General features: G+C 62.8%; 42 protein-coding genes, 1 tRNA gene and 3 pseudogenes (1 of these 46 running past the window's edge). 24 read left to right on the forward strand and 22 right to left on the reverse strand.

Annotated elements, in window-relative coordinates:
• The coding region (locus tag LLH00_11245; protein ID MCE5271844.1) for a thymidylate synthase at positions 1–1,014 on the forward strand (1,014 nt) is incomplete at its 5' end.
• 147 nt (positions 1,015–1,161) lie between these two features.
• On the opposite strand, the pseudogene LLH00_11250 reads toward LLH00_11245, so the two are convergent.
• From LLH00_11250 to LLH00_11280, 7 genes and pseudogenes are all read right to left on the reverse strand, one after another.
• Positions 1,162–1,592 (reverse strand): annotated as a pseudogene (locus tag LLH00_11250) (transposase).
• Positions 1,593–1,657: 65 nt separating this feature from the next.
• A pseudogene (locus LLH00_11255) lies at positions 1,658–1,806 on the reverse strand (IS1595 family transposase).
• A gap of 9 nt (positions 1,807–1,815) precedes the next feature.
• Positions 1,816–3,942, reverse strand: a complete 2,127-nt coding sequence (locus LLH00_11260; GenBank protein MCE5271845.1) for a hypothetical protein — start codon at positions 3,940–3,942, stop codon at positions 1,816–1,818.
• A gap of 34 nt (positions 3,943–3,976) precedes the next feature.
• Complete coding sequence (gene pap, locus LLH00_11265; protein ID MCE5271846.1) at positions 3,977–5,467, reverse strand: polyphosphate:AMP phosphotransferase; 1,491 nt, start codon at positions 5,465–5,467, stop codon at positions 3,977–3,979.
• A 132-nt stretch (positions 5,468–5,599) separates the two neighbouring features.
• Positions 5,600–7,318, reverse strand: coding sequence for a hypothetical protein (locus LLH00_11270; GenBank protein MCE5271847.1), 1,719 nt, complete (start codon positions 7,316–7,318; stop codon positions 5,600–5,602).
• Positions 7,319–7,438: 120 nt separating this feature from the next.
• Positions 7,439–7,903: a hypothetical protein gene (locus LLH00_11275; protein ID MCE5271848.1), complete on the reverse strand. Its 465-nt coding sequence runs from the start codon at positions 7,901–7,903 to the stop codon at positions 7,439–7,441.
• 16 nt (positions 7,904–7,919) lie between these two features.
• Positions 7,920–8,681, reverse strand: coding sequence for an SDR family oxidoreductase (locus tag LLH00_11280; GenBank protein ID MCE5271849.1), 762 nt, complete (start codon positions 8,679–8,681; stop codon positions 7,920–7,922).
• Positions 8,682–8,955: 274 nt separating this feature from the next.
• On the opposite strand from LLH00_11280, the gene LLH00_11285 reads away from it, so the two are divergent.
• The 3 genes from LLH00_11285 to LLH00_11295 are packed head-to-tail and all read left to right on the forward strand — an operon-like array spanning position 8,956 to position 10,903.
• Complete coding sequence (locus LLH00_11285; protein MCE5271850.1) at positions 8,956–9,546, forward strand: RNA polymerase sigma factor; 591 nt, start codon at positions 8,956–8,958, stop codon at positions 9,544–9,546.
• Positions 9,547–9,548: 2 nt separating this feature from the next.
• A complete protein-coding gene (locus tag LLH00_11290) occupies positions 9,549–10,331 on the forward strand; it encodes a zf-HC2 domain-containing protein (protein ID MCE5271851.1) in 783 nt (260 codons plus the stop codon).
• A gap of 2 nt (positions 10,332–10,333) precedes the next feature.
• Positions 10,334–10,903 carry a hypothetical protein gene (locus LLH00_11295; GenBank protein MCE5271852.1) on the forward strand — a complete coding sequence of 190 codons (570 nt, stop codon included), beginning with the start codon at positions 10,334–10,336 and terminating at the stop codon, positions 10,901–10,903.
• 98 nt (positions 10,904–11,001) lie between these two features.
• Here LLH00_11295 and LLH00_11300 read toward each other — a convergent pair whose 3' ends face one another.
• From LLH00_11300 to LLH00_11315, 4 genes are all read right to left on the reverse strand, one after another.
• A complete protein-coding gene (locus tag LLH00_11300) occupies positions 11,002–12,237 on the reverse strand; it encodes an HD domain-containing protein (GenBank protein ID MCE5271853.1) in 1,236 nt (411 codons plus the stop codon).
• 224 nt (positions 12,238–12,461) lie between these two features.
• Entirely contained in the window at positions 12,462–15,575 is a 3,114-nt protein-coding gene (locus LLH00_11305; GenBank protein MCE5271854.1) for a DUF4981 domain-containing protein, read from the reverse strand.
• 168 nt (positions 15,576–15,743) lie between these two features.
• Positions 15,744–15,950 carry a cold-shock protein gene (locus tag LLH00_11310; protein MCE5271855.1) on the reverse strand — a complete coding sequence of 69 codons (207 nt, stop codon included), beginning with the start codon at positions 15,948–15,950 and terminating at the stop codon, positions 15,744–15,746.
• A 436-nt stretch (positions 15,951–16,386) separates the two neighbouring features.
• A complete protein-coding gene (locus tag LLH00_11315; GenBank protein ID MCE5271856.1) occupies positions 16,387–18,027 on the reverse strand; it encodes a sigma 54-interacting transcriptional regulator in 1,641 nt (546 codons plus the stop codon).
• Between the two features lie 184 nt (positions 18,028–18,211).
• Here LLH00_11315 and LLH00_11320 point away from each other — a divergent pair, with 184 nt between their 5' ends.
• The 14 genes from LLH00_11320 (at position 18,212) to LLH00_11385 (ending at position 32,827) form a co-directional block, all read left to right on the forward strand.
• The gene (locus tag LLH00_11320; GenBank protein ID MCE5271857.1) at positions 18,212–19,453 is read left to right on the forward strand and encodes a M20/M25/M40 family metallo-hydrolase; all 1,242 of its coding nucleotides are present in this window, start codon (positions 18,212–18,214) and stop codon (positions 19,451–19,453) included.
• 21 nt (positions 19,454–19,474) lie between these two features.
• Positions 19,475–20,683 carry an acetate/propionate family kinase gene (locus LLH00_11325; protein MCE5271858.1) on the forward strand — a complete coding sequence of 403 codons (1,209 nt, stop codon included), beginning with the start codon at positions 19,475–19,477 and terminating at the stop codon, positions 20,681–20,683.
• A gap of 13 nt (positions 20,684–20,696) precedes the next feature.
• On the forward strand, positions 20,697–21,794 hold the full coding sequence (locus LLH00_11330) for a hypothetical protein (protein ID MCE5271859.1): 1,098 nt from the start codon (positions 20,697–20,699) through the stop codon (positions 21,792–21,794).
• 522 nt (positions 21,795–22,316) lie between these two features.
• A complete protein-coding gene (locus LLH00_11335) occupies positions 22,317–23,687 on the forward strand; it encodes a sigma-54 dependent transcriptional regulator (protein ID MCE5271860.1) in 1,371 nt (456 codons plus the stop codon).
• 201 nt (positions 23,688–23,888) lie between these two features.
• Positions 23,889–25,721, forward strand: coding sequence for a HAMP domain-containing protein (locus LLH00_11340; protein ID MCE5271861.1), 1,833 nt, complete (start codon positions 23,889–23,891; stop codon positions 25,719–25,721).
• A 20-nt stretch (positions 25,722–25,741) separates the two neighbouring features.
• Positions 25,742–26,110 carry a response regulator gene (locus tag LLH00_11345; protein MCE5271862.1) on the forward strand — a complete coding sequence of 123 codons (369 nt, stop codon included), beginning with the start codon at positions 25,742–25,744 and terminating at the stop codon, positions 26,108–26,110.
• A 156-nt stretch (positions 26,111–26,266) separates the two neighbouring features.
• On the forward strand, positions 26,267–26,983 hold the full coding sequence (locus LLH00_11350) for a MotA/TolQ/ExbB proton channel family protein (GenBank protein ID MCE5271863.1): 717 nt from the start codon (positions 26,267–26,269) through the stop codon (positions 26,981–26,983).
• Between the two features lie 20 nt (positions 26,984–27,003).
• A complete protein-coding gene (locus LLH00_11355) occupies positions 27,004–27,468 on the forward strand; it encodes a biopolymer transporter ExbD (protein ID MCE5271864.1) in 465 nt (154 codons plus the stop codon).
• Positions 27,469–27,483: 15 nt separating this feature from the next.
• On the forward strand, positions 27,484–27,978 hold the full coding sequence (locus LLH00_11360; GenBank protein ID MCE5271865.1) for a biopolymer transporter ExbD: 495 nt from the start codon (positions 27,484–27,486) through the stop codon (positions 27,976–27,978).
• A gap of 55 nt (positions 27,979–28,033) precedes the next feature.
• A complete protein-coding gene (locus LLH00_11365; protein ID MCE5271866.1) occupies positions 28,034–28,783 on the forward strand; it encodes a TonB family protein in 750 nt (249 codons plus the stop codon).
• Positions 28,784–28,796: 13 nt separating this feature from the next.
• Complete coding sequence (locus LLH00_11370) at positions 28,797–29,036, forward strand: hypothetical protein (protein MCE5271867.1); 240 nt, start codon at positions 28,797–28,799, stop codon at positions 29,034–29,036.
• On the forward strand, positions 29,029–29,970 hold the full coding sequence (locus LLH00_11375) for a substrate-binding domain-containing protein (protein ID MCE5271868.1): 942 nt from the start codon (positions 29,029–29,031) through the stop codon (positions 29,968–29,970). Before LLH00_11370 ends, LLH00_11375 begins: the two co-directional genes overlap by 8 nt.
• A 2-nt stretch (positions 29,971–29,972) precedes the next feature.
• Positions 29,973–31,748, forward strand: a complete 1,776-nt coding sequence (locus LLH00_11380; protein MCE5271869.1) for a tetratricopeptide repeat protein — start codon at positions 29,973–29,975, stop codon at positions 31,746–31,748.
• 71 nt (positions 31,749–31,819) lie between these two features.
• Positions 31,820–32,827, forward strand: a complete 1,008-nt coding sequence (locus LLH00_11385) for a hypothetical protein (protein ID MCE5271870.1) — start codon at positions 31,820–31,822, stop codon at positions 32,825–32,827.
• A gap of 456 nt (positions 32,828–33,283) precedes the next feature.
• Here the strand turns inward: LLH00_11385 and LLH00_11390 are convergent.
• Positions 33,284–33,372: transfer RNA gene (locus LLH00_11390), tRNA-Ser, on the reverse strand.
• A 293-nt stretch (positions 33,373–33,665) separates the two neighbouring features.
• Between LLH00_11390 and LLH00_11395 the strand changes: the two genes are divergently transcribed.
• The 3 genes from LLH00_11395 to LLH00_11405 are packed head-to-tail and all read left to right on the forward strand — an operon-like array spanning position 33,666 to position 41,578.
• Positions 33,666–37,007, forward strand: a complete 3,342-nt coding sequence (locus LLH00_11395) for a carboxypeptidase regulatory-like domain-containing protein (protein ID MCE5271871.1) — start codon at positions 33,666–33,668, stop codon at positions 37,005–37,007.
• 10 nt (positions 37,008–37,017) lie between these two features.
• Positions 37,018–40,449, forward strand: coding sequence for a hypothetical protein (locus tag LLH00_11400; protein ID MCE5271872.1), 3,432 nt, complete (start codon positions 37,018–37,020; stop codon positions 40,447–40,449).
• A gap of 10 nt (positions 40,450–40,459) precedes the next feature.
• A complete protein-coding gene (locus LLH00_11405) occupies positions 40,460–41,578 on the forward strand; it encodes a PorV/PorQ family protein (GenBank protein MCE5271873.1) in 1,119 nt (372 codons plus the stop codon).
• 264 nt (positions 41,579–41,842) lie between these two features.
• Here the strand turns inward: LLH00_11405 and LLH00_11410 are convergent, their stop codons facing one another.
• From LLH00_11410 to LLH00_11455, 10 genes and pseudogenes are all read right to left on the reverse strand, one after another.
• Complete coding sequence (locus tag LLH00_11410; GenBank protein MCE5271874.1) at positions 41,843–42,298, reverse strand: hypothetical protein; 456 nt, start codon at positions 42,296–42,298, stop codon at positions 41,843–41,845.
• 145 nt (positions 42,299–42,443) lie between these two features.
• Positions 42,444–44,000 (reverse strand): uroporphyrinogen-III C-methyltransferase, encoded by a 1,557-nt coding sequence (gene cobA, locus LLH00_11415; protein ID MCE5271875.1) that lies wholly within the window; start codon positions 43,998–44,000, stop codon positions 42,444–42,446.
• Positions 43,997–44,950, reverse strand: a complete 954-nt coding sequence (hemC, locus tag LLH00_11420) for a hydroxymethylbilane synthase (GenBank protein ID MCE5271876.1) — start codon at positions 44,948–44,950, stop codon at positions 43,997–43,999. The genes cobA and hemC overlap by 4 nt, the downstream gene beginning before the upstream one ends.
• The gene (gene hemA, locus LLH00_11425) at positions 44,943–46,220 is read right to left on the reverse strand and encodes a glutamyl-tRNA reductase (protein ID MCE5271877.1); all 1,278 of its coding nucleotides are present in this window, start codon (positions 46,218–46,220) and stop codon (positions 44,943–44,945) included. Before hemA ends, hemC begins: the two co-directional genes overlap by 8 nt.
• Positions 46,196–46,855, reverse strand: coding sequence for a bifunctional precorrin-2 dehydrogenase/sirohydrochlorin ferrochelatase (locus LLH00_11430; protein MCE5271878.1), 660 nt, complete (start codon positions 46,853–46,855; stop codon positions 46,196–46,198). Before LLH00_11430 ends, hemA begins: the two co-directional genes overlap by 25 nt.
• Positions 46,856–46,870: 15 nt before the next feature.
• On the reverse strand, positions 46,871–47,698 hold the full coding sequence (gene ccsA / locus LLH00_11435) for a cytochrome c biogenesis protein CcsA (GenBank protein ID MCE5271879.1): 828 nt from the start codon (positions 47,696–47,698) through the stop codon (positions 46,871–46,873).
• A 67-nt stretch (positions 47,699–47,765) separates the two neighbouring features.
• Positions 47,766–49,127, reverse strand: coding sequence for a sodium:alanine symporter family protein (locus tag LLH00_11440; GenBank protein MCE5271880.1), 1,362 nt, complete (start codon positions 49,125–49,127; stop codon positions 47,766–47,768).
• 43 nt (positions 49,128–49,170) lie between these two features.
• Positions 49,171–50,553 carry a sodium-dependent transporter gene (locus LLH00_11445; protein MCE5271881.1) on the reverse strand — a complete coding sequence of 461 codons (1,383 nt, stop codon included), beginning with the start codon at positions 50,551–50,553 and terminating at the stop codon, positions 49,171–49,173.
• Positions 50,554–50,844: 291 nt separating this feature from the next.
• A pseudogene (locus LLH00_11450) lies at positions 50,845–51,156 on the reverse strand (single-stranded DNA-binding protein).
• Between the two features lie 79 nt (positions 51,157–51,235).
• Positions 51,236–51,469, reverse strand: coding sequence for a hypothetical protein (locus LLH00_11455; GenBank protein MCE5271882.1), 234 nt, complete (start codon positions 51,467–51,469; stop codon positions 51,236–51,238).
• A gap of 307 nt (positions 51,470–51,776) precedes the next feature.
• Here LLH00_11455 and LLH00_11460 point away from each other — a divergent pair, with 307 nt between their 5' ends.
• The 3 genes from LLH00_11460 to LLH00_11470 form a co-directional block, all read left to right on the forward strand.
• On the forward strand, positions 51,777–53,357 hold the full coding sequence (locus tag LLH00_11460; GenBank protein ID MCE5271883.1) for a capsule assembly Wzi family protein: 1,581 nt from the start codon (positions 51,777–51,779) through the stop codon (positions 53,355–53,357).
• A 26-nt stretch (positions 53,358–53,383) separates the two neighbouring features.
• Positions 53,384–55,042, forward strand: a complete 1,659-nt coding sequence (locus tag LLH00_11465; GenBank protein ID MCE5271884.1) for a sigma 54-interacting transcriptional regulator — start codon at positions 53,384–53,386, stop codon at positions 55,040–55,042.
• Between the two features lie 262 nt (positions 55,043–55,304).
• A protein-coding gene (locus LLH00_11470; protein MCE5271885.1) for an FG-GAP-like repeat-containing protein crosses the window boundary here: on the forward strand, positions 55,305–57,671 show its 5' portion. 741 nt of this gene lie beyond the right edge of the window; the window shows 2,367 of its 3,108 coding nt (coding positions 1–2,367); the start codon lies at positions 55,305–55,307; the stop codon falls past the right edge of the window.

Here is a 57,671-nt window from a genome sequence, read left to right on the forward strand (position 1 = left end):
GACAATATCCCCCAGGCCCATTTCCGCGCCATCCAGGCGGTCTGGGAGCACGGCGCCCGTATCCAAACCCAGTACGACCGCAAGGGTCCGTCCGGAGAATTCCTCGACCCGCCCAGCCGGGACGCCCGCGTGCTGATCGAGATCGCCGACCCGTTCGCCGAGCCGCGCTACCCGCCCATCCTTCACTCCGAGATCGGGGCCTACATCGCCGAGATCATGGGGGCCAAGGACCACCTGGTGCTCTCCATGCGCGAGCTGGCCACAGCGGTTGCCCAGGGCGGCGTGCCGGATGAGAAACGCTGGCCCTACACCTACTCCGGCCGTCTGCGCCGCTACCCCGACCTGATCGCGGCCGCGGCCTCGCTGGCGGCCGGCGTGTCCGGCAACCCGGCCGAGGCCCTGTTCGAGGCGCTGGACAACCGCACGATGAACCAGATCGAGCTGGCTATAACCCGTATCGCCGAGACCCCGCACTCGCGCCGGGCGGTGATGACCACCGCCATCCCGTTCATCGACAACTACCTGCGCGAGGACGTGCCCTGCCTGCGGGAGATACAGCTCCGGGCGCTGGAGGACGGCGACGGCGGGCTGGTGCTCAACATGAACACGTTCTGGCGCTCGCGCGACCTCTACAAGGCCTGGCCCGACAACGTTATCGCCCTCACGTTCCTGCAGGACTGGATCGCCCGTGAGATTGGCCGCCGCACCGGAGCGCCCTGCCGCACCGGCAGTTATGCCGATTACAGCGGCTCGCTGCACATCTACGGCAGCTATTTCAACGAGATCGAGGGCGACCCGTCTCGCGGCCTGCGCAGCTTTTTCGAGCGTCACGACGAGGCCGCGTTCGTGGGGATGTCCATGACCGGCGAGATGGCCCGCGACCTCCTGGTGCTGCCCGAGCTGAAAGACCTTCTGAGCGAGAACAAGATTGCGGAGTGGGGTTTCGGCCCGGAGCAGCAGCGGCTTATCGCCGCCCTGGCCGAGGACCTGGAGGCCGGGCGCAGCCGGGCCTGAGGCGGGTTTGCTTTCTCTGTCTGAAACAGCCAGACCCTTTGGGGTCGCGGCTGGAATGAGATTGCATCGTAATCCGGAAGAACAGGCGATGGGCAATTCATGAATCTGGCTATGCACATGTATAAACCACATACGACATTTTGTGGTTTAGGAAACGGGTGAAGCACGCAGTATTCTTTCAGTTGTTATTGGTTCAATAGCAACAGCTTGTTGAACGAGCCGATAGAAAAGCACTCCTCTGGAACGGGATGTCCGTCGATTGAAACGAAAGGTGAACTCGTCCAGGCAGTATTCCAAATGAGAACTACGAACAGCGCCCTGATGAGTACCCAGGAGCCAGCGCTTAAGCAAAGATGACACCCGCTTTACCATAGGCAAGGGATTATCTCCAATGCCAGACTCTTTACGGGCAACGGAATGGGTATATCCAAGGCTGCTCAGAAGCCCATAATGGCTAAAACCATCCGTTCGTACTACAGATCCAGGCTCAATGCGCGCTTGCACCGCTTGCGCCAAACTATTGCCGATGTATCAGACACGCGTAAAAGTCGGATTCGACCTATACGTCCAGCCTCTTCTTGGACCGCGATAACAACAGAAATTTTACCTGGCGTCCCACGGCCACGTTTTCCCAAGACCTTTTACCACCAATGTACGTCTCATCCACTTCAACTGCTCTCGAAAGACGGTCTCGGCCTGGGTGCACCATTGCCACACGCATTTTGACATAGTCCATGCAGTACAATAACTGCCAAGCCCCGGCGCGCGTTGAAGCCCAAGAGCACTTAGCCCTGCATTTTTTCAATAAATTCTCACGCCCTTCTTCCCCGCCCTCTTCTCCCACCCCGGCAGGGAGACTATCGGCCGGTAGTTGCTCTCGTTGTAGAGCGGCGGCCGCTTCGGGGCGTAAACACTGTCCGCGCCGCATTCCCGGTCCTGGGTGTAGATATAGAGCCACTGAGGGTCCCAGGTGATTATCTCATCCCGCGGATCGCCGGTCAGATCATGGACCTCGTAGGCCAGGTCCGGGTGGCCATCGGAGGGGAACTGCACCACGCAGCGGCCCCAGCCGTCATACAGCCCCCCGTCGCCGTCCGGGCTGGTGGACAGGCAGATCAGCTCGCTGCCGTCCCCGCGCCAGTTGACCGGCAGAACCGGCGAGCCGCCGTGGAACGGCTCGAAATGTATGATCTCGTCCCCGTTGCTGTCGTACAGGGTTATCATCCCCGGCTCGCCCCAGTAGTTGATGTTGCAGTATTCCAGCCCCGGGACATCCGGCCGGAAATTCCCCACAGTGGGGGTCTGGGCGTGTCCCACCCGGTGGTGCTTGAGCAGTTTGCCGCTGGCCAGGTCCACCACCGCCACCCCGTCATCGCTGGCCGAAATGAACACCCTGGGCGGCTTGCCGGCCAGGCTCAGGTCCGCGGCCAGGATACCGTCCGCGTGCTCCTGCAACTGGTCGTCCAGGGTCCAGAGCTGTTTGCCGTTGTCATCGAACAGCGAGTAGCCGATCAGCACCTCGTCCCTGCCGTCGTGGTCGTAATCGATGAACGACGGATAATGCGACAGGTTGGCCGTAGCGGTCCAGAGGGGCTTGAAATCGGTGGTGAAAGCCCAGAGGCGGGTGTGACGGTCCTTGATGATCACATCCTGGGGCTTGCCTGTGCCGCGCAGGTCGCAGAAAGCGAAGCAGTCGACATTCAGGAACGGCAGCAGGTCGCGGCGGTAGTAGTGGCTGTACTCGCGCCAGCTTGTCTCGTCCGGCAGGATTTTCGACTCCGGCACGCCGTAACGGGCCTTTTCCTTGCCGGTGCTTCCCTCCAGCACCTTGACCCACTCCCCGTCCGCGAAAATGACCTCACACTTCCCATCCCCATCCAGGTCGTGTATCTGCACGGCCGGATCGTAGCTCAGCCAGGCGTGGTCGGTGTCGGGCAGGCCCCACTGCCAGAGCAGATGGCCATCCAGGTCGATTGCGGTCAGGCAGCTCACCCGGTTGTAGTTGGCGTCGAAGAACGGGATGTTCTGGATGAGCAGGATATCCAGCCTCCCGTCCCCGTCCAGGTCGCCCAGGCGCAGGGCGCGGGCCGCCCCGAAATCCTCGATCTTGATCCGTTTCCAGACCACCGGTTGCGGGTTGGCGCGCCGCAGGCTGTCCAGAAGGATGTCGCGCCGCTGGACAAAGGCCTGATAGCGTTTGTCCTCGGCCTTTGTCGTGCCGACAGTGATGCCGTGGAAACGCGCCGGGCAGGTGGCGAACAGCCCCACCTTGCCGCTGTCGAAGCGTTTGTCGCGGGCCTGGAGCACCGGCCGGCCGTCGATAAAGCAGCTTATCCGGTCGCCGGAAGCCTCCACCCGCAGGCAGTAGCGCCGCATGGGGTCGGTGGCGAAATGCCCCGCGGCCAGCTCGTACCAGCCATCCTCGCGGAAACCCTTCTCCCCGTCCCGGGCGCGCAGGGTGAGCGTGTCCCCCGCTCCCAGGGCGAACAGGTAGTAGTGACGGCCGTTCTGGTAGCGGAACACCACCCCGTTCAGGTCGGTCCGGGTGAACGGCGTGACAGTCACCTCCGCGGCGTAGTCGCTCCAGTCACGGTCGCCGCGCACCAACATCGGGTAGATATAGTCATGGGTCCAGACCGAGCTGTTGTAGCCCAGATATTCGAGCACCCGGGCGCTGTCTGCCAGGAATATTTTCCATTCCTCGGGACCGCGGTTGTTGACCACCTCCCAGCCGCCCATGTACTCGCGCGGCACGTGGTGGTACTCGGGGAAGCCCGGCTTGACATACTCGCCGAACCTGCCCGGCGCGTAGCGCGAGAAATCGTCCCGGTCCAGGAGCGCGGGCGTGGCCACGGGTCCTTGCGCCACGGCCCGGGCCGCGTAAAGGCAGAGGAACATTGCGAACCCAATCCATGACATCCTGTGCATCCATCCTCCACGGCCCTGCCGGACCGGCTTCGATTCAGAGGCTCTTCAGCGCCGCCTCAAGACGGTCGCAGAAAGTGCGAAGAACCTTAATGCGGGCGAAATACTTGTCGTTGGCCTCGACCAGGGTCCAGGGCGCGATCTCGGTGCTGGTGCGGTCGATCATGTCGCAGACCGCGACCTCGTACTGCTCCCATTTGTCACGGTTGCGCCAGTCCTCCTCCGTGATCTTGAAATGCTTGAACGTGGTGTTCTCGCGCTCCTTGAACCGGGTGAGCTGCTCGTCCTTGCTGATCGCGAGCCAGAACTTGAGGATCACGGTGCGGTGACGGACAAGCTGCTCCTCGAAATCGTTCATCTCGCTGTAGGCGCGCATCCAGTCATGCTCGGAGCAGAACCCCTCGATCCGCTCGACCATTACCCGCCCGTACCAGGAGCGGTCGAAAACGGTGATCACGCCGCGGCGGGGAAGGTGGCGCCAGAAACGCCAGAGGTAGGGCTGGACACGTTCCTCCTCGGTGGGCGCGGCTATGGGGATCACCCGGTAGCAGCGGGCATCCAGAGCGCCGGTGACACGCCGGATCGCCCCGCCCTTACCCGCGGCGTCGTTGCCCTCGAACACGGCCACCATCGATATCTCATGGAACTTGGGGTGACGGGTGAGCAAGTTGAGCCGCCCCTGGTATTTCTCCAGCTCCCGGCGGTAGGCCTCCTTGTCCAGGCTCTGGCTCAGGTCCATGGCGCGCAGCACGTGCAGGTTGTCGATGGCCGGCATCAGGGGCGGAGTGGTGACCGCGGCCGCGGCCGGCTTGTCGTTTTTGGCCAGGCGGTGCTGAAGGGCCTGCAGAAGGCTTTTGCCCACGGTCAGGTGGCGGAAGCGCGGGTCGGTGCCCTCGACTATGGTCCAGGGGGATTCGGCCGTGCTGGTCTGACGGATCGCGTGCTCCCAGACCCGGCGGATAGTGTCGTACTGCTTGTGGTTCTTCCAGTCGTTATCGCTCACCCGCCAGCGGCTGTCCGGGTCTTTCTCCAGCTTGCGGAAACGCCGTTTCTGCTGCTCCTTGGACAGGTGCAGCCAGTATTTGAGTATCACCACCCCGTCATCCGAGAGCATCTTCTCCAGACGGTTGATACGCTCCATGGCCTGATCCAACTCGGAGTTGCCGGTCTGTTCCGAGACCCGGCGGCGGATCGGCTCGTTGTACCAGGACTCGACGAAAACGCCTATCTTGCCCTTGGGCGGCAGGGCGCGCCAGTAGCGCCACATCGGCGGGCGCTCCAGCTCCTCATCCGAGGGTGTGCCCATGGCGTTGGTCTGCACGTGGCGCGGATCGAGCCAGGCGTTGAGGACGCTCAAGGTTTCGCCCTTTCCGGCGCCATCCATGCCGGCCAGGATCAGGATCACCGCGAAACGGCCGCTCTTGACCGCTTCAAGCTGTGCATCGAGCAACTGCTCGCGCAGTACCGGCTCCTCCTGTTCGAAGGTTTTCTTGTCGATCTTGTGTCCCAGTTCCGCCGATTCGAACATCTGCGCCTCCTCCGGGATTGCCGGATGATTCAGGCGTCATGCCTCCATCGGGAGGAGGGTTCCCGGCGTGGATCGGTCTTATCCCTTCCGTTCAACACGAAGAGGTGGGGCCCACGCCCGGCCCGTGACAAATCAGGGATACGAGACAATCAGGCCGTCACAGCGCACGAGGCCCGGTGTTTCGATATGGTAGAGCGCCCGGTTGTCCTGGAAGAACATCTCGGGAGTCAGGCGCTTGCAGTCGGTCCTCTGCCCCAGGCTGTCGCTCCACAGGTAAGTTACCAGGATATCCCCCTTGACCTGGGCGGCGTCCTGCACCTTGAACTGCACCCGGTTGTCCCCCTCGAACAGTTGTGGCAGGGACATGATCCCGTTCTCGAAGAACGTGACTATGCGCAGGTCGCTCAGACCCACGGCCGAGGCCTGCCCGGCAGCGGCCAGCTTGAGGCGCAGACGGTAGCGGTAGGCGCCGTGGAAAGTGCTCCCGCCCTCGGCGGCATCCGTCCGGTCCAGCGTGACCAGGAACTCGCCCGGCTTGTCGGCCAGACTGCGCCAGGGCAGCCATTCGGCCTCCTGGACCGGCCCGCGGGGACTGGCAGCCTCGCTCTGCAACGACAGCTCCACTTTATCATCCTTGCCCCCCACCAGCGTACCGGCCACGAAACCGTCCACCAGGATATAGGGGCTGTAGAACTGGAGCACCCACTCGCCCGTGCCGCCATCGGCCGCAGGACGGATGAACGGAGCGGAGGCATAGGTTGCCAGACCCTCACCAGAGGCCTTGACCTCGTCCAGGTCGCCGCGCCACAGTTGCGGGCGATAGGTGATCTTACCCCAGGCCTGGCCCAGGGAGAGGTCGCCCTCCAGGTAGGAGGGGTAGCCCAGGCCGGACGGCACGCGTGTCATATAGGGGCGCATGAGCTTGTAATTCGGGTCGTTCTTCTCGCCATCCGCCCCGGTCATGCTGGCCCCGATCCGGTAGAAACGGCCCTCTGGCAGGAACATGTCCTTGTCGGCCTTGGGCACGTACCATTTTTTCATCCGGTTGTCCCACCAGCGCTCAATAGTGGCGCCGCGCGGCAGGCTGAAATTCATGTCGTGGCGCGGGGCGCCCAGGCGGTACTGACGGTCGCGGAACACCACCTCCGGCTCACCCCCGGCGGCGCGCCAGGCGTCCTCGGACTGGAACATCGGCTTGGGCTTCAGCCAGAGCAGGCGCTCGAACTCGTGCTGCGGGAACTCGACGAACGGACGGCAGCGGTTCCTGTAGCCGAGGTTCGCCCGCACGTTGCGGTCATCCCCCACGCCCTCCCAGTCCAGGATCCGGGCCTCCGGGGCGTCCCGCTCCAGCAGGTAATAGCCGTAGCGCGCGTCGAACGCCCCGAAGCGTCCCTCCATGCGGATACGGTACATAGTGTGGAAACCGCCGTTTTCGTGCATCACCACCACCCGGTCGGCTGCCAGGCTGTCGCCGGTGTACTCCTGCCAGAGGCCCTCGGCCACCAGACTGTGAGTGCTGCAATAGCCCCAGCCGTAGACGAACAGGTGCTTGTTGAGGTCGAAGACGAACTGCTCGCGGCCCCAGGGGCCCTCATAGGCGTGGGCCATGCCGCCCACGCCCTCGCACAGACGGTTGAACAGGCGCACCCACTTGAACAGGCTCACCGCCTTGTCCCGCTCGGAGCCGCCCTCCACCCCATCCAGCCGGAACGCATCCCGCAGCCAGACCAGGGCATCCGAGGTCTCGGGCCAGCGGTCCGCCACCACCAGCGGCCCCCGCACCTCGGCTTTGAGCGGCCCTGCCAGGGACAGACAGATACTCAATAGAAGCACCGCGATATAACCCGGCATCGACCTTCCTCCAGGTTTTTTGTCATAAAAAGTTGTAATAACAGGCATGGGAACAGTATACACACACCGACAGCCTGTCTGTCAAGTCCGAAATAAAACAGGCGCCGCCGGTCGGTGGGCTCAGTCGCGCGATTGAAGAGAAAACACGATGAAGTCGGTGCGTGGCGGCTCCAGGCCGGCCTGGCGCAGCGCCCGGGCGATCTGGCCGCGATGGTAGGTGCCGTGGTTGGCCACGTGGGCCATGATATCCGCCACCGGTGCGCTGAACTCCTCGCCTTTCGTGTTGCGGTAGTTCAGGATACGGAAGTACTCATCCTCCGGGTGGATCTGGATGAACTCGGTCCAGGCGCGCACGTTATCGGCCAGCAGGGGACGGCAGCCCTCCACCGGCAGCTCGGGGAACACGGCCAGGGAGTCGTTGTTGATGTGGCGCAGACGGTTGAGCCAGATTTTTTCGGCGGCCAGGACGTGGGCGAACAGCTTGAGCGGCGTCGGGTCGGACGGCGTATCGTGCTCCAGCACACCCAGCACGCGGCGGTTGGCCCAGGAATTGTACTGGAAAAGGCGCAGGAAATACTTTCTCATCCTTTTATCTCCTCTTTCAACGGCTCATCCAGCCGCCATCCACCACCAGGACATGCCCCTGAACGTAGGACGCGGCATCCGAGGCCAGAAACAGCGCCGCACCGGCCATGTCCTCCGGCTCGGCCCAGCGTCCCTGCGGAATACGCTCCAGTATCTGACGGTTGCGCAGCGGGTCGGCCTGGAGCGCGGCGGTGACCTCGGTGCGCACGTAACCCGGGGCCAGGGCGTTGACTGTAAGCCCCCGTCCAGCCCACTCGTTGGCCAGGGCGCGGGTGAGCCCCGCCACGGCGTGCTTGGCCGCGGCGTAGGCCGGCACGGTGATCCCGCCCTGGAAACTGAGCAGCGAGGCCACGTTGATTATCCGTCCATAGCCGCGCTCCAGCATCCGCCCACCCGCGGCGCGGCACAGACGGAACACGGCCTGGAGGTTCAGCTCCAGCACGAAATTCCAGTCCTCGTCGCTGAAGAATTCGGCTTTTTCCCGCCGCGTGGTCCCGGCGTTGTTTAGCAGGATATCCAGCCCGCCCAACTCTTTTTCCGTGGCCTCCACCACCTGCACCGCAGTCTCGGGCCGGGCCAGGTCGGCCTCCAGCACCAGGGCGCGCCGCCCCAGGGCCTCGACCTGCACCGCCACCTTTCGTAAAGCCGCGCCCGAGCGGCTCACCAGGGCCACATCCGCCCCGGCCTCGGCATAGCCCAGGGCGCAGGCCCGGCCGATCCCACGGCTGGCCCCGGTCACCAGCGCCCGTCGCCCGGCCAGGCTGAACTTGTCCAGTATCATCCATCCCTCCATTACAGTAATCGGAATTTTCCCGTGCAAACCGCAATCTAATAAAAGCCAGGGGCGGATTCAAGCCGCGGGCGCACCCCCAGGCCGAATCCGGAAATACAATCTTAACGGAAACCAGCCCCTTTACGTATAACCTGTGAGAACGTCAAACAGACAAATGTTCACCCGACGACAGGACAAGTGATATAATCAGGAAGCTTCTTAGCCGCGCTTGAATTCCTGAGAACAGAGCACCGGACCCACACGCGAAACGACCGGACCAGTGAACGACGAAAACGATCTGTTGATAAAGGATTTCCTTAACGGCGATCTGACGGCGTTCCGTGAGCTGATAGACTCGTACGCGCCGCGGGTCCAGGCCATCGCGTACCAGATGACCGGCGATTCCGAGGATTCCCAGGACATTGCGCAGGAGGTTTTCCTGCGGCTGTTCCGCACGCTGGACAGGTTCGATCCGAAATACAGTTTCAGCACCTGGCTGTACAGAATCACGGTCAATGTCTCGATCGATTATCTGCGGAAGCACCGCCGTCCGCAGGAGCGATCCCTGGAGGAAGTGGAAAAGGATTCCTCCCTGATCGATTGCGCCGACCCTCCCGGCAGCGAGCTGGAACGGAACGAGCTTAAGGGGGCTATCGAACGTCTGGCCGGAAACCTGAGCCTTAAGCAGAGAAAAGTGTTTGTCCTGCGGGGCCTTCAGGACTTCTCGACTTCGGAAACGGCTCAAATCCTGGGTTGCAGCCAAATTGCGGTAAGAGTTCACCTGGCTGCGGCCAGAGCGAGGGTGCGCGACGCGCTGCTGAGACACTACCCGGAGCTTGTCGAGTCAATCCCCACGGGGAGGAGGAAATAGAGATGCGCTGCCGTGAAGCTGAAAAACGGCTGGTCCTGTATGCCGCGGGCGATCTGCCCGCAAACGAGACCGCACTGTTGCTGTCCCACCTGGAGCACTGTGACTCGTGCCGGGCAGTTCTGGCGCGTCTGCAAGATACGCAGGCGGCGCTTGGGCGGATAGTCGCGGCCGACACGCCGGAGCCGCTGCCTGCGGATTTCTCCAGCCGAATCCTGCTGAAAGTGCTGGAGGAGAAAGCCGCGCGGCGCGGCAGGGCGTCCAGGACACGAAAGCTTTTCGGCTGGAGGCCGGCCCTGGCTCTGGGCGCGGCGGCAGTGGCGGTCTTTCTGGCCTGGGGGCCGGTGCACGAGATGATCCAGGCCCGGACCGGGTTCGCTGGCCTGATAGGCAGGACCGCAAGGCCGACCCGGACACTCAATCCCGGCGAAATCCTCTGGGGTGCGCAGATTCAACTGATCGGCAAGATACAGGGCCCCTGCCGCCTGAGCGACAAGCCCGAGCCTCCGGATGCTCCGGGAATCTATGCAATCCTGCACCGCCCGGACCCGGTGAACCGTCCGAACGTCTTTGCGGTGGACTATATCGGTCAGTGTCAACGGCTTGCCGCGTACACAGAATATCTGGCTGGACAGAAAGACACTCTGCTCACCCGGGCCGGGTCGGCGGACAGCCTGTTCGTGGTGTTCTACCCGATGCCTGAATCGAGCGAGCAGGAGCGGCTTGAGCTGAAAAACAGCCTGGCTGCCCGGTTCGAACCTTATCTCACTGACAAAGGAGGAGTGTAACGATGCGTAAGACAACTTTTTCAACACTGGCGCTGGTCACGGTGTTGCTTTTGGGCTGCGGCCCGGCCCTGTCTCTGCATTCTCTTTTCACCGATGAGGACGTGTCTTTTGACTCGGGGATAGTTGGAGTCTGGGGAGAAAAGAGAAGCGAATGCTGGACTATCCGCAAATCACCGAAAGGCAATACTTACGACTTTATCTATACTTCAGGTAAAGGTGGAACAATTATTGGTGAAGCGGACTCGCTGTCTTTCGTCGGCCGTCTGGTGAAAATCGGCGGCTATACGTTCATGGATATAACAACAAATGATTCCAATCTCGAATCTTTCTTGGCCATACCTGTGCATGCGTTTCTGCGCCTGTCCCTGGAGGGCGACAGCCTGGGGATCGCATATCTGGATGACGACTGGCTTAAGGATAATATCGAAAAGAATAAAATCCGGATCAAACACGAGCTGGTGGACGACGGCATTCTGTTGACCGCCTCCCCGAAAGAGCTTCAGGAACTGGTCAGAAGCTGCGCGGAGGACAAGAAGGCTTTCGACATGGAATACTCGCACCGTCTGAAATGACGGCCCGGAATGGAAGTCAAGATCGATAAACAAAACCGGCTCAGGCGGAACAACCCCTGAGCCGGTTTTTCAGCGGGTTCGATTCGACGGAGCGTTTCTCAGCTCTCCTGTCCCTCGTTCAGGCGCTGCAGACGGGGGCCCAGCTCGGCGCATTTGAAATAGTCAAGCAATGTGCCGTCCGGCTGCTGCACCTCGATGCGGGTAAAGACCATGTACCGGCAGGAGAAACCATCCTCGCGGCTGCGTCGGCAGTACACGGCCCGCGGAAGGCTGTTGCCCTCGCTGTCCGGCCAGAGCGCCGCCGAATCGTAAGGGCACCAGTCGACAATCGCGCGCAGGCTGCTGGCATAATCGGTGTTCATCAACTCAGGCATCCCGAACAACTCGGTCAGGGCCGCGATCACCTGGCGGACCTGGCCGCCGTGACGGTGCGCGATCACGGCCAGGGCGCCCAGGACTGGCACCAGCCCGCTGCGCCGGCTGAAACGCCGTCCGGGCCCCGCCTCCTGGTCGGCCCGGAACCCATAGCGCACGCTGTGCGGCAGGTCCGAGATCAGCTCATCCACCAGGTCGGCGAAATGAAAGACCAGGGTGTTGCGGTGGGTGCGCTCCTCAAGCAGCGGACGGTGATGGCTGGCCAGGATGTGCAGGATTTCGCCTTTCTGGTAGGGCGAGAGCCGGATATCGCTTTCCGTGAACAAGAGGGCGCTCTGTATCTGGTGGCGGGTGACAAAGCTCTCCAGCTCCTCGTGGCTCAACTCGTCCAGCGAGCGCTCACCCGAAAAGAACGGGGTGGACAGCAGGCTCAGGTCGTGCAGAAGGGCGGCCATGCCCAGGCTGGTCAAAGAGAAAGTGGTGCTTCCCAGCCGGATCGCCAGGGCCAGGGACAGAAGGGCGGCGCGGAAACTGTGTTCCAGGACCAGGGCGGTCGGGCTCTGCCCGGCCGGAGAGTTGAAGCGGTTGTCGTACAGGACCCGGATGATGTCCGGGTTGGAGACGATCGTCTCCATCACCCGCAACACCTTCTCCTCAAGCTCGTCCTGCAGAAGGTAATTGGGGGTTTCCTTCGCCTCGGTCACCTGCTTGAGGACCCGGTCGAGGTCGTGCTGCAACACGGTGCGCAGGGAACGCAGGGTGTCGAGGTCCTCTTTCACCCCGATCCGGTGGCTTACCGGCACGATCTGATCGGAGAACTTGCGGATCGACTGGATCAGGCGCTCATCCAGACCCTTGCCAGCCAGCTCGCGCTGAGTGATCAGGTAGCTGCCGGCCCGCAGCTCAATGTCCTTATTCAGGCGCATGCCCGGGACGAGGTGATCGGTATGGACGAACAACACATTCTCCCTGGGAGAGGACGACTTTGCACACGCAAAGCTATCATTCTATAACACTGAATCTAATAAATCCTTTTCGCAAGTCCCAATTCATTTTTTTCTCAAGTGTCTATTGCCTCACCCGCGCTGAGCCGACAATGACGCGCCGGCAAATCCGTCCCTAAAGCAGAAAAGGACAGGCCGGCAGTGCCGGCCTGTCCTCGACTCTTCAACCCGTGCTGCGCTCAGGGTACGGGGCGCAGACGGTAGGAGTATTCATACACCTGGCAGGGCAGGCAGTACTGCGGATGGGTCAGCGCCCCCCAGCTGTTGTCGCCGCCCACACCCATCTGCTTGTAGTCCACGTTCAGGTAGATTCCCTCCCGCGGACGCAGCTCATTGGGGTGGTCGGCCCGTTCCAGGTCCTGCGCGGTGTAGTGCGACGCGCCGAAACAGACCGCGGGCAGGCCCTCCACGATCAGCCCACCGCCCTTGCCGTTGGACAGCTTGAGCCAGCGCACGTCGGTCTTGTAGCCGTTTTCCTGCGGCCGCACGTAGGGGGCGAACTGGCCCGCCACGGTGCCGGAATACACCCCCAGAAAGGCGCCGGTGCAGCGGTCCTGGTAGTTTTCCTGGGGGCCGCGTCCGTACCATTCGATATTCTCGAAATCACCCGGAATGACCATCCGCATCCCGAAACGCGGCAGTTCCACCAGCTCGCGGCTGGGGGTGAAACGCACCTTCACCTCGATCTGGCCGGAGGCGCCCACGCGGTATTCGAGCAGATAATCGGCCTGGACCGCCGGCAGGTAGAGTTTAGCGCGCACGGTCACGCAAGAATCGCTCTCCTGCGCGGCCTCGAACGAGCGCAACTGCAGGATTGCGTTCGCCTTGCGCCAAAGGCCCAGCCGCACCGGCATCTCGTTGCCTTTGTCGTTATCCGTGTAGGCGCGCCAGAAATCGGGAGCCGGGCCGCCCAAAAGCAGGTTCTGGAACCCGATCTTCCAGGCGCTGATGAGTCCGCTCGTCGTATCGAACACCACGCGGAAATCCGGGCCGGCCACGATCAGGCTGTCGGCGGAGCGGCGGGTGACCAGGGTCCCCCCGGCCGGGCCCTCGCCCGGATAGGGCACTCCCCTGTCCGCGCCGCCGAACGGCAGACGCAACTGCTCGCTCGCCACCTCATGTCCGGCTGGGACCAGCGGGGCGGCCTCGCGGCGCACGAACCGCAGGTTGAGGAAATACTCATGGCCTGCGGCCCGGGCCGGGGCCTTGAACGGCACGTTGTACTGTCCGCTGGTGCGGGGTGCGAGCTTGAGCGCCGGCAGCTCGCCGCTCTGAACTGTCTTGCCGTCCTCCAGCACCTCCCAGCGCGCGGTCACGTAATCCAGCGGAATAAAGAAGTTACTGTTTGTGATTTCAATCTTGCCCTTAGCCAGGTCGACCGCGTGGACCTTGATGTTCTGGTAGACCTTTTTCACCTCGTACAGTCCCGGATGGGGCTTGCGGTCAGGCGTGACCAGGCCGTTGCAGCAGAAATTGCCGTCCGTGGGGTAATCGCCGAAATCGCCGCCATAGGCCCAGAACTGATGGCCCTGCGAATCGAAGCGCCGCAGGCCCTGATCCACCCAGTCCCAGATGCAGCCGCCCTGGAGCAGCGGGTAACGCTCGATCACGTCCCAGTAGTCCTGCAGGTTGCCGGTGGAGTTGCCCATGGCGTGGGCGTACTCGCACATGATGAAAGGCCGTGTCTGCGGTTTCTGCGCGTACTGCTCCAGTGTCTCGATGCTCGAATACATCAGGCTGATGATATCGGTGTTGCGCTCATATTCGGCCCGCTCGTAATGCACCGGGCGACCGGGGTCGCGCTGCTTGACCCAGTCGTAGGTGGCGTAGAAACAGACCCCGTTGCCGGCCTCGTTGCCCAGGGACCAGATGATGACCGAGGGATGGTTCTTGTCCCGCTCCACCATGCGCTCGGTGCGGTCCAGGTGTGCCTTGGTCCAGAGCGGGTTGTTGCCCAGGGTGGAATCGGGCTCGTAGCCCATGCCGTGCGACTCGATATTGGCCTCGTCGATCACGTAGATACCGTACTGGTCGCACAGGTCGTACCAGGTCTGGTTGTTCGGGTAGTGCGAGGTGCGCACGGTGTTGACATTGAACTGTTTCATCAGCCGGATGTCCTCGAGCATCCAGTCGCGGCTGATCGAGCGTCCCCGGTCGGGGTCGTGCTCGTGACGGTTGACGCCCTTGACCAGGATCGGCTGGCCGTTGACCAGCAACTGGCCACCCTTGATCTCCGAGCTGCGGAAACCCACCCGGGTGCAGAAAGCCTCGCTCACGGCGCCCTTTTCATCCTTCAGTTCGAGCACCAGGCTGTAAAGGTTGGGCGCCTCGGCCGACCACTTGGCCGGGTTTTTGACCGGGGTCGATGCGGTGAGGCGCAGCGACTCCCCGGCCGGGACCGGCTTGCCCGCGGCCGCAGCCAGACGGCAGACTGTCTGCCCCTTGGCATCCAGCAGGCTCAGCTCCACCGGACCCGAAGCGAGCGCCTCGGAGGAACTGTTGAGAAATTCCATTTCCACCCGCAGCGTGGCGTCGCGGTACTTGGGGTCCAGATCCGTGTGCACCTGCCAGTCGCGCAGGTGCAGCTTGGGCGTGGAGTAGAGATAGACATCCCGGTAGATGCCCCCGAAACGCCACATGTCCTGGCATTCCAGGTAGCTGCCGTCGCTCCAGCGGTAGACCTCCACCGCCAGGTCGTTCTTCCCGGGGCGCAGGAATGCGGTCAGGTCGAACTCGGCCGGGGTCATGCTGCCCTTGCTGAACCCCACTTTCTGGCCGTTGACCCAGAGGTAGAACGCCGACTTGACCCCCTCGAAGACTATATATATCTGCCGCCCGCTCCAGGCTTCCGGCAGCTCGAACTGCCTGCGGTAAGAGCCGACCGGGTTGTAGTCGGCCTGGATGTAGGGCGGGTTCTTCTTGAACTCGTAGGGGATGTTGACATAGATCGGGATGCCCCAACCCTGGAGCTCCCAGTTGCCCGGCACCTGGATCGTGCTCCAGCCGGAGATGTCGTAGTCCTCGCGGTAGAAATCCACGGGGCGCAGGTCGGGACGGCTGACATAGTTGAATTTCCAGGCCCCGTCGAGGCTCACGCACCAGGGCGAGCTCTCGTACGAGCCGGCCAGGGCGGCGTCACGGCCAGCGGCGGGCACGCTGCGCACGTGGGGCGGCTGACGGTTGATCCCGACAATCTGTGGGTTTTCCCAGTCGTGGGCCTCGGCGGCCAGGATTCCAGGCGCCGCGAGAAGCATCAGGATCACCCGGGAAAGCCTGCTCTTCGACCTGTTCATAATATCATCCTTTGCGTGATTCCAGGTTTTGGCTTTCATGACCTAAGTTAAAGCCGTTGCCATAAATAGGCTGGAATGGCCGGGACAGTTGTCTGTACGCAACCTGCCAAACAAAAAACCCCCCGGAAATATAATTTCCGGGGGGTTGAAGTCAATGCCGAGTGATCGTCAGTCGTTGACCGGCACAACATTCGTAGACTGGAGTCCCTTCGGCCCTTGTACGATATCGAAAGTGACTTTCTGATTTTCGCTAAGAGTCTTGAAACCGTCCGCGTTGATGGCGGAATAATGGACGAACACATCCGCACCATTTTCCTGTTCGATAAATCCGAAGCCCTTGGATTCATTGAACCATTTCACTTTTCCGGTGGCCATCTAATAAAACTCCTTACTGCAAAATGGTATACAATGGCTGCTACATCGAATGGGTATTACGGCAGCCACAAAAAAGCAGGGCCAGGTAAAGATTTCCCTGCCGACAAAAGTAGTATAACACTATTTCTGTTTATTTACAAGGGTTTTCTATTTGTTCGATAAATATATTTGGGCCGGCTGGCTGAATACATAGATTATATCGTCCAGGCATTACAGCCCACCTCTGAGGCAGGGGCATCCATTTCAGGTCAATCGGGCCGGTGCTCCCCGGTCTGAGGGCTCCATCCGGCGGGATGAATTCCATGAGACATGTTCCGCCACTGGGCGCGAAAACAACGCGGTTTCACCTGAGTCTCAGGCGGAAAGCCGCGCCCTGCCTGGCTGGATAGGAGGTGTTCGCGCCCTCGGGGGCGGCGCCGTCCCCCCGGCTTGCGGCTCAGGTCGAGGGCTCGTGCTCCGGGCTGCTTTTCAGCTTGCGCCACAGAGTGGAATAGCTGATACCCAGGCTGGCCGCGGCCCGGCTCTGGTTCCCCCCGGCCAGGCGCAGTACGTGCTGGATGTAGTCATGCTCCACCTGCTCCAGGGTGGGTGCATGGTCCAGGCCACCCTGGAAATGACGGACATTGTGCGAACTCAGGATCTGGGGCGGCAGGTTCTCGGGCAGGACCGTGCCCTCGCGCGAGAGCACCGCGGCCCGTTCGATGGCGTTCTCCAGCTCGCGCACGTTGCCCGGCCAGTCATAGGCCTGGAGGTAATCCAGGCAGCGGGCGTCCAGGTGCAGACGAGGCATTTTCAGGCGACGGGACAGGCGTTCGCAGAAATAGCGGGCCAGGGGCAGGATGTCCTCGCGCCGCTGACGCAGCGGGGGCACCTCGATCTCGATTACGCCCAGACGGTAATAGAGGTCCTCGCGGAATGATCCCTCCGCGATCATCGCGCGCAGGTCGCGGTTAGTGGCGGCGATCACCCGGATATCCACCTTGCGCGGCTTGCGCTCGCCCAGGCGCATGACTTCGCGCTCCTGCAGCACCCGTAGTATCTTGAGCTGCATGGCCGGGGTGATGTCCCCGATCTCGTCCAGGAAAATCGAACCCTGCTCGGCCTGCTCGAACAGGCCGATCTGGTCGCGGATCGCCCCGGTGAAAGACCCGGACCGGTGCCCGAACAGCTCGCTCTCCAGCAGGGTCTCGGGCAGAGCGCCGCAGTTGACCGCCACGAACTGGTTGCCGGAGCGGGTGCTGTTCTCGTGGATATGACGGGCCAGCACCTCCTTGCCGGTGCCGGTCTCGCCGGTGATCAGCACCGAGCTGTCGAAACGGGCGATCCGGTTGGCCAGCTCCAGGACCCGCCGGAACGATTCGCTGTGCACCTCGATCACCAGGCGGCGGCTCTCGCGGCGCAGAAGGTCGAGACGGCGGCGCTCGCGCTCCAGCTCCCGGGTCTTGTGGCGCAGTTCCTCGGTCAGGGCGCTGACCTTGCCGTAAATGTCATCCGCCTGGAAATAATGCAGGTGCGCGGCCAGCTCCTCGCCCCAGGACTCCACATCCTTGCCCAGCGCCCGGCAGGCCTTGTCGCCGCGCGAGACACAGCGCTGCTCGATGAAATACACCTCACCGCCCATCACGTAGCTGGCGTAACCGCTGGTGTAGCCGGTCAGCACCCAGCAGGAGGGGGCGATTTCCGGTTGTCCCTGCCCCGCCGGAGGCTCGCTCTCTGGGGAATCGTGCCAGGTCAGCTCCATCTCCAGTTTCCCGTTCGGCTCATCCAGCTCGATCCGGTTGATCGCGGCCCGGACCAACCCCTGGATGTTGAGCATGCGCGACCCGGCCTTGAGCCATTCCACCTTGTCGTCCCAGGTGAACACCCGCGCCATCGCCGCAGCGTCGGCATAACCCCAGGCGAACCCGTAACGCACCAGGATTCTCCGGGCCTGCTCCGGACCGACCATGGCCAGAAGGTCCCGGCGGAACTGCATGAACGCATTTATGTCGTGCAGGACCAGACGGCGTCCCTGCAGGCTCAGGCATCCGTCGCTGAACTCGACCAGTTCCTCGACCCTCAGGTTTTCAGCTTTCATCCTCACACTCCTTCAATGTGCAATAGTGCTATTTCAATTTAAAATAATCATTCGGATTTGTCAAAGCAACCCTGTATCGCTAAAATGTTCATTCATAACGCAATACTTCGCAGCCTCCCGTATGGCACGCTCATTGCCCTCCTCTCAGGCGTCCCATCACTGCCAACCCAAACAGGAGACTACGATGTACAGCATACTCAGGGACCAGATGGAAAGTGTGAAGAAGGATGTGGTCGATTTCACCCGTGAACTCGTACGCACCCCCAGCGAAAGCCTGGAGGAGGGCGATGCCGCGGCCTTGGTGGAAAAACGGATGCTCGAGCTGGGCTACCACAAAGTGCTGCGGGATGATTTCGGCAACGTGATCGGGGTGCTCTACGGCCGCGAGGCCGAGCCCACGCTGCTGCTGGCCAGCCACCTGGACACGGTGACAGCCGGAGACACCGGGCGCTGGGAGCACGGTCCGTTCAGCGGCGAGCTGCACGACGGGCGCATCTACGGCCTCGGCGCGGCAGACTGCAAGGGCGGCCTGGCCGCCCAGGTCTACGCCGGGGCGCTTCTGGAGCGCAGCCTTCTGCCCCTCAAGGGCAATCTCGTGGTGGCGGCCACCGTGGCCGAGGAAAACGGAGTGAGTGTGGGTCTGCAGGTGCTGCTGGAGCGGACCCTGCCCGAGCTGGGGCTCAAGCCCGGCATGGCTGTCCTGGGTGAGCCTACCGGACTGGGGCTCTACTACGGCCATGACGGCTGGCTGGAGCTGGAGATAAGGGTCGAGGGCGCCAACCCGTTCCACGTGGATGACGCGGTGCGCGCCATTTACAACGACCTGACTGTCAACCTCGCCTCCAGGAATGCGGTTTCCGACGCGCCGGAGGAAATGAACGTGGCTTTCCCGCGTTTCGACAGTCCGGCCGACTACCGCGGCGTGCGCCGCGGCAGCATCCAGCTCCAGCGCCGGGTGACCCCGGTGGAGAATGCCCAGGTCGTGATCGGCCAGATCAAGCACCAGGTGTCGGTTCTGACCCAGCCGGTGCGTGAGGTCGCGGTCGAGGTGGCGGTGCGTCAGGAGGTGCAGCGCCTGTACAACGGTAAGAACGCCCTGGTGCAGCGCTCGCAGCATGCCTGGTCCACCGACCCGTTCCATCCGCTGGTCGAGCGCTCCCGTCAGGCCCTGGCCGCCGCAGGCTGCAAGTCCGAGCCTGGCAAGTGGAAAATGCAGCGCCTGGGTATGGGCACGGCCGGCGGGACCCTGGTCACCCGCTACGGTATCCCCACGGTGGGTTACGGTCCCGGTCTCGAGGAAGCCGCGCACAGCAGCGACGAATACGTCGAGGTCAACGCCGTGATGGAAGCGGTCATGGGCACCGCCACGCTCGCCCACGGCCTGATCGGCATCCCGGTCTATGGCTGGACCTCGGATGAGATTTAAGGCCGACAAGAGAGGCTTGAAATGAAAATTCTCGTGCTTAACTGCGGCAGTTCCTCGCTGAAATACCGCCTGATCGATATGCCCTCGGAGCAGGAGCTGGCCGGGGGCGAGGCCCAGCGGGTCGGGCCCCTGACCGCCGAGCCGTCGCGGATCTATCACCACAACGGCCGGCAGAAAAAAGAAGTGGTCGTGCCGATGCCCGATCATGCCGAGGCGTTCCGCCAGGTGATCCGGCTGCTGGACTCTACCGGCATGGGGCTTCCGGACGCCCTGGGGCACCGTCTGGTGCACGGCGGTACGCTTTTTGACCGTGACAGCCTGCTCACCCATGAATTGGCCACACATCTGGATGAGCTGGCCCCCCTGGCGCCGATCCACAACCCGCCGACTATCGCCCTGATCCAGGCCTGCGCCGCCCTATACCCCGACCTGCCGCAGGTCCTGGTCCCGGATACGGCTTTCCACACGTGTATCCCGGACTATGCCGCCGACTACGCCCTGCCGCGCGAGCTGACCGGTCCAATGGGCCTGCGCAAGTTCGGGTTCCACGGGATCAGCCACGGCTATGTCACCGCCGAGGCGGCCCGGATACTGGACGTGCCCCCCGAGCGGTTCAATGCGGTGAGCTGCCACCTGGGCAGCGGCGGGGCCAGCCTCTGCGCGGTGCGGGGCGGGCATTCGGTGGACAACAGCATGGGCTGGTCTCCGCTCCAGGGCCTGGTGATGAGCACCCGCTGCGGCGACCTCGACCCGGCCGTGACATTGCGCCTGATCGAGCGCGCGGGCGGTAACTGCGAGGCGGTGGAGAAAATCCTCAACCGCTCGAGCGGCCTGCTCGGACTGAGCCAGGTCAGCGCCGACATCCGCGACATCCTGCGGGCCCTGGAAAAGGACACCCCCGCCGACCCGGAAATGGCCCTGGCGGCGCAGGTATACCTCTGGCGGCTGCGCAAATACCTTGGCGCCTACCTTCTTGCCGCCGGCCCCTGCCAGGCGGTCATCTTTACCGACACCATCGGCGAAACCGTGCCCCTTGTGCGCTGGGCGGTCTGCAGCGACATGCGCTGTTTCGGTTTGGAGCTCGACCCGCAGAAGAACCTGAGACCCGGCCCCCTGCCGTCCGACATCTCCACACCGGAAAGCCCGGTGCGCATCCTGGTGGTCGCGACCAACGAGGAACTGGCCATCGCCCGCCAGAGCTGGAACACACTGTGCCTCCGGGCGGCGTGAAAGGAACGGACAGATGAACATTCTGGTTTTGAACCTCCACCGGCTGAAACTGTCGTTCAGCCTGTTCCGCGGCCGGGAGGAGCAGCCGTTCTGGTGCGGTGACACGGCCGCGGCCGGCTCCATGATCGACAGCGGCGCGCTGCGCGCCAGCCTGGGACGGGTGTACGAGGGGGCGCTCTGCATGCTGAAAGGCGAAAGCCTGCACGGGGTCTCGCTGATAGTCAAATACGGCGGGAGCATGTTCAAAAGCGCCGAGGAGGTCTGCCCGGACAGCCTGGCCCGCCTGGAGTCCCTGGCCTCCCAGGCCCCGCTTCACGCACCCTCGGCCGCCCGCCTGGCCCGCGCCGCGGCTGAGGTGTTCCAGCGCATCCCGGTGGTGCTGGTGTTCGAGACCGCATTCTTCACCGCGCTTCCGGCCCGCGAATACTCCTACGCCCTGGACACCGGGATGGCGAAATCAATGGAACTCAGACGGTTCGGCTACCACGGGCTGTTCCACGAGGCGGCCTGCCTCGATGCCCGGCACCACCGTCTGGCCAGCGGGGTGGCCGCGCCGGGGCGCTACCTGTCGCTCTGCCTGGAGCCGAGACCCGAGTTGGCCGCAGTGCTCGACCATGTGCCGCTGATGGTCACCGGGGGGGCCACTCCCCTCGAGGGCCTGCCCGGCCGAACCTCCTGCGGCGAGATCGACCCCAGTATCGTCATCTCCCTGGCCAGCGGCCTGGGCTGGGGCCCGGAACAGATCAACGAGACCCTGACCCGGCGCAGCGGAATCCTGGGACTGACCGGAAAATCGGTGGACCTGGGTGAAATTATCCGGGGCGGCGAGCAGCACCGCCAGGCCCGGGAACTGGTCCGCTACCGCATCCTGCTGGCCTGCGGCATGGGGATCGCGGCCCTGGGCGGTCTGGACACGATAGTGATCTCCGGACGGTTCAGCGCGGCGGGTGAAACTCTGGGACTCTGGCTCAGGGACTCGATCCACCTGAACGGGTGCGACAAGGAAAAGGCCCCCCGGTTCGAAATATTCCGCAAGAGCCTGGCGCGTGTGGCCGCAGACCGGGCCGCCGGCCTCATGATCGGCTCGAGCCGCCCCTCGCTCGCCGCCTGAGGCTGCGGCCTGACTTCAATTCAATATATATTAAAACGGCCAAGCCTGTTGATTCAGGCTTGGCCGTTTCTCTATTGAGGTGAGGTGTCCAGACGAGTCGATGATCTATCTTATCCCAAGGGAACGAGGAATAGCCTGGTTTCCCCAGGGTAAAACAGCTCAGGACTCACAACAGGAGTGGAGCACCCGGGGAAACCTTCCCCATGGAAGCGCGAAAAGAGTCGCCACTTCAGGAGGGAGAGCGACCTGTACGGTGCTGATGCAGATGCGAGCTATCCCCGCCTGCGCTGGGGAACACACGCCAAGCGGCTGGAGAGTAAGCCCCGGTCCGGCATCGCCTCCGGAATTTAACTGCATGTTCAGGCTTCAGCGGGTATATCATCCCCAGGCCCGGACCCCTTGCTTCGGGAACCGTTGCGGATTCTCCCGGATTAGTGTATTTCTTATCTTCAAGCAATTCTCGACGACTCCCTATTTAGAGAATTGATTCGAATAAGACTATCATACGGAACGATTCAACCGATGGGCATCAACAGCGGAAAACCGTACTCAGCACTGCTCAGGCTCAACGTCCTGGTGGTGGATGACGAGTCCTCCATCCGGAAGACACTGGCCTATTGCCTGGAAAGCCTCGGGCACACTGTCACGGCTGTGTCTGGCGCAGAGGAGGGACTGGCAGAGGCCAGAGACAAGGCTTTCGACCTGGCGTTTGTCGACATGCGCCTGGACAGCGACAACGGCCTGGACCTGGTCCCCGCCCTGCTGGAGGCCTCGCCCTGGATCAAGTGTGTCGTGATAACCGCCTATGCCTCGGTCGACACCGCGGTCGAGGCGATGCGGCGCGGGGCGTTCGACTATTTGCCCAAGCCGTTCGAGCCGGACCAGGTGCGGCTGGAGTGCGAGAAAGTGCTCCGGATCCGGAGCCTGGAGCTGAAACTGGAGGAGTTCAAGTCCGCCCTGGCGGCTCTCAGCCCGGGGATCAACCTGATGACCGGTAACAGTGCGATGAAACACGCCCTGGAGACCGCCCGTCAGGTGGCTCCCACGGAGTCGATTGTTCTGCTGCGGGGTGAAACCGGGACCGGGAAATCCGTTCTGGCGCGGGCCATTCACGGCTGGAGCCGCCGGGCCGGCAAGCCGATGACGATCATCTCCTGCCCCACTCTGCCCTCCGAGCTGCTGGAAAGCGAGCTGTTCGGCCATGCCCGTGGAGCGTTCACCGGCGCGTTCAAGGACCACGCCGGCCGGATAGCGGCCTGCCACGGCGGGACCCTGTTCCTGGATGAGATCGGCGACCTGCCCCCGCCGATCCAGCCCAAACTGCTGCGTTTCATCCAGGACCGGGAGTACGAGAGAATCGGTGAAAACATTACCCGCACCGAGGATGTGCGGATCATCGCCGCGACCAACACAGACTTGGAGCAGGCCATGCGCGAAGGCCGCTTCCGCGAGGACCTCTTCTACCGTCTGAATGTGATCCAGATAGAGATACCGCCCCTGCGTGAGCGGCCCGAGGACATCGAGCCGCTGGCTTTGGATTTCCTGAGTTTCTGCGGACGGGTCAACCACAAGCGGTTCACTGGGTTCGACAGCGAGGCCCTGGCGGCCCTGAGACACTACCCCTGGCCCGGTAACATCCGCGAGCTGAGCAACATCATCGAAAGAGCCGCGATACTCTGCAAACACGAGCTGGTCCGTCTCGAGGACCTCCCTGGTTCTTTCCGTCCCCAGAGCCCGAAGCTTCGGATCGGGGACCGCGTGCCCCTGGAACAGATCGAGGAGGCCCATATCCGCAGTGTTCTGGCCCGTACACGCAAGATTCAGGACGCCGCCGAAATCCTGGGGATCGACCAGGCCACCCTGTACCGCTTTCGCAAGACCCACGGCCTGTAGCCCCATGCCATCCGATTCCGCTTGCCCGTTCGTGCAATTTGCACGGACCGGGAAAGCGATTTGTGCAAATATCACATCCGCAACGTTAGCCGTATCCATCAAACCCTTGCACAGAGCCATTCCGGGCGTTCAGCGCCCTGGCATGACGGTTGCCTTATATACCTCCCGATTCCCAAATCACACTCTCAGCCGGGAAATAAAATGAGCCTCAGAAAGAAAGTCCTCCTGGAGAACGGCCTGGGACTGGGCCTGGTGGTCCTGATCGTCGCCTGGTCGGTCTACAACCTGCTCTCTCTCGGCCAGACCAGCGAATCGATCCTGCGGGAAAACTACCAGAGCATCCTGGCCGCCTACGACATGCATATCGCGTTGGACAACCAGGACATGATCATCCGGGACGACCTGCGCAACCTGAGGCCCAAAGGTCAGCTCGAGTTCAAGAAAAGCGAGGACATATTCCGCCGCGCCCTGGGCAAAGCCCGGGACCATGTTTATGTCAGGGGCGAGGCTGAGATAGTCGATTCGATTGAAACCCAGTACGGACGGTATGTCGCCGAGTTTTTCGACCGGTTCATCCTGGAACCCTCGCTCAGCGACAGCCTGGCCACGTCCTACCAGGGCTCTTTCCTCACACTCTCGGACAGGATACACGGCTCTTTCATCAAACTGAGCGACCTGAACCAGAGCAGCATGTACGAATCGAGCCTGCGCTCCAGGCTGGTGGCCACCCGGGCGGCCTGGTCCATGATCGCGATCGGGGCGGTGGTGCTGGTGATCGGCCTGCTGTTCAGCCTCCTGCTCTCCAACTACCTGGTCAGTCCGCTGAAACGTCTGATGGAGGCCTCCCGGCTGATCGCGCTTGGAGACTACAGCGTAAGGATGCCCCTGGAGAGCCGGGATGAATTCGGGCAACTCTCCCAGGAATTCAACCGCATGGCCGGCGAGCTGGCCGCGTTCCACGAGATGCACGTGGACAGGATACTGGCCGAGAAACACAAGACCGAGGCGATCCTGCAGGGCATCGAGGAGGGCGTGATGGTGCTGGAGCCAGACCTGCGGCTTTCCACGATCAACTCCGCTGCGATCCGCCTCCTGGAGCTGAAAAAATATACACCGGGGACATCCGCCGCTTTCACGGAGCTGATCGAGCACGAGGGCTTGATCCACGCGGTCCGCTCTCTGGCCGAAACCGGTAAAATACCTGCGATGGAAGACTCTCAGCGCCTGATTGCCATACCACTCAAGCAGTCGGTGCGCTACCTGCTGTTCTCCGTGACCCCGGCCTGGAACAAGGAGGGCGGGCTGGCGGCGATCCTGATCCTGCTGATCGACGTGACCCGGCTGGGCGAACTGGATCGTCTGAAAAACGAGTTCATCATGGCCGCCTCGCACGAGCTGCGCACCCCGCTGACCAGTATCGGCATGAGCATCGAGCTGCTGATGGAGCATGTTTCCGAGCAGTTGAAGCCCAGGGAAAGGGAGCTTCTCACCTCGGCCAGCAGCGAGATAAAACGTTTAAAGACCCTCGTTTCGGACCTGCTGGACCTGTCCAAGATCGAGTCCGGGGTGATCGAGCTCGATTTCCAGCGTCTTCAGCCCGCAGTGGTGGTCGAGCGTGCCGTTTCCCTTCTCGCCGATCAGATGGAAACCAAAAAGATAATTTTCCGGCAGGACATCCCGGCCTCTCTTCCCGAGGTCCGGGCCGATGCCGACAAGACAGTCTGGGTGCTGACCAACTTGATCGGTAACGCCACCCGGTATGTGGACGCCGGAGGAGAGATCAAGCTTTCCGCCCAGGCCCGCGGCCAGTTCATGCACTTTTCCGTCTCAGACAACGGACCGGGAATAGCCAAGGAGCATCAGAGCAAGATTTTCGAGAAATTCGTACAGATAAAGGACTACGGAAAAGTCGGCGGCGCGGGCCTGGGCCTGTCGATCTCTCGTGAAATTGTCCGCGCCCACGGCGGGACGATCTGGGTGGATTCAATACCCGGCAGCGGCAGCACTTTCACTTTTACCTTGCCCCTGGTGTAAAGGCGACAAGGGGAGGCTGTGTGAGCGCCAGAAAAGTGTTGATAGTCGATGATGAGGAAAGCATCCGCCTGACCTTGAGTTGCACCCTCGAGGACCTGGGGCTGGAGGTGGAGGCGGTGGCCGACGGGGAGCGGGCCCTGGACAGGTTGCGGGCAGAGGACTTCGAACTGGTCTTCCTCGACCTTCGCCTTCCCGGGATCGACGGTATGGAGGTGCTGCGTCAAGCCCATACGCTGCGGCCGAACACTCAGGTGTTCGTGATGACCGCCTACGACACGCTCGAATCCAGGGTGGACTCCCTCAAGCTGGGGGCCCGGGGTTTTATCCAGAAACCGTTCACCGCCAACAATATCCGGCAGGTGTTCCTGAGGCGGGATATGCCGGATTAAAGGGCTGATCCGCAAAGAACATGAAAGCAAAGGTGGGATAGACATGCAGATTCGAGCTTAGCCGGGTTTATACAGTTGTCTGAATGAAAGCAGTCCTTTCGATTCCGTCAGTCAGGTCGGTCATGGTCAGAACAGTCAACGAGAGGGTTGTCTGAAATGAAACAGGGGATCTTCATCACACTCATTCTGCTGCTCGCTTTCGGCATCGCGTACCTGATATTCACCTACATGCTGCCCGACTACATCCGGGCCGGCGGGCCGCTGGTGGTGCTGTTGATCACGCTGTCGATCACCATAGTCACTTTCATCTTCGAGCGTCTTTTCATGCTGCACCTGGCACGGGGCAAGGGCTCTTTGCCCAAGTTCGTCCGCAGCCTGAAACATGATATCTCCGAGGGCCGGGTCGATTCGGCCATCGAGCTGTGCGACAAGCAGAAAGGCACCCTGGCCAATGTCATCCGCAGCGGCCTGGCCCGGTTTGTGGAGGTCAGCCGGAAGAACGACGGGATGAAGACCAAGGATATGCTGGATGCAGTCAAACGCTCGATCGATGACACGATGAGCCTCGAGATTCCGCTGCTGGAGAAGAACCTGGTGGTCCTGTCCACCATCGCATCGATCGCCACGCTGGTCGGGCTGCTGGGCACGACTGTCGGCATGATCCGCGCGTTCAGGGCGCTGGCCCACGCGGGAGCGCCGGACGCCATCCAGCTCTCGGTCGGTATCTCCGAGGCCCTGATCAACACGGCGGGCGGCCTGTTCTGCGCGATCATGGGCATCGTGTTCTACAACATCTTCGCCACCCGTATCGACAATTTCACCTATATGATCGACGAGACGAGCATCACGATCTTCGACAAGCTGCTTAAGTAGCTCGGAACCGAGGCGCGATTATGGCCAAGAAAAAAAACCTGCTGGGCATCTTCATCGATATGACCCCGATGGTGGATGTAGTCATGCTGCTGCTGACCTTTTTCATGCTGACTACCACCTTCAAAGCCCCCTCGGAGGCCGAGGTCATCCTGCCCAGCTCGCATTCCGAGATCAAGCTGCCGCAGTCGGATGTGATGACTGTGACGGTGACGAAGGACAACCGGATATTCCTGGGCCTGGATTCACAAACTCTGCGGGCCAAGGTGTTCGGCGAGGAGAACAAGCTCAAGGCCGGCATCGAGGTGGACAAGCAGAGCCTGGCCAACCTCCTGATCCAGGCCCGTATCGCCAACCCCAAGCTGCGCACCGTGCTCAAAGGCGACAAGGACTCTCCCTACGGGGTGGTGCAGGATGTGATGGACATTTTCCAGCAAGTCAAGATCACCCGGTTCAATTTCGTCACCGAACTGGAAAACTCGATGTAAGAACGGAGTTTCACGATGGCGAATGTCGATTTGGGTCCCAAGGGCAAGGCGAAAGGCCCGCGTGGACGCAGAACCAAGAAAAGGCTCAACGTGCGGATCGACATGACCCCGATGGTGGATGTGGTCATGCTGCTGATCACGTTTTTCATGCTGGCCACGGTGTTCACCACTCCCCAGACCATGGAGATCAACATCCCTCCCGATGAGTCGAAGGTGGAGGTGGCCGAGTCGAACCTGATGACTCTACGGGTCGACGCCGGCGGGGATATTTTCTGGAACATGGGCATGGAGCCCCCCAAGCCGGTGGAGTTCAAGGACCTGCGGTCCATGCTGACCACGGGGCTGAAAAGCAACCCCAAGCTCATAATCCTGGTGAAAGTGCAGCGCGAGGGGACTTACGGCAAGATGATAGACATCATGGACGAACTGAACCTGGCGCAGATCGACCGGTTCAGCCTGGCCCCGTTCACGGATTACGACAAAGAGGAAATCGCCAAGGTGAAAGGTTGAGCCTGGGAAGTGAAGGCTTTTCCGCCCTCATCTTGAGCAGAGTGGGAGACACTTGATGATGTCAACGCTGGTAACAGACGGTCGGCCCGCCTACGGAGCCGTGGTGCTGGCGCAGAAAGCGCATCGCTACACCTCCTGGGCTCTGGTGGTCGCGGCCGCCGTCCACATGGCGGTCCTCGGGGTATACTGGCTCTCGGTATACATGAAAGAGGAAGAGCCGCCAGTCCATACGATCCGGATAATGAAGTACAGCGAACTGGGTCCACCGCCCTCGATCAGCGGGCTGAACGAGGCGATCGCCCCCTCGGTTTCGGTGGCGAGCCCGGCGGCCAAACCCCAGATCGGCATCCCGGTCCCGGTGCCGGATGCCGAGATTTCTCCGGAGCAGACTTTAATGACCCAGCAGGAAATGAGCTCCGTCGGCGACACCACCGGAGTGGGCAGCGGTGCGTCCGCGACCATCGAGGCGGATGTGAAGGTGGAGAACATCCAGGATGAGGATGGGCCACCGGCCGCTTTCGTACCGGTGGAAATCATGCCCAAGTTCGTGAAGCAAGTCAAGCCGGAGTACCCGGAGATCGCCCGTAAGACCGGCATGAAAGCCACGGTCTGGGTCAAGCTGTGGATCACGAAAGAGGGTAAGGTCAAGCAGGTGGTGGTGGTGAAGAGCGACAATGACCTGTTCAACCAGGCAGCCATTGACGCGGCCAAGGAATGTCTGTTCACCCCAGCCGTGGGGGCGGCCGGGCCGGTGGCGATCTGGGTGACTTTCCCATACCAGTTCAGTCTGCGCGGCGGAAGATGAAAGTCGGTGCGGGATGAGGAACAAGCCTGGATTTCCACTTGTCTTCGGCTATACAGTCGCTGTTGTCACTGTGGCGGGCGGGGTGGTGCTCCTGTTCAATCTGCTCGATCTGCAGACAATCCCGTTGGTCCGCCTCACTTTCGGCAGCCTGCTGGTGCTGGTGGGGGTATACCGCGTCCTCATCACCAGGCTCAGGTACCATACGAGTCCTCTGGATGCCGGGGAGGAGACGGAGGAGGAGCGAGATGTTTAAGTATGTTTTCACTTTTGTGTCAGTTCTTCTTCTTACCGGATGTTACAACACGCCGGCGCAGACCGCGACCTCCGGACATCTGAATGTCTTTGTCAGCGAGGCCTTCTACCACTTTCTCAAAAAGGAGACGGATGAGTTCGTCAGGCTCTATCCGCAGGCGGAAATCTCTCTGACCGCCGTCTCCACGCGCGAGGCGTTGGTGAGTTTCATCAACGACAGCCTGCAGATGGTGGTCGTGGACCGTCCTTTCAACCAGGAGGAACAGACCGCCGCGGATCAGGCACAAATCCCCTGCCAGAGATTCAAGCTGGCCGAGGATGCCCTGGCGGTGCTGGTGAACCGGAAAAACTCACTGCCCGAAATCGAGTTGGACACGCTCCAGGCCGTGCTGAACGGGCGTATCACGGAATGGGGGCAGGTCCCGGGCTCCAGAACGAAAGGACAGGTGAGCTTTGTCTGCACGGACAGGAATTCGGGGATCGGGGAATTACTCGTCGCGCTGCTCCCGGATGTCCAGCAGCCCCCCGAGCCCCGAGTGACAGCCGGCTCGCAGAAAGCGGTCTACGATTCCGTGGCCGCCGATACGAAGGCCTTGGGCCTGGTCTCGGTGGCCTGCCTGAAATCGATCAGCCGAGGGGACACGGTTTACGGCGGGATCGATTCGACCGGCCCGGTGCGGGCTGTCCCGATCTCGACAGCCGATTACAGCGGGCACGCAAACTCTCACAGAATAAGCCAGGCCAGTATCTACGCCGGGACCTACCCGCTGCACTACCCGTTGTACATCTATCTCAACGGGACATACTCCGAGCTGGCTGCGGGGTTCTGTTCTTTCCTCACCGGAGTGGAGGGTCAGAAATTAGTTCAGAAATTCGGGCTCGTGCCCGCCGCCATGCCGGTGCGTCTTGTCCAGTTGAATTATCAAGCGAGATGACTATGACACGCGGGCTGACATTACTGCTTTGTGCAGTCCTGACAATCACCGCCTCCCTGCCCGCCCAGGAAACCAGGCCGGCGGAAGAGCTGCTCAAGGCGGGCAAATACACGGAGGCCGCGGTCCTCCTCCAGAAAAGCCTGGCCGCGGACCCCAGGAACCTCCAGGACCTTACCCTGCTCGGGCGGGCGCAGATCGGCGCCGGCGATTTCACTGCGGCTGATTCTGTGGCCAGGAGCATCCTTGAGATCGACCGGAACAGCGTGGACGGGTGCATTCTCCTGTCCCAGGCGCAACTGGGCCAGAAAGATTCCAGGCAGGCCTACGCCACGGTCCAGAAAGCCCTGAAAAAGGACCCGGGCAATCCCGCCCTTCTGCTGCAGCTCGGGATGATCCACATGGCCAGCGATTCGATGGGCCAGGCGATTGTCTGCCTGACCCAGGTCACGATGGCGGACTCTGTCAACATAACCGCCCTGGAAGCCCTGGGGGATGCCTATGTCAGCCTGGGGACAATCCCAGCCGCGATGCCGTATTATCTGAAAGCCATGGACATAGATTCCACGCGCTTCGATATCATGCAGAAAGCCGCCGAGCTGTACCGGAAAAACCATCAGTACGCCGAGGCCGGCCGGATGTACAACCGGATAATCAAGAGCGACTCGACCAGCGATGCGGCCGCCCTTCAATTGAGCCAGCTCTATCTTTCCGCCAAACAGTACGGTTCGGCCGCCAATGCCCTGGCGCCCTATTTCCAGCGTCACCCGGACGACCGTGACAGGCTTAAGGGAATCGTGAAAGATATGTTCCAGAACGAGCAGTACGCCAGCGCGCTGCTTATCCTCGATCCGTTCGTGAACTCCCACCCGGAGGACATAGAGACCGGCCTGCTGGATATGGAGGCCCTCTTAAGGAATAAGCAGTTCGAACCGGCCCTGGCCGAGGCAGAGCATATCCTGAGCCTGGACCCCGCCTGCCGCCCGGCGCTCAAGACAGCGGCCAAGTCCGCGTTCTATCTGAGGAAGAATGAAAAGGCGGCCGGTTATTTCAACCGGAGCATCGCGGTCGACACCCTCTCGGCCGAGGAGAACAAGCTGCTGGGCAAGGCCTATTACGAGCTGAACAACGACAAGCTGGCGGTCAAGTACCTGAACTTGTCGTTGGCGCAGGATTCGCTGCAGGAGGACATCTGCAACTACCTGGGCACCGCTTACATGCGGCTGAAGGATTTCGACCAGGCCGCACGGATGTACAAAAAGGATATCGACATTCATCCGGACAATATCTCGGGCTACGCCGACTATGCCCTGTGTAATATGGCAACAAACAACTGGGAGACAGCGAAGAAATCGCTGCTCTACGTGACCGAACAGCGGCCCAATTATCCCGGGGGACATCTCAACCTGGCCCGTTGCCTGGCGCAGATGGACCAGCTCGGCCAGTCCCGGAAAGAGTACGGGGTTTTCCTCAGCCTGACCGACTCCTTGAAAACAAGGTACAGGAAAGAGGATTTGGAGGCCCACAAGTATATCGCCTTTACCTGGCTGTTCGAAAAGAACTACCCGCAGGCCCTGGGCGAGATAGACAAAGCCATGTCCTTCATGACCCCGGGATCGGACAAGAAGCAGGAGATCGAGCTGCGTCTGTGGCGCGCCCAGACTCTGCACACCCTTAAAAGAATCGACGAGGCCAAGGCGGAGTACGAGACTATTCTCAAGCTCGACCCGGAGAGCAAAGAGGCCAGGAAAGGACTGGATATCCTAAAGATGATGCACTGAGCGGCCGGACAAGCGGCTTTCCGTGTCCGGATTGACACTATTCCATGGACTTCCTAAGGCGGGTTGTCAACATGACCAAGCACTTTTTCATCATCGTTCTCGCTGCGGCGTTTCTGTGCGGTTGCCAGAAAAAGCCCGCGCCGATAACCATCAGCGGCTGGGAGCGCTACCAGGACCAGTACTCGAGCCTCAGTTTCACCCATCCGCAGGGCTGGGTCACCGAGCAGGAGGGCGGCACGGTCTCCTGTTATTCCTCTCCGGCGGCAGTGAATGGGTTTGTCGACCTGACAGGCTCCGGGCCCAAGAGCGGGGCCCGGCTTTCGGTCAGCACCCAGAGAATGGACAGCCTGATTACGCTGGATGACTATGTCAACCGGCGTAAGGTCGACCTGACCGGCTCCGGGTTCGAGATCATCTCCGCGGAGCCGGGCAAGATCAACAACCTCCCCGGCCAGATCCTCCACTACCAGGGCAATGTGACTGACCGGGTCAAGCTGAGTGTGGCCGAGGTCAGCACCGTGCAGGACTCTTTCGTGTATACGGTCAAATTCGAGGCTTTCAATGAGGCTTACGAACCGCTGGCGCAGGCTTTCGATTCAGCCGTGGTCTCCCTCGTGCTGCCCGAGAAAAAAGCCGTCGAGGCTCCGGCCGACCCCTCGCTTCCCTCGAAAAAGTTCAAGGAGTACGAGAACAAGTACGCCGCTCTGTCCATCCCGGACAATTTCGACGGCAGCGTGCTCAAGCCCAAGCCGCCGATCGAGTTCGCCTTCGAGATCAAGGGCTACCGCCAGGACTGCTATATTCGTCTGGATGTCATCCCGTCCCAGAACCTGACCGCCGAGAAGATCATCGAGCAGAACTCGAAGCACTTCAAGGCCACCTCGAAAGGCGAGACCACCCTGGACGGGGTGAAAACCGTCTATCTCAACTATTCGCCCATGAAAGACATCGACAGCCGGGTCTATTTCCTGGTGAAGAAGGACAAGTTCTACCGGATCATAATCAACTATTACGCACCGCTGAAAGAGGCTTTCCTGCCGGCTTTCGAAAGCAGCCTGGCCTCCCTGCGAGTCAAATGAAGAGAAGCCGCCCTTATGGGGCGGCTTCTCTCATTCCAGCCAGTGAAGGCTTAGAGCACTGAACAGGCGGACTGCAGGGAGAGAAAAACGCAGAAAGCGGCGGGCAGAACGAACAGCGTTATATAAGCTCCGCCCTCCAAAAGCGTCTCCAGCGCCCATTTGAACATCTCTTTCGCAGTCATCGGAACCTCCGGGTTATTGTTTGGGGAGTTCTTTTCCATCTTTCTCAGTAAGACTACCCTATTCTGCACCCGGTTTCATTAAAAACGAACTGGAGACTATTGTCCATTGCATCTGAATCAGCCCCTGGAGTGCACCCTGTCATTTGGACAGGAGGGTGCATTCCAACGGGATAATATGTGACAGGACATGATTGTTTCTCATAATGCTTTTGCTGCAACACCGTACAACACAAAACGGCCAAGCCTGCTGATTCAGGCTTGGCCGTCTCTATCATGGCGGAGAGGAAGGGATTCGAACCCTTGGACGTTTTGGCGTCACACGATTTCCAATCGTGCTCCTTCGACCAGCTCGGACACCTCTCCAGTTTTAACTGATTGTGGCCTGCAATTTAATCCGCCCGGCGCGGACTGTCAAGCCTGCGGAAAACCCCTCTGCGGCTTGGCGCCGGAACAAGTTGTCGCGTGGGTCTGGCACGAGTGTTGCACACTGTGCCGCTGTCCGCCTGATTTATCTCTGGCGCGACGCCTACGAATGCTTTAACTTATCGCACCGATCATCGCATTTCCAACGTTCATACAGCCTCGGGACAAGCAGCATCTTGCACAGCGCGAACCACAGACCAGTGTTACCCGGCCGGAGTCAGCGACGCTCCCGCATGGTAACACCCCTGCTCCTTCTGCTGACCGCTCTGGCCCTCGTGCCGGGCCGCGAGCTTTTCGCCCAGACCGGGGCCAAGATCGAGGGCATGGTGCGCGACTCGGCCAGCGGCGAGCCGCTGGAGGGTGTGCAGGTCTCGGTCGAGGGCACCCGCCTGGGCAATGTCTCGGCCGGGGACGGCTACTATTTCATATTGAATGTCCCGCCGGGTGCGCAGAACGTCTCTTTCCACCGCACCGGATACCGTGCCCGCACGGTCAGCGCGGTGCAGCTTTCGGCCGGCCACACCGCCACGCTGAACGTGACCCTGGAGCCCGGCGTGTTCGAGATGGAGGCAATCACAGTCTCGGCCGGCGAATCGCCCCTCATCCCCAGGGACAATGTCCAGACCGCCCAGCGCTTCGATGCCAAGACCGCGGGCGAGATTCCGGCCGAATCCGTGGAACAGATACTCTCCCTGCAGGCCGGAGTGACCACCGACCCCTACGGCCAGTTCCGCATCCGCGGCGGCCGTCAGGGCCAGCAGGCGGTTTACATCGACGGTGTGCTGGTGCGGAGTTTCAACGAGCGGCCCTACGAGGCCGACAACACCCCGCTCTACGTGGCCACCAACGCGGTCGAGGAAGTGAGCGTGATCACCGGCGGGTTCAGCTCCGAGTTCGGCCAGGCTGGCTCGGCCGTAATCAATGAAGTTACCCGTGAGGGTGGAAGCCAGCTTTCGGGCAGCGTGCAGCTTGAGAGCGACGGGTTCATGCCGCGGGGCATGGACTACGGCTACAACCGCTTGCAGGCCGAGGCCGGCGGGCCGCTGGGGCTGTCGGGGGCCTCGTTCTTCGTGAGCGCCGAGCTTCTGGGCCGCGCCGACCGCAACCCTACCAGCGGCGGTTTCCGCGGGGTGGATGACGCTTTCGTGAATAAGCTCAACAACGTGCTCACCACCCTGGGACTCTACGACCCGAACTCGGCCGCCTCGCGCGAGGGCGGTGGGGCGCTGGACGCGGACGCTTTCCGCGAGGGTATCCAGGCCCTGGACAAGTTCTCGTTCAGCAATGTCTGGTTCCAGGACACGGACGGTGACGGGATCGGGGACCAGCGGCAGTTCACGCTGGGGGATGATTTCACCGGCGCGGACGGCGTGCTGGGCACCTACGACGACAAGCGCACGGTCAACGGCGCCGGAGTCTACGCCAACCCCAACCCGGCCCGTCTGCCCGGCAACGGCGATGACCAGTACAGCCTCTCGGGCAAGCTCACCTGGTACCAGAACGCCAACCTCAAGTGGCTGGCTTCGGTGCAGGGCAGCCGCAAGCAGCGCCGGGCCTACAGCCACTCCGACCTGTTCAACAACCCGCTGCGCTCCAACCTGGCCGCCCGGATCACCACCGCCAACGCCACCGCCGGTTTCGACTGGATCATCGACCAGTCCGCCCGGCGCAACACAAATGTCAAGCTGCGCGCCAACCTCTACCGCAACGACCTGATCCTGGGCACCCCGACCCTCGAATCGCTGAGCCGCGACACCTGGGGCGGGTTCGGGCCGTCGAGCCTGGACATTATAAGCCAGGACCGCACCCGCGCGGATGATATTTACCGCAATACCACCAACAGCGGCCTGGAGGGCGACCTCCACGAGCCCTCCGGCTCCAGCGCGACCGTGGACAACGAGCGCGGCCTCTGGCCCAGCGCGGTGCCGGGCAACAACATCCCCTTCGCCACCTCGATAACCCAGCTCCCCGGCGGACGGGGCGGATTTTCGGCCCAGTTCATCAACGCCGGCCTGATCTCACAGCTCCAGAACAGCCGCGAGGACCGTTTCTCGCTCAAGACCGACCTTGAAAGCCAGCTCAACCGCTATTTCCGGGTCAAGACCGGGGTGGACCTCAAACTGTTCCACATCCGCGAGGGCGATTTCGACCAGACCGGAGGCGTGTTCCAGGACTTCTACGACACCCGGCCGCTGATCGCCGCGGGCTATATCCAGAACATCGCCGATTTCGGCGACCTGGTGCTGGACTACGGCCTGCGGGTGGACTACATGAACACGCGCGCCGATTTCCCGCTGGTGCTCGGCGAGGCCCGCCCCGAGGACCCGCGCTACCGTCCCGAGGCCCAGGTTTTCTACAGCCCGCGCCTGAGCGTGGCCCTGCCGGTCACCGACCGCTCGCAGGTGCGCCTGTCCTACGGTCACTTTTTCCAGACCCCGGCCTTCAAGGACATCTACGGCCACATGAACCAGGATTTCCGGTTCGACCTGGGGGGCAACACCAACAACATCTACGGCAACGGCAACCTGCAGATGGCCCAGACCGTGATGTTCGAGGCCGGGTTCAGCACCATCCTGGACGAGAACACGCGCCTGGACTTCGTGGGCTACCACAGCGAGGTGCGCGGCGACATCGCGGTGCGCCAGATGACCCCCGAGCAGATACTGGAGCTGGCCGGTGTGACCGACCGGACCTCCACCCGCTCCAACGCGATCCTGAGCGTCTACACCAACCGCGACAAGACCACGGCCCGCGGGCTGGAGATCACGTTCAACCGTAGGATGAGTTCCTGGTGGGGGCTGGACGCCACCTACACCCTGTCGTTCCCGCGCGCCACGGCCAGCGACCCGCAGGAGTACATCCTCACCTACGGCCGCCAGACCTATTTCGACCCGATCACCGGCAAGCGCGGGGTGCAGCCGCCGCCGCGCAGCCTGACCCCGGTGGACTACGACCAGACCCACCAGCTCAACATCCAGTACAGTTTCCGCCTGCCGGAGTTCTGGCCCCAGGGCGGCCGCGCCGACAAGATACTGAGCGACATCAGCGGCTTCGCCACATTCCAGTTCGCCAGCGGCCAGCCCTATACCCAGCTCAACCAGAGCGGCTACCCGGCCGGGTCCAACAACAACGAGCGCGGGCCCTCGTACAAGAACGTGAACCTGCGCCTCAACAAGGAGCTCCCCTATTTCGGGCCGAAGCTCAAGGTGCGGGCGTTCGGCGAGTTCTACAACCTTTTCGGATTCACCAATTACAACATAGATTATATCAACCCCACCACGGGCAGCCCGGATGTGGACGCCTACATACTCAAAGAGGCGTTCAACGACCGCCCGGATTTCCGGGACGCCGCGGGCCATAAAGTGGACCGTCTGACCCGCACCGACCAGATCGAAAAACTGACCGGGGATGACGCACAGACCCTGGTGCGCGTGCAGGACCTGGATGGGGACGGCTATATCTCGAAGAACGAGATCGTGGCCCTCAAGCTGGCCAACCTCCTGGCCAGCCTGGACAACCCCATGGCCTACCTTCGCCCGCTGGAGGTCCGGCTGGGCGTGAGCGTGGATTTCTGAAGGCAGAGCGATGCGAGCTGAAACGAAAATGATGCGTCATGCCTGTCTGGCCCTGACCCTGGGAGCGCTTCTGCTTTCCGCCGCCGGCACGGCCGAGGCCAGTCGCCCGGGAGCGACCGGCAAGCGCAAGGCCGCGCCCGCCGGACCGGCCCTGGCCGCGTTCCTGACCCGTATCTCCACCGGCAACCGGGTGGAGTTCAACCTCTCGAACAACGGTTACCTGGCCGTGGACCCCAGCCGCGGGGCGGTCACCCCGGGCGGGTTCTGGCCCTCCGGCTCGGAGGACGCCTACATCTACCAGAGCGGCCTCAACGTGATGGGCATCATCGACGCGGACGGCGATGGGATCGCCTCGGACGTGGTGGAGACGAACCTCGTGTTCGACAGCGAGTGGCGCGAGGGCTGCCCGCAGGATGACGCGGACGACGCGAAGAGCCGCCTCTATTTCTCCACCAGCCAGACCGACCTGGAGGAATGGCCCGAGGAGTTCTATGTCCAGGACTCCAACCCCCTGAGCCCCACCTACGGCCAGAGCGTGCCGGATGTGCGCTCCGAGCAGGACATCGTGGGTATCTACACGGATGTGGACGGTCCGCTGAACAGCGCCGCCGGCAGCCTGCACCTGGGGGTGGAGGTGCGCCAGCACGTGCTCCAGTACTCGCTGAGCAACATCCAGGACGTGATGTTCGTGGTCTGGGACCTCTACAACGCCAGCCGCTACATCAACGAGCCGGACGTGCGCGTGCCCTACGACATCCGCGAGGCCTTCGTCAACATCCGCACCGATTTCGACATCGGCGCGAACGCCCTGGACGACCGCTGCGCGGTCAGCCCGGTGCGCAACATGTCCATCGCCTTCGACTCCGATTTCAAGGAGCCGAATTTCGACGGCACCCCGGCGTTCCTGGGGATAAGTTTCCTGGAAGGCCCCACGGACCACGACGGGCTGGACAATCCCAACTCGCTGTTCCCGGCCGGCAACGGCCTGACCGACGAGACTTTCGGCGATATCAGCCAGGCCGGGATCAAGGACCCGCGCACCGGGCTGTTCTTCGAGTTCGATTCGGACGTGCTGGATGAAAGCGCCGAGCGGATGAGCCTTTTCACCCTGACCACCAACGGCGGCGAGCGCCCCGATCCGGTGGATGACGCCGAGGCGTACCGCATCTACTCCGGCGACCCGCGCGAGGTGCTGGTGCCGCAGTACGATCCTTACGCCAACCTGATCCTGGCCGATGTGGTGGGCGACATCCGCCAGAACATAATCTCCGGGCCGTTCGAGATGCCGGAGAACGACCTGCGCGACTCGCAACGCGTGGTGGCGGCCTTTTTCTTCGCCCGGCCGCAACACGCCGAGGTGAACCTGAACAACCTGACCACCGCGGGCGAGTTCAAGCCGGTGGTCCAGCTCTGGAAAGCGGCCAGCACCGTGTTCCGCGACAGTTTCGTGGTGCCCTCGCCGCCCGTGAACCCGCGCATGCGCCTTCTGCCCGGCGACCGCGAGGTGACTGTCACCTGGGACGACCTTCCGGTGGAGTCCAGCGACCCCTACGCCCTGACCGCCGAGGCCGCGGCCCTTCCGCCCTCGACCGATTTCCCGGGCCTGGGCTACCGTGCCAAGGATTTCGAGGGCTTCCGGGTCTATCGCTCCACCACAGGCAACGCCTCGGACGCCAAGATGATCGCCCAGTTCGACCTGGACGACGAGTTCCGCACCTATTCGATCACCCGGGCCAGGGCCACCGCGCAGGGCCTGGAGGACGTGGTCGAGGAAATACCACTGGGAACCAACACCGGCCTGGCGTTCAGTTTCACCGACCGCGGGGATGACATCGGCGGTCTGGTCAACGGCGTGCCGCTGTTCTACACCGTGACCGCCTACGATTTCAACCCGGTGCTGGTGGGCAACGAGTCCCTGGAGTCGAGCGTCAATTTCCGCCGCCAGGACAGCAAGGGCAAGTTCTACCAGTTGGCGATCCCGCGCAGCAACAGTACGAGCATAATCTCGGGCAGCGGCACCTGGCAGCAGGTGGACTATTTCGGCAACCCGGTCACGGCCGGGCTGCCCACCTACTCCGAGACCCTGGGCTACGTGAACGAGGAGTTTACCACGGACAGCAAGGTGGTGGATTTCTCCGAGCCGGTGGCCCCGGTCACCACGGCTTTCGCCTCCGACCTTAGCAGCGTGAGCGTGGTCGACCCGGAGAACGTGACCAGCCTGGGCGGCTACCTGGTGATCGACTCGATCGTCCACACCAAGCCCGATACGCGCAACCAAGTGCACTATATCCATTTCGAGGGACCGGACGGCAAGCCGACCACCAACGGCACATTCACCATCCCCTACCACGATGTCGAGGGCCTCTACCCCGAGGACGAGATTGCAGAGCAGGTGACCCCGTTCACGTTCAGCGGGCCGCTGGTCAGTGATGGCCCGGCGTTCAACGGTACGGTCTATTTCCGCCAGGGCGCGCTCAAGCTGGCCAAGGTCTCTCCGCTCAAGGTGAAGCCCGCGGGCGCGTCCGACTACCTGCCGCGTCCCGAGTGGTCCGCCGGCGATTTCGAGCAGCCGGGCGAGGTGCGCTTCGCCAATTTCTACGTGCGCCAGCCGTTCATCAGCACCCAGCTCAACGGCCTCTTGAGTCGCACGCTCTGCGTGGCCGGGCAGTTCGTCCCCGGCTCGCTGCGTATCCGCTGGCTGGAGGACGGGAGCCTGGATGTCTGGGACGAGGCCAACAACGTGCCGGTGCGGTTCAACGAGCGCGTGGCGGATGGCTGGGGTTTCCTGCCTCTGGACACGTATAGCCATGATGAGATCTTCGAGGACCAGGTCCTGCACCGCAACAGCCAGTGGCTGACCACACTGCAGAGCCGCCCGGTGTTCGCCCCAGACCCGGAATTCGCCGGAGCCGAACGGCTGAGCCTGTACGTGCGCGGGGTGGAGCTCCAGTTGCGTAACATCACGGTGCGGCCCGCGGCCGGGGACCAGTGGCGCCTGAACATGGATTTCCTCAACTCCCTGGCGGTGGCCAGCCGTTACACCGCTCCGTTCACCGGGATGCGCGTGGCGCTGAACCTGACCCCGGCGCAGAAAGCCACGGCCCCGCGCCGTCTGGAAAACATCCGGGTGGTGCCCAACCCCTACCTGGCCAGCAGCCTGTTCGACTCCGGGCCGAACAAACGCGCGATCATGTTCACCAACCTGCCGCTCAGGGCCACGATCCGTATCTACACGATCAGCGGCAACCTGGTCAATGTCCTGCACCACGGCCCCGGCGCCGAGGGCTCGGTGGGCGGCGCCAGCGACCGCAACAGCGGACAGTTCTCTTTCGACCTGACCACCCGTTTCGGCGACCAGATGGCGAGCGGGATATACTATTTCCACGTGCGGGATGATGAAACCGGCGAGGAATTCCTGGGCAAGTTCAGTATCATTCAGTGACAGGCGACATATGAGAGACTTTCTGAAAATATGCGTGCTGACCATGGCCCTGGCCCTCTGGAGCCTGGGGGCCACCGTCGCCCTGGCCGCCGGTGGGGATGTCTCCAACCCGGGCAGCGGACGGGTGGAGGGCCTGAGCGGGGTGGGCACACGCGCGGCCGAGTTCCTCACTATCCCGGTGGGACCACGCGGCGTGGCGATGGGCGGTGCCTACAGCGCCGTGGCGGATGACATTTCGGCGATCTGGTGGAACCCGGCCGGGCTGGGCTTCCTGGAGAAAAAAGAGGTCTTCCTCACCGTGATCGAGCGGCCGCTGGATGTGCGCTATACCTACGGCGCGGTGGCGGTCCCCCTCTGGGACAACCGCCTGGTGCTGGGCACATTCCTCTCCGTGCTCAACAGCGGGGACCAGGAGATCACCACCGAGACCCAGCCCGAGGGCACCGGGGCCTATTACAGCGCCTACAGCCTGAGCGCCGGCGGAGTGATCACCTACAATTTCTCCGACCGTTTCAGCGCCGGGCTCACGGTGAAAAACGTGCACGAGGACATTTTCGGTCTCACCCAGGACGCGGTGGCGTTCGACATGGGAACCAACTACCACGAGGATGTTCTGGGCGTGCCGGTGCGCCTGGCTTTCACCCTGACCAACCTGGGCACCAACCTGCGTTTCGGCGGGGACCGCCTGAGCGCGGACATCGACCCGGAGGACGTCTACCCGGGCAACGATGTCGGCCGTCTGCCGCGCCAGGGCCTGCGCCGCACCAGCGCGTTCGGCCTGCCCACCGCGTTCCGTATCGCCGCCAGCGCCGAGCCTATCTCCGGCCAGAACAACCGTCTGATCACCGCAGTCGAGGTGGCCGAGAACTCGAACCAGCCGATGAGCGTGGCCCTGGGCGCCGAGCTGACCCGCAAGGTCAACGCCAAGGGCACGGCCAGCCTGCGTTTCGGCTGGGGCATCCAGCAGGATGAGACGGACTTAAGCGGCTCCGAGCGCCTGCGCGGACTTTCCGCCGGCGGCGGCTACTCCTACCGTCTCTACAACCTCACCATCCGCGCCGACTACGCCTACCGCAACATGGGCATCCTGAGCGGCAACCACACCTATTCGCTCAGCTTCCAGTTCTAATAACGGCATTGACATTATCCGGCTTGGCCGCTGCCGGTCCTGTCCCTTGTTTTCACAGGGACAGGGCGCGCCGTGCCCGTGTCTCACGCCAGTTGAAGGGGTGTGCACCCATGTGTGCGCCCGATCGGCCCCCGTGGCCGCACGGACAGAGGACAGGCACAGGGGCCTGCCCCCTGCGCCAGAACGCAGCATTCTGCATAAAACAAGGGGCTGTTACCTCTGTGGTAACAGCCCCTGTGCATATTCACACTAATTTGTATACAATCAGAAATTCAGGTAGAAGCCTGTTTTGACCGAGCTACCCGCCGTGTTCTTGAAATTGTAGCCCGTTCGGATGAAACGGTTGCCGTAGGTGGTTATGGCCTGCGAGAAAGCGTAGAATTCCATGCCAGTCATCGCGGCGTCGCAGATGAATGTCCCGCCGGGATAGGCGCGCAGTGGGTTGAGGGTGTCGAACAGCTTCTCATCCAGCGGGCGCGGGGCCAGACGGGCCAGGCCCACGCCTCGTGCATAATCGGCCGGGGTCAGATGGGTGACGCAGTTGTAGTCCACTCGCCCCTTCTGCAGGCAATCCAAATACACGTTGTTGAATACTCTCTGAATGGAAAGCTTTTCCTGCAGGAACGGATTCAAAATTTCCGGGCGGGCTTTGTCCGCGGCGCGGCAGGGGCAGAATGCCAGGAACAGGGCGCACAGGCAGAGCATCAGGCTTGCGATCATGTCGTCCCCTGTCTGGATGCGGTTGATTGGCCGGGGCTTTCTATCTTGTATTATTCTGCTATGCAAACCTTGTTCCAGTTTTTTCGCGGGGGGGAAGGCGAGTCGAGCGCTCACTCAATAAGTATTCTATCGGTTATAAGAAAAATCAATACCGCACGCTGTCTTTTGCAAAATAATTTTCGATCAGCGCGGTCAGTCCCTCGATGGTATGTGTCCCGGCGCTGATCAGCGGGGCCAGGCCGTACCCGGCTGCGGTGGCCTCGGTCACCGGCCCGATCGCCGCGTAGACCGGCTTGCCGCCCAGGCCTTTCAGGGAGTCCAGTCCCACCAACTCGACAAAGTTATCCACCGTGGAGCTGCTGGTGAACGTGACCAGGTCCACCTGTCCCGCGGCCAGCTCGGTCAGCACCTGCGGCAGGTTCTCCGGGCGAGTGATCCGGGTGGAATAGACCGGGACCTCCATTACTTCCGCCCCCAGAGCGGCCAGGGCCTCGGGCAGCACCTTGCGGGCGATCTCGGCCCGCGGCAGGAGTATCCGCTTACCCTCCAGGCTTTCGCCCAGCTTGGCGAAACTATCGGCCACCGACTCGGCGACAAATTTCTCGGGCAGCATATCCACGCTCAGGCCCGCACTCTCCAGGGCCGCAGCGGTGGAGGGACCGATGGCCGCCAGGCGCGCCCCGGCCAATGCGCGTACATCCTTGCCCGCCCGGCGCAGGGACCGGAAGAACCGCTCCACCCCGTTCACGCTGGTGAACACCACCCAGTCGAACCCGCCGGGGAGCCTGTCCACCGCGCGGCGGACAATGTCCGGGTCCGGGCTGTCGCCGATTTCTATCGCGGGCAGCTCGATCACCGCCGCCCCCAGCTCGGCCAGACGGCCGGTGAAAACAGAAGCCTGCTCGCGCGAGCGGGTGACTATCACCGTGCGGCCGAACAGGGGCCTTCGCTCGAACCAGTCGAGCTTTTCCCGCAAGGCCACCACCTCCCCCACCACGATTATGGCCGGGGCGGCGAGCGCGGCCTCGCGCACCCGCGCGGCGATATCGGCCAGTGTCCCGCAGACCGTGCGCTGGTGGGCCGTGGCGCCGCGATGGATCACCGCGGCCGGGGTGGAACCGGGCAGGCCGTGGGCCACAAGCTGCGCGGCGATACTCTCCAGACGCGACACCCCCATGTAGAACACCAGCGTGCTGCGCAAGGCGGCCAGAGCGGCCCAGTCGATATCGCTTTCCTCTTTGCGCGGGTCCTCGTGGCCGGTGATGAAAGTCACGCTGGAGGCGACCCCGCGCTGAGTCACCGGAATGCCGGCGTAGGCCGGGACCGCCACACCGGCAGTCACCCCGGGGATCACCTCGAACTCGACTCCGGCCTCCACCGCCTCCAGGGCTTCCTCGCCCCCGCGGCCGAACACGAACGGGTCGCCGCCCTTGAGCCGGGTCACGATTTTACCCTGGGAGGCGAGTTTCACCAGCAGGGCGTTGATCTCCTCCTGGCGCAGGGTGTGGGCCCCGGCTTTCTTGCCCACGTAGATACGCTCCGCCTCCGGCCGGGCATGCTCCAGCAGGGCCGGGTTGACCAGATAGTCGTAGACTATCACCTCGGCCGCGGCGATTGCCCGCACGGCCTTGAATGTTATCAGCTCCGGGTCGCCGGGACCGGCGCCCACCAGATAGATTTTCCCTTTCCCCGCCTGGCTCATGCTTTCTCCTCAGGTTCCACCCCGCCCGCGGCGAGGATTTCATCCACAATCGCCTGTCCGCCCAAGCTCAGCAGGCGGCGGGCCAGGCTGAGTCCAGGGTCGCTCCCGGCCGGGGCGGTGATAGTATCCCGCATAAGCCGCTTCCCACCCAGGTCCGACAGCAGCCCCACCAGGGTGATCTGTCCATCCGCCGTCAGGCTGGCCTTGGCCCCGATGGGCACCTGGCAGCCGCCGCCCAGGGCGTGCAGGAACCGTCGCTCCGCGCTGACCTCGGCCGTGGTGGACCAGTCGGCCAGGAATGATAGCAGCCCCCAGGTACGGCTGTCCCCAGCTCGCCACTGGAGCGCCAGCGCGCCCTGGCCCGCAGCCGGGACCATCCGGTCCAGGCCCAGCACCTGGGTGATCCGCCCGGCCAGGCCCAGACGGGTGAGGCCCGCGCGCGCCAGCACGATGGCGTCGTAGTCGCCGCGGTCAAGACGGGCCAGACGGGTGTCCACATTGCCGCGCAGGTCGGCAAATTCGAGGTCCGGGCGCAGGCGCTCCAGCTGCACGCGCCGCCTGAGGCTGCTCGTGCCCAGACGCGCCCCGGCGGGCAGCGCCTCCAGGGCCAGCCCCGCGCGGCTCACCAGGGCGTCCTCCCAGCACTCGCGCTCTGTGATCGCCCCCAGGATCAGGCCCTCCGGGATAACGGTGGGCATGTCCTTGAGGCTGTGCACGGCGCAATCGACCGTGCCCTCCAGGATCGCGCTCTCCAGCTCCTTGGTGAACAGCCCCTTGCCTCCCACCTTGGACAGGGCCACATCCAGCACCTTGTCACCCAGGGTCTTGATTATCCGTATCTCCACCGACACCCCGGGGTGCCGCGCCTCCACCCGCGCCTTGACATGCCCGGCCTGCCAGAGAGCCAGCTTGCTGCCCCGCGAGCCGATAATCAGCCTGCTCTCACTCATCCGGTCCCCCATTGTCCAGCCCGAACAGGAACCGCATCAGCTGGGTCGGGTCCATCCGTGAAAGCGCCCCGGGGTCGGCCTTGATCCGGCTGGTCGGAGCGTGAAGGAACTTGTTCAGCATCTGCACGCTGAAAGACTCGACTGTCTGACGGTCGGCCTCGGACAGGTGGGCGAGCTTACCCAGCACCTTTTCCACCTCCTGACGGCGCAGGCTGTCCATCTGGGCGTGGAGCGAGCGGATGAGCGGCACCACGGCCAGCGCCTCGTACCAGGACATGAACTCGGCGCACTCGGCCTCGACTATCTCCTCGACCGGCCCCACCTGCGCCTGCCGCTCCTGGACATTCGCCTGCACCACGCCCTGAAGGTCATCGATGTTGTAGAGGAAACAGTTCTCCAGCTCGGCCAACTGCGGGTCGATATCGCGCGGAACGGCCAGATCGATCAGGAACACCGGACGGTGGCGCAACGACAGGTAGGGGCCGGAATTCTCGCGGGTGAGGATGAAATGAGGCGCGCTGGTGGAACTGAGGACAATATCCGCCTGGGCCAGGTACTTGTGCAGCTCGTCATAGTTGACCGCTGTGCCGTGGTACTTGAGCGCCAGCTCCACGGCCCGGCGGTAGGTGCGGTTGGCCACCAGGACAGACTCCACCCCCTGGTCCACCAGCAGCGAGAGGGTCAGCTCGCCGGTCTCGCCCGCCCCCAGCACCAGAGCCTGCCGTCCGCTCAGGTCGCCGAAGATCTTACGCGCCAGGTCCAGGGCCACCGAGCTTACACTCACCGCGCCGGCCGAGATGGCGGTCTCGCTGCGGGCGCGCTTGCCCACGCGCACCGCCTGCTGGAACAGGCGCGACAGCACCCGCCCCGAGGTCCGTCCCTCCTGGGCCAGACGGTAGGCCTCGCGCACCTGGCCCAGGATCTGCGACTCACCCAGGATCATCGAATCCAGGCTCGCCGCCACCCGGAACAGGTGCCGCACCGCCATCTCGCCGCCCCAGCCGTAGAACTGGCTGTCGGTCAGCGACACCTCCGCCCCACGCTTGGCCGATAGGATACCCTCCAGCCCCGAGCGCAGGGCGGACTCATCCTCGCCGCAGGCGTAGACCTCGGTGCGGTTGCAGGTGGAGAGCACCACCAGCTCATCCACTCCGGCGGGAAGGCTCCCGGCCTGGAAACGGTTCTTGAGCTCCGCCGCCGAGAACGCCAGGCGCTCACGCAGCTCCAGCGGTGCAACCCGATGGTTCAGTCCGCCAACCTGGACAGGCATTGCTCGATCCTTCTGTCTAATGCAGCCTCGAGGTCGGCCTCATCCAGCGAGGCGAAGAAATCGAGGTCGATGAAACTCTCCCAGAACCGCCGCCGCTGCGATTCCTCGGGCAGCTCGGTTTTGACCCGCTCGCGCAGGGCCGATAGGACCGCAGTCACGCGGGTGTAATGCTCCGGGAACAGGCTCTCCAGGCGCTCGCGCACCTTGCGGGAGAGCACCGGGCTCGCCCCGCCGGTCGAGACAGCCAGTTGGAAATCCCCGCGCCTCAGCACCGAGGCGAGGATGAAATTGCAGTACTGTGGGTCATCCACGACATTGACCAGAATATGGCGCGATTCCGCCTCCCGGAACACCGCGGCGTTGACCGCGCGGTCCGGCGTGGCCCCGATCACCAGAAACGCCCCCTCCAGGTCGCCATCGTGGTACGCCCGGCGGACCCAGGCAATTTTCCCCTGCGCGGCCAGGCTTTCCACCTCCGGCACGGCCGCGGGGCTTATCACCTCCAGGCGCGCCCCGGCCTCCAGCAGACCCTCGATCTTGCGCCGGGCTACTTTCCCGGCCCCCACCACCTTGCAGAGCCGCCCGTTGAGGTCCAGGAACAACGGATAGTAGCCGGCCCGGGTCGTGTCGCTCATCCGCCCTCCCCCGGCTCACATGTAGGCGTGGGTCCTGGAAAGCACCAGGCTGACCACGAGCAGGTTGAAAATCAGCAGCGCGAACCCGGCCACCGCCAGCCAGGCCGCCCTCTTGCCGCGCCAGCCCCGGCTGAACCGGCTGTGCAGGTAGAAAGCGTAGAGCACCCAGTTGGCCAGGGTGAATATCTCCTTGGGATCCATCTGCAAAAGACGGCCGGTGCGGAAATAGGACCAGATCATCCCCAAGGCGATCGAGGCGGTCAGAGTGCTGAAACCCACCGCCACGCCACGCCAGGTGAGGTGGTCCAGTTCGCCCAGCGAGGGCAGCCGCTCGAAGAACCGTCCCAGCTGCTTGGACTTGATCTCACGGTGCAGAAGGATATAGAGCACCGCGGTGGCGAACGCCACGCTGAAAGCGGCGCAGGCGAAAAGGCCCAGAGCGGCGTGCAGGATGAACCAGGGGTTGGGCGCGAGCGAGGGATCGCTGAGCGGCACGAGCGGGGTGAACACTCCCAGCAACTGGAATAGGGCCGCCAGGGGGATGATAATCATCCCGGCCGAGCGGTCATCCTCAACGCTGCGGAACATCAGCACGAACTGTGCGGCCAGGATGAACGAGGCGAAAGTCAGGCCCTGGTATATCCCCGAGAAAGGGGCCTGGCGCAGGAAAATCGTGTAGGTTACGATGCCGACCAGTTGGACCAGCATCGCCAGGTGCAGAAGAACCAGGCGGCGGCGACGGGGGGCGGCCCCGCGCGGGCTGAAAGAGCGGATGTACTGCACCGCCGCCGCGGCGTACAGCCCGAAGGCCAGAGCATAGAATATTCTGAGCGCGATCAGCATGCTGTTTAAACGCTCCACGGGCGGCTGATTGTTTCACTGGCGGACGAATTTCCCTCCGGCGCGCGGCTCAGCCTGCGGAAATGTCGTTCCGGCCGGTGGCGATCCGCCCCACCACCGCGCTCAGGGCGATCAGCCCGATCAGGTTGGGCAGGGCCATGCAGGCGTTGGCCGTGGTGCCGATGCTCCATACGAGATCAAGGTGGATCACCGCGCCGGTGAACACGAACAGGATGAAAACAAAACGGTAAAGCGGCGCGATCCGCACCCCGGCGAAATACTTCACGCACTGCTCGCCGTAGTACGACCAGCCCAGGAGCGTGGTGAACCCGAACAGCAGCGCGCTAACCAGCACGATCAGGTAGCCGTGCGGTATCTCGCTGGCGAAAGCCGCGGCGGTAAGCTCGGTGGAGGTCTTGCCGCTGGTCCATTCGCCGCTCACCAGGATCACCAGGGCAGTCATGGTGCAGACAACGATGGTATCGACAAACACGCCGTTCATGGCCAGGATGCCCTGACGGTCGGGGTTCTCCTCCTTGGCCGCGGCGTGCGCGATGGGGCTGGAGCCCAGGCCGGCCTCGTTGGAAAGGGCCCCGCGGCTCACCCCGAACTGCATCGCCGCTATCACCGAGGCCCCGGCGAACCCGCCCACCGCCGCCAGCGGGGTGAACGCGCTGCGCACGATCAGCCAGAGCATGGCGGGTATCTGGGTGACATTCGCCCCGAGGATATAGAGCGAGGCGCCGACATACAGGAAGATCATGAACGGGACGAGCTTTTCCACTACCACGCCGATACGCTTGATCCCGCCCAGGGTGACCATCCCGGTGAATACGGCCAGCACCAGGCCGGTAACCCAGTTGGGCACTCCGCCGTGCGAGCGCAGGATCAGGGCGATGGAGTTCGACTGCATCATCGTGCCGGTGGAGAAAAAGCAGGAGATGCTGCCGGTCAGGGCGAACACCCCTCCGAGGAACCGTCCAAGTTTCTTGTTTTTCAAACCTTTCGAGATGTAGTACATCGGACCGCCGCCCATGCTGCCGTCCGGCATGACCGAGCGGTACTTGATCGCCAGCATGGCCTCGCCGTAGATCGTGGCCATACCCAGCAGCGCGGTCAGCCACATCCAGAATATCGCGCCCGGGCCTCCCAGCACTATCGCCGTGGCCACCCCGGCGATATTGCCCAGACCCACCGTGGCGGCCAGGGCAGTGTTCAGGGCCTGGAACGGGGTGATATCGCCCGGGAGCAGTGTCTTGTCCTTGGTGAACGCGCTCTTGGCCACCAGCACGAGCGAGGCTATCAAACGGCGAAACTGGATGAAACGGGTGCGGAATGTCAGCAGAAGCCCCGTGCCCAGCAGAAGACACACGAACCAGGGACCGTACATGAAGGTTTCAACCTTTTGCGCCAGCTCGATTAGCCTGTCCATTCTCTCCCTCGCCTTGATTATGGCCGAACCCGTCCCCGCGTGCTCAGGAGAATGCGCCGGGGTTGAGGATTATGTACGCGATGAGCCCGATGATGACCAGCGGGCAGACATAGCGGATCTGGAAAGCGATGATGCGACGGATCAGGGCGCTTGACTCCGTGTGGGTGATCTCGCTACGCAGGGCGTTCACTCCCCAGCGCCAGCCGGTGAACAGGGCGATCATCAGCGCCCCGAAAGTCATCATGTACTGGCCGGAGCAGAGGTCCATCAGGTCGAGGAAGCCGAAAGTGCGCGAGCCGACCGTGAGCAGGTTGGACAGGGCGCCCACCGCGCCGACGCTCAGCGCGCTGGGCACGCCGACCAGGAACGCCGCCACCCCGCAGAACAGGGTGGCCTTGTTGCGGTTCCAGCCCCGCTCATCCACGAAATAGGCCACCGGGACCTCGAGCAGCGAAATGCTGCTGGTCACCGCCGCCACCAGCAGCAGGACAAAGAAGCCGGTTCCGAACAGTGTGCCGAACGGTATCTCGGCGAACAGGCGCGGCAGGACGAAAAAGATCAGCTTGGCTCCCACCTCGGGCTGGATGCCCTGCATCAGGAACAGCACCGGGAAAATCGCCAGGCCGGCCATGAAAGCGATCAGGGTGTCGAGAAAACAGACCCATGCCGCCGAGTTTACGATATTCTCATCGCGCGAGGCGTAGCTGCCGTAGGTGAGCATTGTCCCGGCGCCCAGGCTGAGCGAGAAAAAGGCCTGCCCCATCGCGGCGATGAAAGTTCCGGCGTGCACCTTGCTCCAGTCGGCACGCAGGTACTCGCCCAGTCCGCGGGCGGCGCCGTTCAGGGTGACCGCACGGATCACCAGCATGAGGATGATCAGGAACAGGGCCGGCATCAGGATTTTCGACCAGCGCTCGATCCCCTGGCGCACCCCGCCCATCACCACGGCCACGGTGAGGACCATGAACAGAAGGTGCCAGAAAATCGACTGCCAGGGGCTGGTGACCATCCGGCTGAAAATGTCGGCGATCTGTTCCTGGCTGAGCGGATGGCTGAAAGTGCCGCTGACGGTGGTGAAAATGTAGCGCAGGGTCCAACCGGCCACTACGCTGTAGTAGGAGACCACGGCCCAACTGGCGGTCACGGCCAGGAACCCGGCCACGGCCCAGGGAGAGCGTGGTGAGGCCAGCTTGCGGTAAGCTCCGACCGGATTGAGCTGTGTGTTGCGTCCCAGGGCGATCTCAGCCACCATCACCACGAAACCGATAAAGAAGACGAACAGAATGTAAATCTGTACGAATGCCGCGCCGCCGTTCTGGTAGGCCACGGTCGGGAAGCGCCAGATGTTGCCCAGACCGATGGCAGAGCCGGAGGCCGCCAGGATGAATGCCAGTCTCGAACCCCAGTTGTCCCGTGTCTTTATCATCAGCAGTCTCCGTAAAATGGAAAGGAGCAAAAACAATCCTCGTCGGCGTTCTCGCTCCTTCGCGGAATTTACGGCATCCGAAAGTCGTGTCCGTGCGGCCACGGACTATTACCGCGGCTACGGCCCAATGTCGAATATGCCTCAGAACGGCAGATCATCCTCTCCCTTGCCCGCGGGCGGCTGGAAATCCTCGAACGAGTCCCCGCCGTAAGGGCCGTCATCGCTGAACGCTTTCCCGCTCATCTGGCCCTCGCCGGAGCCACCGCCCCGTCCGCCCAGGATAACCATCTCATCGGCCACGATCTCGGTCATGTAGCGTTTCTGGCCGCTCTGGTCCTCCCAGGTGCGGGTCTGCAGCCGGCCCTCGATGTAGACCTGGGTGCCCTTGCGCAGGTACTCGTTGCAGATTTCGGCCAGCTTGCGCCAGGCCACCACGCGGTGCCATTCCGTGCGTTCCTCCCGGGCCCCGTCGCGGTTAACCCAGCTCTCGTTGGTCGCCACGGTGAAATTGACCACCGGCACGTTGCCCGGGGTGTGGCGCAGCTCGGGGTCGGCCCCGAGGTTGCCGATCAGGATCACTTTGTTTACGCTTCTGCTGGCCATTTACCCTCCGTCTGATTTTATCTTTTCCGCAGCCGGCCACTGCCTGGGCGGGCCGCTTTCGGTTCCGCGCGCATACTTGTTATTTCTTATCGCCGTTGCCGGGCTTTATCTCCTCGTACTGGGCGTCCTCCACATCGAAAGCCCGCAGGTTCAGGTTCTCGGTGGGCGGCCGCACCGGCCTGGCATTCCGTTTCTGCTGTACCTGCCGCCAGGCCTGATAGTACATGCGGCCTTTCCGCAGCAGAGTCGTGACAAGGCGCAAAAGAAGGTAAAAAACTATGTACAGCAGGATTATCCGGATGATAATAACCACGGCGGCTCGCTTTCAATTCCAGGCAGGCAGCGCCGCAAAACGGCGTCCTGTCGATTAATGCGCGCACAGAGGACCCCTCTGCGGGAATAGTATATTTTATACGCTTGCCCAACCAAAGTCAAATCTAATTCTCTCGACGTTCCGCAGACAACGTAACCTTTGACATCCGGGCCGCAGGCGACTAATTTAATTGCTTGCATTGACCGATTTACGGTATTCACGAGTGTTGCTCTGCGCCGCACTTTTTGTGTCGCTCCCGCGGTGACACTCACCGGCGCCCTCTCCAGCCAAACCAACGGTAAAGCTTATGTATCGCCGGTTCAGACTGTCGCTTCTGGTCACCTTGCTCGCGCTCCCGTGGGGCCTTTTGACAGCCGCCGGGTCCGACCCGGCCGACCACAGCCGCTACTTTCCGCTCGACCACCCGGTCTACGACTGGCTGGACCGCGCCCAGGAGCGTGGCCTTCTGCTGAGCCTGGACCGGGCCCTGCGCCCTTACACCCGCGCCCAGGTGCGGCGCGCGGTGGCGGCCCAGCCCAGGGAGGCTCTGCACGGCTTCGAGCTGGACTGGCTCGAACATATCGAGCGCGAGTGCGCCGCGGAGCTCGACCTGCCCGCGGGCGCCGACTCGGCCGCCCTGCGTCTGACCGTGCGCTCTGAGGCCTCTTTGGAGCTGCGCTCCCTGCGCCCGGACCGTCACGATGAGACCGTGGGCCTGGGGTTCGGCGGACGGTTCGGGCCACTGGTCTGCGATGCCCGGTTCCTGCGCGCCCCGCAGCTGCTGCGCTCGCCGGATTCCACCTGGCAGCGCGACCCGGATGTGCTCCCCGCGCGTGAGGAGGGCCTGATCCGCCCGATGGAGGGCTACCTCAAGGCCGATTTCGTCAGCCGAGGTGGGGCGTTCGGCCTGGAGCTGTTTTTCGGCCGCCTGGCGCGCAACTGGTCGCCGGAGCTGGACCAGAGCCTGATCCTGTCGGGAGAGGCGCTCAGTTTCGACCATTTCGGCCTGGCCCTGCGCAGCCGTCACTTCACATTCAGCCACCTGCTGGCCCGTCTGGACGGCATGGACTACCGCACAAGCGCCGACCCGGTCTACCGTCGCGCCAACCGCTTTTTCACCGCCCACCGCCTGGACATCCGGGTGCGGGACAACCTGCGTTTCGGGTTCACCGAGAGCACGGTCTACGGCGGCGTGGGGGCCTCGTTCGACCCGGCGCTGATGAACCCGTTCACCAGCTACCGCCTGACCGCGATCCAGGACAAGGACGACCATGCCAACAACACGTTAGTTGCGCTGGACGGGTTCTGGAACGCCGCTGGGCGGGTGAGCCTTTTCGGACAGTTCCTGTTCGACGATTTCCTGCGCCGCTCCGACATCCAGGACCGCTGGGCGGCGAGCCTGGGCCTCGACCTGCGCGACCCGCCGCTCGCCGGGCCCTCCACGGCCGGACTTCGCGCCACCGTGGCCTCGAGCTATGTCTACGACACGTTCAAGCCCTGGGAGCGCTACACCCTGGAGGGCCGTTCGCTGGGCGCGCCGCTGGGCGATGACTACTGGAGCGCTGGGGCCTACCTGCGGCGCTTCCTCGGGCCGGAGCTGGATGTAACCGCCCGGCTGGACCTCACCACGCGGGGGGCGCGGCGGATCGCCTCGCCGGCGGCGGACCTGGTCGGCTCGGCCGGGCTGCCGTTCCCCACGCCCACGGCGGAGCGCTCGCTCGGCGCCGGCCTCGGCCTGCGCTGGCAGGCCCTGGACTGGGCGTTTCTCAAGGCGGAATGTGGATTCAGCCGGGTGCACAACCGTGACAACCATCCGGGTGAGGGACGGCGCTGCGGCTGGGGCAGCCTGTCGGTCTCCCTCTACCACGATACTGTTGTAAGTTTCTGAAACCGGATCAATGCGGGGACAATGTGATGAGCCAGACTCAGGACACACCGGAACAGGGGCCGGCCGGACAGGACAGCATGCACCGTGAACTGAACCTGATGCGCAACCATTGCCGGGACCTGGAACTCAAGTACGAGATCAGCCGCCTTCTGTACAACGAGCTGGACTACTCGCGCCTGCTCAACCTGATCCTCGACCGTCTGATGGATATCCTGCGCGCCGAGCGCGGGTTCATAGTCACCGGGCGGCCGGACAGTTTCCAGATCAAGGTGGCGCGCAACCTGGACGGGGAACTGGAGGGCCAGGACAACCGGATCGTCAGCCGCACTATCGTGCGCCAGGTGCTGGAAACCGGCCAGCCCTTGTTCGTGAACAACGCCCAGGAGGAGGACCAATACAGCTCCAGCCGCAGCATCGTGGACCTGGGCCTGCGCTCGATCCTCTGCGTGCCGCTCATCATCGGCGAGCGGCCCTACGGCGCGATCTACGTGGAGAACCGCTCGGTCAGCGCCTGTTTCATGCAGAAAGACCTCCAGTTGCTGCTCGAGCTGTCCGAGCTGAGCGCCAACAGCATCAAGAACGCCTTGAATTTCCTGGAGCTGAGCCGTGGCCACGCCGAGCGCAGCAGCACCCGGATCGGCGAGAGCCTGCGCCAGGAATACGATTTCAGCATGATCGTGGGCAAGAGCAAGAAAATGGTGGAGGTGATGGAGCTGGCCGCGCGCGTGGCCCCCACGGACGCCACGGTGCTGATCACCGGCGACAGCGGCACCGGCAAGGAGCTTATCGCCCGCTCCATCTTCCTGAATTCCAAGCGCAAGGACAAGCCGTTCCTTACAATCAACTGCGGCGCCCTGCCCACCGGGCTGCTGGAGTCCGAGCTGTTCGGACACGTCAAGGGCTCGTTCACCGGGGCGGTGGCCACCAAGATCGGACGTTTCGAGGCCGCGGACGAGGGGACAATCTTTCTGGACGAGGTGGCCGAGATGCCGCCCGAGCTGCAGGTGAAACTGCTGCGCGTGCTCCAGTTCGGCGAGTTCGAAAAAGTGGGCAGCTACAAGTTGCAGCGGGTGGATGTGCGGATCATCGCGGCCACGAACAAGCGGCTGCCGGATTTGGTGGCCCAGGGCACTTTCCGCGAGGACCTCTATTACCGGCTTAAAATCGTGGAGATACATTTCCCGCCCCTGCGCGAGCGGCCGGATGACATTCCGCTTCTGATCGACCATTTCATTCTCAAGCACTCCGAGGCCCTGGGCAAGACCATCGCCGGGGCCGACCCGCAGTTCGTGCGCACCATCCAGCACTACCAGTTCCCGGGCAACATCCGCGAGCTGGAGGGCATCATCCAGCGGGCGATCATCCTGTCGCGCGACAATTACATTTCCGAGACCGAGCTTCCCCCCGACATCCTGGAAAGCAGCCGTCCGGCCCAGGCTGCGGCCGTGCCCGGGCACAGCGTGCCGGTGGCCCGCAACAACGACGAGCTCAAGCTGGCGCGTGAGGAGGCCACAGCCCGTGCGGTGACCGAGGTGGAACGGGCTTTCCTGGAGGCGGTGCTGGAGGAGTCGGGCGGCAACATCTCGCGCGCCTCCAAGCTGACCGGGATGAACCGCAGCCTGTTCCAGCGGCTGGTAAAAAAGCACGGTTTCCAGTCCGAACGCGACAAGCACCGTCAGGCCTGAAAGTGACGCTCATCAAGTAACAAGTGGAACCCAAGAAGTAACTTCTTGCCTGCTAAACGGTTTGAAGAATTTTCCTGACACGGTTATCGCGTTTCGCAGTTCGGCCTTCACAGGCCTTTCCTTCTCAAACCCTTAAGACAAGCCAAGTTGGGCAGCCAGGGGCCTTTCGGACCCTTTTCCTGCGCTTTGCGCGCTCCCGCAACAATTGGCATGGAAATTGTTAGTATCTTTTTAACTCTAATAATATCTATGTCAGGCGGAAATGAAAAACGACCTTAAAATAACCCTCGCGGCAGCGCTTATGGTTCTCGTGGCGCCGCTGGCGGCCGTGGCGGCTATCCCCAACTACCTGCGCAACGCGATCTCTGTGCCGCGTGGTGTCACGGGGGGCTGGGCGTTTTCGCCCACCGAGACCCCCACCTCCTACCGTCAGGCCGCCCTGCTGGTCAGGGACCCGAAAAACACCACGGACAGCCGGAGCGGTCTGTTCTATGTGGACAACCGCGGCTCCTCGATCAACCTGAGCGCCTACGAGAAGTATTCCGAGGCCGTGGGTGCGGTCAAGGGCGACCTGGACGGGGACGGGCTCGCGGACGCGCTGGTCTGGTTCCGCAGCCGGCCCTATTTCAAGGTCTATTTCGGCGACAAGCCCCTGCGCAACCAGGTGGTCCGGGTCTACGAGGACACGCTGCGCCTGGGCAGCCCCGACACCCTGGCCCTGGCCGACCTCAACGGGGACAACCTGCCCGAGATAATCGCCTGGTACGGCTCGCTGAACTATATCCAGATCCAGTGGCAGGATAGCGTACCCCCCGGAGCCGACCGTTTCCGCCGCTTCGACCTCTACCTTCTGCCTGGGGCCAATTCCGCCGCCCTGTCCGCTTACAGCCCCCGTCTGATTTTCGGCGATTTCAATGCCGACGGCAAGACGGATTTCGTGTTCCACAATTGCCTTTTCAAGGCCGAGGGGCAGGGACGTTTCACCATACTGCCCTACCAGACCCAGGCCGGGATCGGTTTCACCCTGGGCTCGTTCGACCTGGACGGCGACGGGCTGGACGAGCTTATCGCCGCGTCCAACAACGCGACCTACACGCCGGACGTGGCCCACGTGATGAACCTCGACGCGAAAAACATTTTCCAGGACAAGACCACTTTCTCCATCAATTTCCAGGGTGCGACCTACGCGGACTGTTTCGACTACAACGCCGACGGCAACCCGGACCTGCTGTTCGGCGGCGGGCCCACGGTGACCATGCTGCGGGGCATCGCTCCGGGTAAGTACGCCTCTGGCGCTGCCGACACGGTGGTCGCCGGCAGCCGCGGGCTGCAGCTGATCGGCGCCACGGACTGGGGCAACGACGGCATCCTGGACTGGCTGTTCCTCAGCGCCAAATCCGACTCGCTCGTGATCTACTCCCCCGCGGATGCCCGTTACGTGGACAATACGGCCAATGTCGGCCTGGACCGCACCCTGGCCGGCAACGCCGTGGCCGTGGGCGATTACAACAATGACGGCCTGCTGGACATTTACGTGCTGAATTACAAGAGTTACAGCGCCCTGTTCCAGGGCCAGCCCGGCGGCAGGTTCGTGGATGTGGCCGAGCAGGCGGGCGTGGCCCAGGTGAACGACGGGATAAGCTGCGCCTGGGGCGACTACGACAACGACGGTTACAAGGACCTGGTGATCGCCGGGATCAGTCTGCCCAGCAAGCTGTTCCACAACAACGGCAATGGCACTTTTTCCGACAGCACCCGAATCCTTGGCCTCGACCAGTCCGGCCGCCAGCGGGCCACCTCGGTCTGCTGGGGGGATGTCAACCGGGACGGCTGGCTCGACCTGCTGGTGGGCAACTACGACGGGGCCAACTGGCTGCTGGTCAGCCAGAGCGGGCGCAAGTTCCTCGACCGTTCCAGGGATTTCGGACTCACCGAGTCGAACAAGACCGAGAGCGCCACCCTGGTGGATGTGGATGCCGATGGTTGGCTGGACATGGTGACGCTCAACGACGAGGGCCCGATCCGCCTGCTGATGGGCGGCGACAAGGGGTTCACCGACGCCACCGCCAACAGCGGCCTCAATGTGGGCTCCACCTACGCCAAGTTCGGCCAGAGCCAGAGCTGGGGCGATTTCAACGGTGACGGTTACCCGGACCTGTACATCACGCGCGCGCAGGATGTGGACGCGCTGTACATGAATGTCGGCAAGGGCTCCGGCGCGCGTTTCGACCGCAAGTTCTCGGACTATGTGGACGGCCGCTACGGCCGCCTGGCCAGCGCCATCGCCGACCTGGACGAGGACTGCCGTCCCGACCTGCTGATCGCACGCACCTCCGTGTTCGGCTTTTTCAGCGGCAGCTACGGCGACCTGTTTTTCTCCAACCCGGGCCAGTACCCCAACCCCGGCGCGGGGACCAAGAGCACCGATGACGCGGGCCTTCGCCGCGCCGCCGACTCCAGCCTGCCCGTGCCCGCGGACTACGACGGGGACGGCGACCTGGACGTGCTGTATGTCAACTACCTGCCCGACAACCCCTCCGACCTGTTCCACGGCAGCCAGCTCCCGCTGGGCTATTCCGAGAACAAGGGGCTGTTCCAGCGCAACCTGGTGCTGAGGCTCAAGCGGGAC

It is taken from the genome of bacterium, from assembly GCA_021372515.1.
GTDB lineage: Bacteria > Gemmatimonadota > Glassbacteria > GWA2-58-10 > GWA2-58-10 > JAJFUG01.

Bases quoted from the DNA above. Each gene is read 5' to 3' on its own strand.
- LLH00_11350 (MCE5271863.1), top strand. From the start codon at position 26,267: ATGAAACAGGGGATCTTCATCACACTCATTCTGCTGCTCGCTTTCGGC.
- LLH00_11355 (MCE5271864.1), top strand. From the start codon at position 27,004: ATGGCCAAGAAAAAAAACCTGCTGGGCATCTTCATCGATATGACCCCG.
- LLH00_11290 (MCE5271851.1), top strand. From the start codon at position 9,549: ATGCGCTGCCGTGAAGCTGAAAAACGGCTGGTCCTGTATGCCGCGGGC.
- LLH00_11430 (MCE5271878.1), bottom strand. From the start codon at position 46,855: ATGAGCGACACGACCCGGGCCGGCTACTATCCGTTGTTCCTGGACCTC.
- LLH00_11320 (MCE5271857.1), top strand. From the start codon at position 18,212: ATGTACAGCATACTCAGGGACCAGATGGAAAGTGTGAAGAAGGATGTG.
- LLH00_11305 (MCE5271854.1), bottom strand. From the start codon at position 15,575: ATGAACAGGTCGAAGAGCAGGCTTTCCCGGGTGATCCTGATGCTTCTC.
- LLH00_11395 (MCE5271871.1), top strand. From the start codon at position 33,666: ATGGTAACACCCCTGCTCCTTCTGCTGACCGCTCTGGCCCTCGTGCCG.
- cobA (MCE5271875.1), bottom strand. From the start codon at position 44,000: ATGAGCCAGGCGGGGAAAGGGAAAATCTATCTGGTGGGCGCCGGTCCC.
- LLH00_11270 (MCE5271847.1), bottom strand. From the start codon at position 7,318: ATGCCGGGTTATATCGCGGTGCTTCTATTGAGTATCTGTCTGTCCCTG.
- LLH00_11360 (MCE5271865.1), top strand. From the start codon at position 27,484: ATGGCGAATGTCGATTTGGGTCCCAAGGGCAAGGCGAAAGGCCCGCGT.
- LLH00_11440 (MCE5271880.1), bottom strand. From the start codon at position 49,127: ATGGACAGGCTAATCGAGCTGGCGCAAAAGGTTGAAACCTTCATGTAC.
- LLH00_11330 (MCE5271859.1), top strand. From the start codon at position 20,697: ATGAACATTCTGGTTTTGAACCTCCACCGGCTGAAACTGTCGTTCAGC.
- ccsA (MCE5271879.1), bottom strand. From the start codon at position 47,698: ATGCTGATCGCGCTCAGAATATTCTATGCTCTGGCCTTCGGGCTGTAC.
- LLH00_11375 (MCE5271868.1), top strand. From the start codon at position 29,029: ATGTTTAAGTATGTTTTCACTTTTGTGTCAGTTCTTCTTCTTACCGGA.
- LLH00_11405 (MCE5271873.1), top strand. From the start codon at position 40,460: ATGAGAGACTTTCTGAAAATATGCGTGCTGACCATGGCCCTGGCCCTC.
- LLH00_11260 (MCE5271845.1), bottom strand. From the start codon at position 3,942: ATGCACAGGATGTCATGGATTGGGTTCGCAATGTTCCTCTGCCTTTAC.
- LLH00_11370 (MCE5271867.1), top strand. From the start codon at position 28,797: ATGAGGAACAAGCCTGGATTTCCACTTGTCTTCGGCTATACAGTCGCT.
- LLH00_11295 (MCE5271852.1), top strand. From the start codon at position 10,334: ATGCGTAAGACAACTTTTTCAACACTGGCGCTGGTCACGGTGTTGCTT.
- LLH00_11340 (MCE5271861.1), top strand. From the start codon at position 23,889: ATGAGCCTCAGAAAGAAAGTCCTCCTGGAGAACGGCCTGGGACTGGGC.
- LLH00_11325 (MCE5271858.1), top strand. From the start codon at position 19,475: ATGAAAATTCTCGTGCTTAACTGCGGCAGTTCCTCGCTGAAATACCGC.
- pap (MCE5271846.1), bottom strand. From the start codon at position 5,467: ATGTTCGAATCGGCGGAACTGGGACACAAGATCGACAAGAAAACCTTC.
- LLH00_11460 (MCE5271883.1), top strand. From the start codon at position 51,777: ATGTATCGCCGGTTCAGACTGTCGCTTCTGGTCACCTTGCTCGCGCTC.
- LLH00_11310 (MCE5271855.1), bottom strand. From the start codon at position 15,950: ATGGCCACCGGAAAAGTGAAATGGTTCAATGAATCCAAGGGCTTCGGA.
- LLH00_11385 (MCE5271870.1), top strand. From the start codon at position 31,820: ATGACCAAGCACTTTTTCATCATCGTTCTCGCTGCGGCGTTTCTGTGC.
- hemC (MCE5271876.1), bottom strand. From the start codon at position 44,950: ATGAGTGAGAGCAGGCTGATTATCGGCTCGCGGGGCAGCAAGCTGGCT.
- LLH00_11315 (MCE5271856.1), bottom strand. From the start codon at position 18,027: ATGAAAGCTGAAAACCTGAGGGTCGAGGAACTGGTCGAGTTCAGCGAC.
- LLH00_11335 (MCE5271860.1), top strand. From the start codon at position 22,317: ATGGGCATCAACAGCGGAAAACCGTACTCAGCACTGCTCAGGCTCAAC.
- hemA (MCE5271877.1), bottom strand. From the start codon at position 46,220: ATGCCTGTCCAGGTTGGCGGACTGAACCATCGGGTTGCACCGCTGGAG.
- LLH00_11365 (MCE5271866.1), top strand. From the start codon at position 28,034: ATGATGTCAACGCTGGTAACAGACGGTCGGCCCGCCTACGGAGCCGTG.
- LLH00_11380 (MCE5271869.1), top strand. From the start codon at position 29,973: ATGACACGCGGGCTGACATTACTGCTTTGTGCAGTCCTGACAATCACC.
- LLH00_11465 (MCE5271884.1), top strand. From the start codon at position 53,384: ATGAGCCAGACTCAGGACACACCGGAACAGGGGCCGGCCGGACAGGAC.
- LLH00_11445 (MCE5271881.1), bottom strand. From the start codon at position 50,553: ATGATAAAGACACGGGACAACTGGGGTTCGAGACTGGCATTCATCCTG.
- LLH00_11410 (MCE5271874.1), bottom strand. From the start codon at position 42,298: ATGATCGCAAGCCTGATGCTCTGCCTGTGCGCCCTGTTCCTGGCATTC.
- LLH00_11275 (MCE5271848.1), bottom strand. From the start codon at position 7,903: ATGAGAAAGTATTTCCTGCGCCTTTTCCAGTACAATTCCTGGGCCAAC.
- LLH00_11400 (MCE5271872.1), top strand. From the start codon at position 37,018: ATGCGAGCTGAAACGAAAATGATGCGTCATGCCTGTCTGGCCCTGACC.